Origin of the sequence: Sinorhizobium sp. CCBAU 05631, from assembly GCF_002288505.1 — a bacterium.
In the GTDB taxonomy this organism is placed as follows: Bacteria; Pseudomonadota; Alphaproteobacteria; order Rhizobiales; family Rhizobiaceae; genus Sinorhizobium; species Sinorhizobium fredii_C.
Genome location: NZ_CP023064.1, coordinates 1,425,280 through 1,482,517 on the forward strand (window position 1 = coordinate 1,425,280; position 57,238 = coordinate 1,482,517).

Genomic DNA, 57,238 nt, shown 5'->3' on the forward strand with positions numbered 1-57,238 from the left:
AAGCGCTCCGATAAAACCGATTACCGTCGCCCGGCCAACGTCGGAGCGCCGGGCCGCGCGCGCCGAGTAGACGCTCGCCCCTTCTATACCAATGAAGACCCACAAGGTGACCAGCATAGTGCTTTTCACCTGCGCCATGACGCTGCCGAGGTCGGGGGCATCGAGGGCACCACCACGGCCCCAGAAGTCGAGCGTGAACCTGTCCCAATTGAACGCGACGATTGCAATCAGGACGAAAAGGAAGAGCGGCGCGAGCTTGGCGATGGTCGTCACGATGTTGACGAAGGCAGCCTGCTTGACACCTTTCAGCACGAGCCAATGAATGGCCCAGAGGCAGAACGAGGCGCCGACAATCGAAACGAGATTGTTGCCATCTTCGAACACCGGGATGAAGAAAGACAGTCCGGAAAAGATGGCCACGGCATAGGCGACATTTCCAAGGAAAGCGCTGAGCCAATATCCCCAAGCACTGATGAAGCCCACGAACGGGCCAAACCCAGCCTTGGCGTATGCATAGGGGCCGGCGTTGAGATCCGGTTTGCGGTTTGCCAGCGTCTGATAGACAAATGCGAGCATCAGCATGCCGAAACCAGTAATGATCCACCCGATGAGTATCGCCCCGGGGGCCGCGGCGCGCGACATATCAGACGGCAAATTGAAAACGCCGCCCCCGATCATCGACCCCACCACAAGCGCGGTAAGCGGCAGGAGCGTCAGCTTGTCGGAATGCGCCTCGGATTTGAAGGTGCCCTCTTGCGCTATCGTCATGTCTCCCTCCAAGTCGCATGCGGTCGTTGCATCCATGCGATTCAGCTCGTCGGGCATAGCGGCATTGGGCGTTCGGTGAGACGCGCCCGTTCCACTCCGTCAACTTTAGGAATGGACCGTCGGCATGTCATTGATTTGAGACAAATGGCGGCTGACCCCGTCGGTTTTCCTTCAAACCTCGGCGGTTTGCCAAGGCGCAGCGGTAATTTTGTCCCCTGTTGATTGCGATCAACGACTGGCCCTCCGGTTACATAATAAAAGGAAGAATTGCCTGCACGCAGGAGGGATTTGACAATGTACAAGACTCCGACAAATCGAGCGGCGGTGATTGTCTTTTCGCTGGTGCTAGGTGCCGCGGCGCCCACGGCCGCAGACGAGTACTATGATGGCATCGACATAAACCAGCGCATCATCGACGGTCAGCGAGAGCCCATCAACAAGTATCTCCTCAAACGAAGAGACGCGGCACAAAGGCCGGATCCGGGCGCCACGGGTACAATCAACAGACCAGTAAAGCCGCCCCCGAAAAATCCTGCAACCAACGCTCAGCCATGAGCAAAGCCCGGCGCGACGGTGCACCCACCCGTCGCACCGCGCATCCGTTCGAAAGCTCTTGCCCCGGGGGTAGGAAAATGGACAAACAGCGGATTCTCGTGCTTTGCCGCGCCACGGCAGTTGCTCTGGCGCTCCTGACACCCGGCGGTCTCGTTCTGGCCCAGCAGAAGGAAACCCCTGCACCGGCTGCGCCGGCCGAGGCGGCGCCCGAGCCGCTCAGCGACGAGGAGCTCGAAGTCCTGGTCGCGCCGATCGCCCTCTATCCGGACGAGCTGGTGGCGCTGGTCTCGGCCGCCTCGCTCTATCCGCTGCAGATCGTCGAAGCCGAGCGGTTCCTCGAGGCCCGCAAGAAGAAGCCCGAGCTGAAACCGAAGGAAAGCTGGGACGGCAGCGTCATCTCGCTGCTCAACTATCCCGAGATCGTCAAGATGATGAGCGAGGATCTCGAATGGACACAGAGCTTCGGCGAGGCGATCGCCAACCAGCAGAAGGACGTGCTGATCGCCATTCAGCAGTTGCGCGACGAGGCCGTCGCCAAGGACATCATCAAGACCGACGACAAGATCAAGGTGGTCGAGGAGGGTGACAACATCATCATCCAGTCGGCGAGCCCGGAAACCATTTATGTGCCGCAGTACCCGCCGGAGATGCTCTACGAGCCGGACTATGCGCCGGTGCCGATCGACTATTATGACGAGCCCTATCCGGCCTACTGGTATCCGGGCGCCGCCTTCTTCGCCGGTGCCGTCACCGGAGCGATCTTCGGCGCCATCGTCGATTGGGACGATTGGGGTGTCTGGGGCGGCGACTGGGACGGCGACATCGACGTCGACTGCAACAAGTGCTTCAACAACATCGACTTCGACGGCAAGCTCAACTTCAACGACATCGACTGGAAGAATGTCGACCGCAGTAAGCTCAGCTTCGACCGCGACCAGCTAAATAAGTTCGACCGGACGAAGATCAAGAACAACATCAAGGCCAGGGGCGACAACAACCTGCGCAACCGCGCCGCCGAGATCAACCGAAACCGGCCGCAGGCGCGACCGGGCGGCAGCGGCGGTGGGCTCAAGGATGTGCGCAAGAGCACGCTCGAGGGACTTAAGGCGCAGCCGAGACGGGAAGCGTCCGCGCGGCCCTCAACACGCCCCGGCGGCGGGCAGGCGGTGGCGAAGGCGAGAGCCGACGGCGGCAAGCCGAGCGTCAACCGGCCGAAGGGCAAGAAGTCCTCGGTCAACCGGCCGGCCGGCAAGAAGAAGATGGCCTCGAAGGCGCAGAACCGGCCAAGGAAGCCGTCGGGCCTCGGCAACGTCAATCACGGCCGGCGCGAGATGGCTTCGTCGCGGCGCGGCGGCCATAGCATGGGTGGCGGCCATCGTGGCGGCGGGCGGCCGCAAATAAGCCGCGGAGGCGGCAGGCCGCCGATGGGCCGCGGCGGGGGTGGCCGCGGTGGCGGACGCGGCGGCAGACGTTAAGCGGACGAGGGAGAACGATCATGAGCAAGCTCTTTCATTCTCTTCTTATCGGAACGGCGATCGGGGTCACGCTCGCGGTGGCATCCATCGATTTGAGCTTCGCGCAGGTGAAGCCGCCGGAAAATATCGAAGACTATGCCGCGCAGGAGGATCCGCCGGCCTTCGACGATCCGGCCAAGGCGGTGGAGGCGCTCAAATCGGCGCTTGCCGCCAATGACTTCGACGGGGTCGCCAAGCTGCTCGGCCTCGACGCGGCGAAGCTCAGGACCGGCGAAGGGGCGATGGACACCTTCGCGCAGATTCGCGAGGGCGCGGCCCGCAACATGCGAGTGCGCGATCTCGAGGGCCGCAAGATCATCGAGATCGGCGACCGGCTCTGGCCGCTGCCCTTCCCGGTCAGCAAAGGCGAGGACGGCAAATGGGCCTTCGACACCTATATCGGGCTTGAGGAGATCGTCAACCGACGCGTCGGCGAGAACGAGCTCGAGGCGATCGAGACGGTGCGCGCCTATGTCGAGGCGCAGAAGGACTATGCCAGTCGGGATCGCGACGCTGACGGCGTCCTCGAATACGCCCAGAAGCTGATCAGCACCGCCGGCCAGACCGACGGCCTCTACTGGCCGGCGGAGCAGGGCGATGGCGAGAGCCCGGTCGGTGACGCCATCAGCGAGGCGGCGCTGGAAAAGGCCAAGGCCGGCGAAGGCTATTTCGGCTATCGCTACCGCATCCTTACGTCACAAGGCGACAACATCGCCGGCGGCCGGTACGACTATGTCATCAACGACAACATGATCGCCGGCTTCGCGCTGATCGCCTGGCCGGTCCGCTATGCCGAGACGGGCGTCAAGACCTTCCTCGTCAATCAGCAGGGCATTGTCTACGAGCGCGATCTGGGGGCCAGCACCGAAGCGATCGTGCCGTTCATCGACCGTTTCAACCCGGACGACACTTGGAGCGTCGTGGCGGATTAAATGCATGTCGGCGAGAAATGCGCCGACATGCGCTTCCGGAGGGCCCCGACCGAAGCGGCAACCCTCACTTGACGTCGGATTTGACGAACTGGCGCAGTTCCGGCGTTTGCGGATCGGCGAAGAGAGCCGCTGACGGCCCCTGTTCCCAGATCTTTCCCTTGTGCATGAAGATGGTCTGAGTGGCGACGCGGCGGGCGAAACCCATTTCGTGCGTCACCAGGATCATGGTCATGCCGTCGCGGGCGAGCTGTTCCATCACCATCAGCACCTCTTCGGTGAGTTCCGGGTCGAGCGCCGAGGTCACCTCGTCGAAAAGCATCACCTTCGGCCGCATGGCGAGCGAGCGGGCGATGGCGACGCGTTGCTGCTGACCGCCGGAAAGCTGGTCCGGATAGGAATCGAACTTTTCCGACAGCCCGACGAGTTGCAGCACTTCGCGGGCAACGTCCCACGCCTTCGCCTTCGCCACGTCCTTGACGATCCGCGGCGCCAACATGATGTTCTCGCCGACCGTCAGATGCGGGAAGAGATTGTAGCTCTGGAAGACGATGCCGACATCGGTGCGCAGCTTGCGCAGCGCCTTGGCATCGCCCCCGAGCGCGTGACCGGCGATCTCGATCTTGCCCGAATTGATCTTCTCGAGCCCGTTCATGCAGCGCAGCAGCGTGCTCTTGCCCGAGCCCGAACGTCCGATCAGCGCAAAGACTTCGCCGCGCCCCACCGACAGCGACACGCCCTTGAGGACTTCGAGAGCGCCAAAGCTCTTGTGGACGTTTTCAACGACTACTTCCGGCATGAAGCCTCCTTTCCAGCAAGCGCGAGAGCTGGGACAATGGGTAACAGACGACGAAATAGAGGGCGGCCACCGCCAGGAAGACGCGGAACGGCTGGAACGTCGCATTGTTGATGAGCTGCCCGGCCCGGGCGAGTTCGACAAAGCCGATGATCGAGGTGATCGAGGTGTTCTTCACCACCTGGACGGCAAAGCCGACCGTCGGCGGCAGAGAGATGTGGATCGCCTGCGGCAGGACCACATAGCGATATTGCTGCAGCCGGGTCATGGCGAGGGATTCCGATGCCTCCCATTGCTGCTTCGGCACGGCCTGGATGCAGCCCCGCCAGATCTCCGCCAGATAGCCAGAGGCGTAGATCGTCATCGAGGCGCCTGCGGCAATGAGCGGCGGCAGTTCGAAGCCGGCGAGACTGAGGCCGTAGTAGGAGAGGAACAGAATCATCAGCACCGGGATGCCCTGGATCACCTGGATATAGGTGGCGGCGGCAAGCCGCAGCGGCTTCAGCCGCGACGTGCGGGCGAGCGCCATGGCGAAGCCGAGGAGACCGCCGCCGATCAGCGCGATCACCGTCAGCAGGAGCGTCCATTGCAGCGAAAACAGCAGAAAGCCGAACTGGTCGAGGCCGAAGGTCTTGAAGGTCATGCCTGCACCTCCGGGAGGGCCGTCATCGTTCGCCGGGCGATGCGGCGGCCGAAGAGCCACATGCCGCCAGCCGCAAGGGCGGCGCGCAGCGCCAGCGCCAGGACGAGATAGATCAGGGTCACGGCGATATAAATTTCGAAGGACCTATAGGTCTGCGATTCGACGAAAGCGGCCGAGGCGGCGAGTTCCTGGGTCGAGATCGCCGAGCAGATGCTGGAGGCCAGCATCATCAGCACGAATTGGCTGCAGAGCGCCGGATAGACCTTGGCGATCGCCGGCACGATGATGACGTGGCGGTAGATCTGGAAGCGGGTGAACCCGAGCGCCTCGCCGGCCTCGATCTGAGACTTGTGCACCGCCTCGATGCCGGCGCGGATGATCTCGGTCGAATAGGCGGCAAGATTGATCGTCATGCCGATCAGCGCGGCCGTGTCGGCCCCGACGCGCAGGCCGAGCCCCGGCAGGCCGAAATAGACGATGAACAACTGGACCAGGAAGGGCGTGTTGCGGATGATCTCGACATAAGCATCCACGAGAAAGCGGACCGCACCGCCCCAGATGGATCGGACAGAGGCAAGCAGGATGCCGGCGGCGCAGCCGAGGATGATCGACAGCACCGAAATCTTGATCGTCAGCCAGATGCCGCTGAGGAGCTGGTCGTGGTATTGGGCCAGCACGCCGAACTGAAACGTATAGGACATGAAGACTCCGTCGACGTTGAAAGATTCGCCGGATGTATCGCCGGCGAATCTTTGAGAGACGCAATCAGAAGGTCGGCAGCGCCGGCATCGGCCGGCCGGTCCACTTCGTGGCGATCTTGTCGAGATCGCCGGAGATCTTCATCAGGTAGATGGCGGTGTTGAGCCACTGGCGGATCTCATAGTCCTCCATCCGGGTCGCCATCGAATTGCCCTGCTGGAAGAAGGTGAAGCCGACCTGCAGGCCGGCATCCGGGCGCTGCTTGATGATCGCCTCGCCGACCGTCGAGGGCAGCGCGACCGCATCGACCTGTCCGGCGATCAGCGCCTGGGCGCTGGTGGAATCATCCTCGTAGACAACGATTTCCAGGTTTGGGACCGCCGCCTTGCGCAGCGCCGTTTCCTGCGACGAGCCGCGGTTGACGGCGACGCGCTTGCCTTCGAGATCGGCCAACTTGGCGAATTTCTGGTCGGCACCGGAGATGATGTCCATGTTGAAGGCGCTGTAGGGCTGGGTGAACATCACCGTCTTGGCGCGCTCGCCGGTCGGCGCCAGCGTGGCGACGAGGAAATCGACCTTGCCGGTCTGCAGCGCCGGGATTCGCGCCGGCGGCGTCAGCGGGACGAGTTCGACCGGAAGCGACAAATAGCCGGCGATCAGATTCGCCACGTCGACGTCGTAGCCGGTGGGATTGCCCTGCTCGTCGACCATGCCCATCGGCGGCGCGCCCGTCAGCACGCCGATGCGGACGGTGCCGCGCGAGATGATGTCATTGAGCGTGGCTGCTTGCGCCTCGGCGACCGAAGCGAGACCGGCCGCGGCTATGCCGACGGCTGCCACCATTGTACGCAGAAAATTTGAAATCGTCATGGTTTCTCCTCCACTTGGTAAATCGTCATTGCCGGACTCTGCCCGCTCCTCGCGGGCTCTCGAAGTCCGAACATCGCCCTCTTGCCGCCGGGCCTTCGCAGGCGCAGCGGCACCATCTCGCCGCGAGCGCCGATGCGACGCCCGCAGGCAAACAACTCATTCTTTCCGGCTGTTTTCCCTTGAAAGGCGCCGAAGGTTATCGTTAACTTAGGCTGATGTTATCGATAACAAAGCCGCTCGTCAATCGGCGAAGCGATATTTGGCGAAAAGGAGGATCGAGTGAACCTGCGCGGAAAGGTGATCACGCTTCACGACGTGGCGGTCAGGGCCGGCGTCAGCCGGATGACCGTCTCAAAGGTGCTGCGCGGCGCCGGAAACATTTCGGCGGAAACGCGCCGGCGGGTGAAGCAAGCCGCCGACGAGCTCGGCTATCTGCCAAACCATCTTGCCGGGACGCTGAGTTCCCGCAAGAGCCGAATGGTGGCGGTGATCATTCCGTCGATCAGCGACATCGTCTTTTCGGAGGTCCTGAGCGGCATCAATGCGGCGCTTCGGCCAGAGGGCTTTCAGACCTTCATCGGCGAATCGCTGTTCGACCCGCAGACCGAAACCGAGCTCATCCGCGCCATGCTGTCGTTCCGTCCGGCCGGCCTCCTCTTGAACGGCGGCATGGCGCGGAGCGCGGAGGCGGAAAAGCTGCTAGCCCGGCGAAACTGCCCGGCGATCCAGCTTTGGGATTGCGACGCCGGGGCGTTGGATTTCAGCGCCGGCCCGTCGCACGAGGAGGCCGGACTGCTTGTGGCAAAGCATTTCCTTGAGCGCGGCCTACGCCGCATTGCCTATGTGGGCGCCGAGCTCGACAAGGATCTCTGCGCCCGCCGCCGCTATCTTTCTCTCAAGTCGGCTCTTGCCGCGGCAGGCATCGATCTCCTGAACGTGACTTGCGACGACCGGCCACGCCAGGCCGTCACCGGACGCTTTCTGACGGAAGAGCTGATGCGGGCGCACCCCGACGTCGATGCCATCCACTTTCTCAACGACGCCATGGCGCTCGGCGGTCTTTCCTACCTGCACCAGGCCGGGATTTCGGTGCCCGACCGGATTTCTGTTGTCGGCTTCAACGGCACATCGCTGGCCAACGCCGTCCGAACACGGCTCACGACGATCGACATGGCGCGAACGGAGATCGGCGAGAAGGCGGCACAGGCGCTGCTGCAGATGATCGCGGCGAAGGAGGTGCCGGGGGCCTGGCAGGCGACGCTCAAGGTGGTGCAGGGCAATACCACCGTAGCCGCATAGCAAAAAAAGGGGCACCATTCGCGGTGCCCCAGTCCTGGGAGATTACATCTTGCCCCAGAGCTTCTTGTAATGGTTGCGATAGCCGTTGTCGGGATCGAAGGTGTTCTTCGGGCCGCCGTCGAACTCGACATTGTCGGCGGTCACCACATGCAGCGGCGACAGGTAGCCCGACCATTTTTCGCCGGCGAAGGCGCGGTTCAGTTCGTCGACCAGCTGCCAGCCCTGCAGGTTGAGCGGCTCGGCAACCGTGACCTTCTGAAATTGGCCGGCGCGGATGCGCTGATAGGCGGATTCCGAACCGTCGCCGGCGGCGACGTTGATCGGCGCGTCGGTGCCGCCCTTGCCGGCGGCGGCAAGCGACGGTCCCATGAAATCGAAATAGAGGTCGTTGATCGCCAGCGAATGGGTCCATTGGTCGCCGTATTTCTGCAGGAGCGAGGTGGTCAATTGCGGCATGCGCTGCGACGTCTCCGCGATCGGCGTGTCGACATATTCGAGCACCTTGCCGCCGAGCGCTTCGATTTCGGTCTTCATCTTGTCGGCCTTGGCAATGGCGATCGCATAGGTCGAGTCGGTGAAGATCACCACGCCGGGCTTGCCCTTGGCGTCGACGAAGGCCCAGTTGGCGGCAGCCTTCGACACTTCCATCGCGTCGGTGCTGACATTGGCGAAGAGCCCGGTCTTATCGTCCGGCCCGATCACCGGCCCGGCATGCCAGGCGACGAGCGGAATGCCGGCGGCCTTGGCCTGTTCGAGGGCCGGCGCCTGCTCGACGGCGTCGAAGCCGTTGATGATGATGCCGGCCGGCTTCAGCGCCATGGCCTGGCCGAAAGCCGCCGTGCGGCCGCCGATCGAGCCGGCGCCGTCGATCACCTTTACCTCCCAGCCGATCGCGGCCGCAGCCTCCTCGATGCCGGTGGTGACGCCGAGGATGCCGCCGTTTTTGAGGTCGCCGGCGAGCACGACGATGGTCTTGCCCTCCTGAGCCTTCGGCCCCGCCGTCGGCCCGTCCCAGACGGTCACCTGGTTGGCATATTTCGTGACGATTGCCTGAGCATCGGCCATCGGATCGGCAAAGGCGACATTGGCGCCCATCAGTGCGATTGCCACCACCGTGCCTGTCATGAAAGTCCTGCGTTTCATATACCCGTCCTCCCTTGGGTTCGTTATTCGATGCAGATTTTTGAGTTCACTTCGTTCCAGCCGGCTCCGGGACGGCCGCCGACGGCTTGCGCGTCACCGTTCCCCTCCTGCGCTGCGCGTAGCCGGCGATGCCGATCGCGACGAGCAAGGTGACGCCGTTGAAGAGCGGTTCGACGAAGAACGAGCCGCCGAATTGCTGGATGCCGGAGATGCCGACGGCGAGGATGATCACGCCGATCATCGTGCCCCAGACATTGACACGGCCGGGCTTGATGGTGGTCGAGCCGAGGAAGGCCCCGACCAGTGCCGGCAGCAGATATTCGAGGCCGACGCTCGCTTGGCCGATCCTAAGCTTCGAGGCGAGCAGCACGCCGGCAAGCGCGGCGAGCGTGCCGGAGGAGACGAAGGCGCCGATGACGAAGCGGCGCACCGGAATGCCGTTCAGCGCCGCCGCCTTGGGGTTCGCACCGATCGCGTAGACATAGCGGCCGATCGGCAGATATTCGAGCACCAGCCACAGCGCCAGCGCCAGGACGAGCACATAGAAGCCGGTGATCGGCAGGCCGAGCAGCATCGTCCCGTTCATGGAATAGAAGCCCTCCGGCAGGACGCCGACGACCTGTCGGCCGCCGGTGTGCCAGAGCGCCAGCGCATAGAGGATGGTTCCGGTGCCGAGCGTGGCGATGAAGGAGTCGATCCGCGCCACCTCGACGAGCAGGCCGTTGAGGAAACCGGTCAGCGCGCCGAGCAGCAGCACGATGACGACGGCGACCGGCCAGGGCACGCCGAACATCGTCTGCAGGCTGATTGCCAGGATGTGCCAGAGGACGATGCCGTAGCCGACCGTCAGGTCGATGCGGCCGGAGGCCATCGGGATCATCGCCGCCAGCGACAGGATCGCGATGATCGCCTTGTCGGAGATGATCGAGCGGACATTGAGCACCGTCGGAAAGGTCTGCGGCAGGAGCAGCGAGAACAGCACGATCAGCAGCAGCGTCAAGATGACGAGGCCATAGACCGGCAGGAAGCGGATCAGCTTCTGCGCCAGGCTGAGGCCGGCAAGCTCGCCTCTTGTCGGTTCAAGAGCGGTGGATTCAATCGACTGCATTTTCTTCTCCCTGAACTCAGGCGGCTTCGGAGGCCGAGGCGGCGGCGATCACCGCCGAGGTCGTCAGTTCTTCGCCCTTCAGCTCCCGGACGATGCGTCCGCGCGAGAAGACCAGGGCGCGATGGCAGATATGGGCGATTTCCTCGAAATCGGTCGAAACCACGACGACCGCGAGCCCAGCCTCGAGGGCGCGAGCGATCAGCCGGTAGATGTCGGCCTTGGCGCCGACATCTACGCCCGCCGTCGGATCTTCGGCGACGAGCAGCTTGCGGCCGGTCGCGAGCCAGCGCCCGACCACGACCTTCTGCTGATTGCCGCCAGACAGCGCCTCAATCGGCAAGCTTTGGTCGTTCGGCCTCAGCCCGACGCTGTCGCCGATCGCTTTCGCCAGGGCGGCCTCCTTGGCGGGGGCGAGAACCGAAAGCAGCCCCCGGCCCGAGGCCCCAGGATTGAGAAAGGTGTTCTCGCGCAGCGACAGCGACATGGCGACCGATTCCTCCGTGCGGTCGCGGGCAATCAGCCCGACGCCGGAGCGCATAGCCGCCACCGGGCTCGTCAGATCGGGGGTCTCGCCGCCGATCGTCACCGTTCCCGAAAAGGGCTGGCAGCCGAACAGCGCGCGGCCGACCAGTTCCTGGCCCGCGCCGCGCAGGCCGACGAGGCCGATGAGTTCGCCCTTCAACACATCGAAGGAGACCGGCCCGACACCCTGGCAGGCGAGCTGCCGGACGCTGACCACCGCTTCGCCCGGCCGGCTCTGTGCCTTGACGAAGAGCTGGTCGGCCTTGCGTCCGACGATCATCTCAATGAGCTCGTCCGGCGTCGTCTGGGCAACCGGCTTCTGGCCGACGAGGCGGCCGTCGCGCAGCACCGCGACCCGGTCGGCGATGCGGAAGATCTCGTCGAGCCGATGCGAGACGTAGATCATCGCGACGCCGCGCTCCTTCAGGGGCCGGATGGCATCGAAGAGCCGCTCCACTTCGTCGGCCGGAAGGCTCGCCGTCGGTTCGTCGAGCACCAGCACGTCCGCCTCCACAGCCAAGGCGCGGGCGATCGCCACCAGCGATTTTTCCGTGCGGGTCAGGGATTGGATGCGCGTTGAGGGTTCAAAATCGCAGCCGACGAGACGCAGCGCCTCGCGTGCCCGCTCCTCCGTTCGGTGCCAGTCGATCAGCCGCGTCCGCATCGAGAAGCCCTGCGCCAGACCGACATTCTCGGCGACCGTCATCCATTCGATGAGGCCGAGGTCCTGATGGATGAAGGCTACTGGCTGGCGCTTGTTCGGCTTCGGCGGCTGGTTGACATAGGGCTCGCCGCGGAACCGGATTTCGCCACCATCCGGCCGGTAGATGCCGGCGAGCGTCTTGATCAGCGTCGACTTGCCGGCGCCGTTCTCTCCGAGAAGCGCGAGGATTTCACCAGCTTCGAGATCGAGCGAGACCTGGGTGAGCGCCTTGGTGCCGCCGAACTCCTTGGTGATGGAGCGGAACTCCAGCAGCTTTTGACCATCCATGCGCTCCTCCCAAAGCCAATTGAGGCGGAGCTTATGTTATCGATAACATGATGGTCAAGAGGGATATTGAGGGAACGCGACATGCGGTGCGGGCCGGAGATCATGACACGCCGGCGCGTCTCACCCTTATGTTGTTCTGCACATAAGAAACGCCGGAAACGGCTTCGGCGCAGTCCTCCGCCTGCCATTTGTCTTTTCGGCTGGAAACGAACCCGCCGAGGGTCACCTCGCCGCTCGAAACCGAGACTTCGATGTCGGAAGCGTCGAGCCATGTATCTTCGGTCAGCCGGTCGTTGACGTCTTCCGCGATCCGCGCATCTGATCGCTTGTAGCCGCGCGGACCCTTTCCCCGGAAGCGCCCCTCTTCATAGTGGGTCCTGCGGCCGCCGGGCCAGCCCTCCTGACCGGAACGGTCCCGGAAGGACGGCACGTTCTCATAGGGGTCGAAGGAACCGAGTTCCTCGATGCGGTGCGCCAGATCTCGACCCGAGAGGCCATAGGGATCGCCTCCGCCGCGGTCCGAGCGTCGCAACGCGTCCGCGAACCATTCGCCGTTGTAGCGCCGGTCGCCGCGGCGACCCCGCCGCTCCTCGTCAGATCCCCTCTCGCGGAACGATCCGCCATGCCATGCATAGTCGCGCCGCGGCTCGGGGCGGGCCGGAATTCGTCTCTGGTCCTGCCAATTGTCTTTCATCCACCCTCCTCCATCCTTCCCTGGAAGGGATGCCCGCTGGTCGATCCGGCGAGCATCGATATGTGCCGATTGCTACGCCAGGATGATGACGATCTTCAGCGACGAGGGTTCGACGATGACGATCCGGCCGTCCGCCAGGACGAAGAACAGATAGCCCTCGTATCTCGGCACAATCTTGACGATGCGCGCCGGAACCGGCTTCAGCTTGACCTTGACGGTTTCCGGAACGGCGACGCCGACGGATACGTCGAAGTCGAGGTCGATGGGCTCGACCTTTTCTTCCTTGATGATCTGGGTGATCTCGGTCTTCTGCTCCACCGTCACGTCGACATCCGTGGACGAGCCGGAGGCCTGACCCTCCTGGGTTTTCTGCTGCTCACCTTCGCCGGACTGCTGCTGCTGCTCGGTCTCGCCCTCGGCCGGCTTCTGCTCGGTGCCGGACTGGGAGGCGCCGCCCTCGGTCTCTTGCTGCTGATCGGAGCTGTCCTGGCCTTGCTGCTGCTGTTGTTGCTGCTGCGTGTCGGTTTCCGTTTGCTGCTGCTGATCCGGTTGTTGCTGCTGGTCGGTGCCGCCCTGCTCGGGCTCTGCCTGCTGCTCGCCCGACTGGCCCTTCTGGCCCTCGCCGGTCGCTTCGCCGCCCTGTTGGGTCGCTCCACCCTCAGCATCGGGTTGCTGGCCCTGTTCGGCGCCGCCCTGCGGACATTCCGTGCCCTCCGGGCACGCGGTCGTTTGCCCCTGCGCCGGTTGCTCCGTCTGCGCGAGCGCCGGCCCGTAGGCGACGCCCAGGCTCAAGGCTAGAGCGCTCTTGATAAGGATACCTTTCATCGACTGTTCTCCAGATTCACAGTCCCTTCCGCTGGCCAACCGCGACGCGAAAGGTTTGTTCCCTGGAGGTTCTTGCCTAACCGGAGTTTGCCCTAATCCATAAGGAGTAGGGCATGACATTTCGTTCCCGAACCGTTGCTCCGCTGTTCGTACTTACTTCAGCCATTGATTGTGGAGGCGACGGGCGGCGTAAAACCGCGGCTTCGCCCGATGGAACAACTTGCCGCGGACCGGGTTGAAGGCTGCCGGACGGAAGGCGGGAGTGAAAATGAAGGAGCATCTGGAGGCCATTGCCTCGGCGTTGAACGGGCGGCATGCGGTGTTGTTCGTGGGCGCCGGCGTGTCGATGAGCGTCGGCTTGCCATCCTGGAGAACGCTGATCGACCATATGCTGGATGACCTCCATCTCGACTGCTCCGTGATGAACGATCAGGACGTCACCTATCAAACGATTGCCGAGTGTTACCGGCTGGACAATGGGAATATAGATGCACTCTGCACATGGATGCGTGAGAATTGGCACGTCTCTCCAGAAAGCATCAGGAAATCCGACTTGCATCGGCTGATTGTCAGCCTCGATTTCCCGATCATCTACACCACCAACTACGACAGCAATCTCGAGGTGGCCTACGAGGTCCACGGCAAGCCCCATGCTAAGGTCAGCCACGCGAGAGACATGGCCACCGCTCCTGCGGGGGTGACTCAGATCATCAAATATCACGGCGACTTCGACGATGTCGAAACGCTCGTCCTGACCGAGACCGACTATTTCGACCGGCTGTCCTTCGACTCGCCGCTCGATGTGCGCTTCCGCAGTGATGCCCTCGGGGCGACGGTGCTCTTCATCGGATACAGCGTGTCGGATCTCAATATCAGGCTGCTCCTGCACCGAATCTGGAGCACCTGGCGGGGATCCGGCTATGAGAGAGATCGGCCGCGATCGTACGTCTTCATGTATAAGCCCAATCCGGTGCAGAAGGCGGTCCTGAGCCATTGGGGCGTAACGGTGCTCGACGGAGAAGGGTCAAACCCGCAGGAGGCGCTGCTTGCTTTCATTCGCGCGCTTTGCTCGGAGGCGGGCTGTCGTGAAGACTAGGCGCTCGACCTTGTGGATGGAGCCAATGTTTGGGCATGATTGCGGGCGTGCCGACGCCGTTGGCAGACAAAGGCCAAAAACTCGGCGCGCGTTAGACTCGCGAGCGCACTGTCAGGTGGGACCCGGTAGCTCTGGCAAGGCGTCCGGCACCCGATCCCAAGGAGCATGGCTGTGCGGAAAGAATGACCAGGTCGGCTTGAACACCGAGGGATCGTCGAGCGTGCCCGCGTAGATGTTTACGAAGTCGGGAATTACCTCGGGCGTGCTGAAGAGAAGACTACCACAGGTGGGGCAAAAGTGGCGGACCGTCATCTTTCCGCTCCCTCCGGGAGCCGCGTAGCCTCTTGTCTCGCCGCTAATCGTTACCCTCTTGCGTGGCATGCTCATTGCCGGGACATGGCCCGAACCGGAAGCCCTTTGGCAATCCCGACAATAGCAGACCAATGAACAATCCGGATCACCCTCGCACTCGTAGCGCACCGCACCGCACAAACAGCCACCTGCTATCATCACCATCTCCTGAATCACGCCGGACTCCCTCGAGAGCCGAAATCCCAATCCTGGCTCTTACGTCAGGATCAATCGATCTACACCGAGCGGGTAAGCCCGCCATCCACCCGGATATTCTGGCCTGTGATATAGTTGGCGCCCTCGGAAGCAAGGAAGGCGACGGTGGCGGCGATCTCTTCGCTCGTGCCGTAGCGCTTCATCGGCACGCTGTCGCGGCGGGCATCGGTCGCCGGCAGGCTGTCGATCCACCCCGGCAGAATGTTGTTCATGCGGATATTGTCCTTGGCATAGCTGTCCGCATAGATCTTCGTATAGGCGGCGAGCCCGGCGCGGAAGACCGCGGAGGTCGGAAACATCTCCGAGGGCTCAAAGGCCCAAGCCGTCGAGATGTTAATGATCGAGCCGCAGCCCTGGCCCTGCATGATCGGCGTCACCAGCCGCACGGCGCGGATGACGTTCATCAGGTACGTGTCGAGGCCCCTGTGCCAATCCTCGTCGCTGATTTCGATAATCGGCGCGCGCGGCCCGTGACCGGCGCTGTTGACGAGCACATCGATCCGCCCCCAGGTCGAGAAGGCAAGATCAACGAGCGTCTTCAGGTCCTCGTTCGACTGGTTCGAGCCGGTTACCCCGACGCCGCCAAGTTCATTGGCGAGCGCCTCACCCTTGCCGGAGGAGGACAGAACTGCGACCTTATAGCCGTCCGCAGCCATTCGCCGCGCCGCCGCCGCCCCCATGCCGCTGCCGCCTGCCGTTACAAGCGCCACTTTTTCCTGTGCCATGTGCTGTCCTTTCGCCTGTCGATTCGGCCGAGTTTGACATGGCGCGCGGTGCGCGCAAAGCCGAGCATGTCCAGTCGATGCTGGGCCGGACGCCGCACAAAGCCGCCCCGGCCGCCATCCGGCGTCGAGAATCCAGCACGATTTCGATAATACGCCCCCGACATCTGCGCAATTCGGATATTCCAGCGCGATTGGGCTAGCGGCGAGGCGCATTATTTACGGAAGTCTAATGTTTTCAATGGACCATGGGCCCGGTTCGTTCTCGGTTGCAGGGCTGACGGGTCGGCGACGGAGCGCTTCGGCGCCTGCCGCAGAGCGGAGATCGGACCGGGAATGGGCAAGGCCGCGGTGCACCTCGCGTCGGCCTTCGATGCGGTGTGGTCCTGGGCATTGAGATGAATACGCATTCGGTAGAGAGCCGCTTCATACTGATCGTTTCCAGCGCTCTCCTGCTGTTGATCGCCCCGCTATTCGCGCTTTTTTTCTATCTCTCGAACGAGCGCGCCTATCGCGACGTCATTGACCACGGCCAGGTCCTGCTCAAGGCCAACTCGCTGGCGCTCGGCAAGCCGCTCTGGGATTTCGACGAGGAAAGCGTCCGGCAGATCGCCGGCACGATCCTCGCGGACCGTTCCGTGGTCTCGGTCCGGGTCCACGAGGTCGCCGGCGGGCTCGACGTCAGGCTGCCGGAGCGCTCCCGCGACAGGGATCCGCCCGGTGAGATCCTGTCCACCGCCGTCCATTACCGCTCGGTCGATGGCACCAAGACGGTCGGCAGCCTGGAAATCGCGCTGCGCCAGCGCGACCTGCGCTCCGATTTCGAGTTCGACGATGCCGTCTATGTCGGCATCTTTCTATTTGCGATCGTGATCATCACCGCGGCGGCCATCCTGGGCAACCGTCTGATGGTGACGCGGCCGCTGCTCCGCCTGACGCACGCCATCGAGGCGACGCGCCGGCTCGGGTCCCGCCATATGGTCGACTGGGTATCGGCGGACGAAATGGGCATGCTGGCCGGCAACTTCAACGAGATGCAGGCGCGCCTCGCCCAGGAGGAAAACGATCTCAGACGCGCCCATCAGAAGACGACACGCCTCTACAACCTCACGCCGGCGAAGCTCTATTCCATCGACGACGACGATCGCCTGACGGCGGTCAGCGACTATTGGCTGCTCGCCACCGGCTACGATCGCGAAAGTGTCATCGGCCACACCTTCGCCGATTTTCTCGACCCGGCGACGCGGCCCGCCTACGAAAACCGCAAACGCCAGGCGAGTGAAGACGTGCAAGGCGCCTCAGTCACCGTCAAGTTCAGATGCGCCGACGGACGGCTGATCGACGTGCTGATCAAGGAGGTGCAGGCCCTTGAGGCGGGCGACACGCTGTCGCTGGCCGTCATGACCGATGTCACGGAATTGAAAACCGCCGAACAGCGCAACCATGTGCAGGCGATCACCGATCATCTGACCGGCCTCCTCAACCGCCCCGGCTTCGAGACGGCGCTCGACGCGGCGATCCGCCAGGCAGCCGCGGACGGCGGAGAACTCGCCTGCCTGCTGATCGACCTCGACCGCTTCAAGCCGATCAACGACAATCTCGGCCATGCCGCCGGCGACGAGGTGCTGCGCCAGATCGCCTGCCGCATCCGCGCGCAACTGCGCGGCAAGGACAAGGTCGGGCGCCTCGGCGGCGACGAATTCGTCGTGCTGATCTCCGCACCGAAGGCTGAGAACGCCGCGCTGCAGATCTCCGAGCGCATCGCCGCCGCCTGCGCTGAGCCGGTCGTCGTCGACGGCAACGCGCTATCGCTGAGTGCCAGCATCGGCATCGCGCTCTATCCGGCTCAGGCGAAGAGCGCCGCCGAGCTGCTGCAGAAGTCGGACATGGCGATGTATGCCCGCAAGCACAATGGCAAGAACGGCGCGAAACTCTTCGATCCGCTGATCGCGAGCCTTGCGCAGGAAAGACTGAAGATCGAGACCTATATCGAGGACGGGCTCAGGCAGGACTGGTTCGACGTCCATCTGCAGCCGATCGTCGACCTCAAACTCGGGAAGGTCGCCGGCTTCGAAGCGCTGATGCGCCTCAACCATCCGGAACACGGCGTCCTGCCGCCGGCGGACATCATTCGGGTCGCCGAAGAAACCGGCGCGATTCTGCGGATCGGCGAGCGCATATTCGAAAAGGCCGTGGCCCATCTCGCCCGCCTTTCCTCCATTCCGGGCCTGGAAACCAGCTATCTGGCGGTCAATTTCTCGCCGCTGCAATTCTCCCCGAGACTGCCGGCCGCCGCAGGTTCCATACTGATGAAATGGGGGATTCCGCCCACCCGCATCGTCGTCGAGATCACCGAAGCGGTGCTGATGCATCACAGCCCCGACATTCGCGACGTCCTCGGCGCGCTGAGCGGCGCCGGGATGAGAATCGCTCTCGACGATTTCGGTACCGGCTATTCCTCGCTCAGCTATCTCGTCCATTTCCCGGTCAGCATCATCAAGATCGACCAGGCCTTCACCCGCTCGCTGACCGATGACAGTGACACCGTCCGCCGGCGGGTGCGAAAGCTCATTGCCGGCATTCAAATGGTCGCCAAGGAACTGAATTGCCAGGTCGTCGCCGAAGGCATCGAGACCGACGAGCAGCTGAACACGCTCCTTTCCATGGACGTGAACTGCGGGCAAGGATATTTCCTCGGGCGTCCCCAGCCCGTCGCCGACATTCTTTCCGGACACCAAACAGGGCACCGGCTGCTGCTCGCCGTGCCAGGGAACTGACGATGAAACAGATCTTTTTCCTGATGACCCTTCTCTTTCCGCTCGCCGCCCAGTCGGCGGACGTGAAATTCGTCACCGAATCCTACCCACCCTTTAATTTCCGCGAAGGCGAGGTCTACAAGGGCGCTTCGGTCGAGCAGGTCCGTCTTCTCATGGACGATGCAGGCCTGAAATACACGATGGAGATGATGCCCTGGGCCCGGGCGCTCTTCCTGGCCGAGAGCCAGGAGATGCATTGCGTCTTCACCACCGTCCACAACAAGGAGCGCCACGGCCGCTTCAAATGGGTCGAGCCTCTCCTGAAAAGCCGCACGGTGCTGATCCGCAAGTCCGGCTCGCCCGTCGATCCGAAGACGCTCGACGAGGCGAAAGCCTTCAAGGTCGGCACCCAACGCGACGACTTCACCCAGACGATCCTCGAGGAAAACGGCTTCCCGCGCATCGATCTCGCCACCGACCTGGAACTGACGCTCAAGAAGCTGCTCACCGGCCGCATCGACCTGATGCCGATCTCGGAGAAATATTTCGATAAGCTGAAGCGCGACGGAGCGCCGATCGAATCGACGGTCGTCCTTGCCGAGGACATCTACTCCATCGCCTGCAATCCCTCCGTACCGGACGAACTGATCGGCCGCATGCAGAAGGGCCTCGACAAGGTCATCGCCGACGGCACCCAGGCGCGCCTGTTCGAGAAATACGGGCTGGCGAGCGAAGAGCAGAAGTAGACCGCTATTGCACGTCCACTGACACAGGCGCGTGGGTTGCAGTAAGGCAGGGCTCTCCTCTCCCCTCATTCCTGTGCTCGTCACAGGAAGCCCAGCCCATGCCTTTGGGCTGAAAGACTCTTCCGCGTCGCGGACGCGGCACTGCTGGATCCCTGTGACAAGCAGGGATGACGGCAAAAACGTGGTCCGCCGGCGGCTAGCCTTGTATGATCCGCGAAGGCTACACACTCGGAAAGAGGCAGGGACAGATGTCCCGTGTCCTGATCATCATCGGCCTCGTCATCGTGGCCGTCGGCATCCTCTGGCCCTGGCTGACGCGCATCGGCTTCGGCAGGTTGCCGGGCGACATTCTGATCGTGCGCGAAAATTTCTCGATCTATATCCCGATCACGAGCGGCCTCATCGTCAGCATCCTGCTCACCGCTATCCTCTGGCTGGCTAACCGCTAGACGCTTGCCGGCAATCGGCTGTGAACGGAAGGGAACGAATTGGGTTTCGACAGGTTAGTTGCTGGAGTGATAACACCCTGAAACACAAGGGAGCTTTTTCATGAGCGACCCACTCTACACGAGTCCCGCAACGGCGCCTGCCGAGTCCTTGGTTGCCATAGCGCCCAGCAAGCTCGATTGGGCGGCAATATTCGCCGGCGTCGCCCTGGCACTGGCAGTCCAGCTTCTCCTCAACCTGCTCGGCGTCGGCCTCGGCGCGGCGGCCTTCGATCCCGGCAGCGGCGACAATCCCGGTCCCGGCACCTTCTCGATCGCGAGCGGCATCTGGTTCGCTCTTTCCGGCATCATTTCGGCCTTTGCCGGCGGCTATCTGGCCAGCCGGCTGTCGGGGCGGTCCGGCACGACGACCGGGGCCTATCACGGGCTGACGACCTGGGCGGTGACCACCCTGATCGTCGTCTATCTGCTGACGACCTCGGTCGGCGCGCTGCTTGGGGGCGCACTGAGCGGCCTCTCCTCGGTGGTCGGCGGCGCCGGGCGCACCGTTGCGACGGTTGCCACGACGGCGGCACCAGCGCTTTCAGGGGCGGACGATCCCTTCGCCGACATCGAGGGGCAGATCCGCGAGACGATCGGCGGCGATGATCCGGCTGCCATGCGCGATGCGGCCGTTGCGTCGATCCGCGCCCTCGTCACCGGCGACGAGACACAGGCGGAGGAAGCCCGCAACCGTGCTGCCGATGCCCTTGCGCGGGCCCAGAACATCCCGCCGGATCAGGCCCGCGCCCGCGTCCAGGAATACGAGCAGACCTACCGTTCGGCCGTCGAGGATGCGCGGAGGAAGGCCTCCGATGCGGCGGACACGGCCGCGACCGTCGTCTCCAGCGGCGCATTTCTCGGCTTCTTCTCGCTGCTGCTCGGCGCCGCCGCCGCCTGGCTCGGTGGCTGGTACGGCACGCGTCGCCTGGACGGGCTGACGGACGTCTCGTGATCGGGGTAAGCCGGTCCTCAGCTTGCCCCCCGGCATCGATCCGAGGGGCGGGCTGAAGCAAGGCCCGATACGCTAATCATTGCTGCGGCGGTCGCAGGCACCCCCCTCTGCCCTGCCGGACATCTCCCCCACAGGCGGGGAGATCAGCAAGTGGGAACCTCCCGCCATCGATAGCCAATGCATGCGCTTGCAGGTGCCTTGAGTTCGGCATAGGCGCGCTGGCTTGGGGCAGAGCGGCGTTTCCAGCCAATCTCCCTCCTTGTGGGGGAGATGCCCCGTCACACCTTCTCCCCAGATCTCCCGTTCCCACCAGATTCCGCTTTAACAGGCCATTCAGACGATCGCTCGATCCCAGCCTCCGTAATGTTCCTCGCTGCGCGTTCCGCGCGGCAGGCTGAGGGCGATCAGGCCAAGGCCGAGCAAGAAATCCGCGACGCTTGCAACCATGCCGCCGCCCGAAAGCACGAACGGCGAGGCGGCCACCCAGGCGCCGAGCGCGACATTGAGGAAACGTACCGGACGCGCCACCTCGGCCATCGCCGTGACGGCGACCAGGATGACGAGGCAGCCGACCACATGATCGCTGTAATAGAGCGGCGGAGAGCTGCCGAAGATCAGCGGCGTCGTCATCAGCATCGCGCCGAGACCCACGCCTGCTACCAGCGTCCACGGGAAGTTCACCCCGCCGGTAATGAACTCCTTGATGAGCTCGGAGGCCGGTCGGTCGAGATCGGGCGCCGGCGACTGGTTTTCTGACAGGGCGGGGCCGCCCATCCAGAAGGTGCGCCAGAACGGCTCGCCAGCCTTTGTCGCCCGCCAGAGATATTGAACGGCCGCCAGCACCTCGTCGATCGAATAGGGGATCAGCACCACGGTGACCGCCGCTTGGACGATGCAGAGCGTGCAGAGCGCGCCGATCAGCGGCGGCTGGATGATGATGAAAGAGACGCTGACCACGCCAAGCGGGATAATCAGCAGGCCGAAGAGCAGCACCATCCATGGCATCGTGCGCCAGCGGCGCCGGTCGCCGATCGCGCCGGCGAGGATGTCGAGCCCATAGGCAAAGGCGCCGAAGCCGGCGTCGGCGATCGGGAAGCCCTTCGAGACCCAGGACGTCACCACCGCTTCGCTGCCGTTGCGGACGGGAGCTCCGCCCGCGCCGAAAAACGGGTCCCAAAGGCCATCGATATGCCCCATCTGATAGGCGGCGAGGTAGCGTGAGACGAACAGCCCGACGAAGGCAAGCGCGACGATGGGAATGCGCTGCGTGAAGGCGGAAGGCGAATAGCTCCAGCCGAGCGGTCGGTCGTCATCCGCCGCCAGCGCCCGGCTGCTGATGCCGGGCGTCGGCGGGATCATCACGGCGAGGACCGGGATCAGCAGCCCGACCAGCGTGTCGATGCCATAGGCGGCAGCGCTGGTGGTCCAGAAGACGAGTGGCGCCAGCATGATCCAGACGCCGAGTGCGGCGGTGATCCATTGTGTCCAGGACCAGCGGCGATACATCCCGAGTAGCGCAAAGAAAACGACCAGCAGTCCTGACATTATCTCGCTGATGCCAAGCCGCGCATTGCGGATAGCTGCCGCCGCGATCTCGTGCCCGAGGGCGGGCGGTGGCGGAACGGTGACGGGATCGAAAAGGCCGAGCGTCATCGGCGAGGCGACGAGCCACAGACCCAGCGCGACATTCGCCATCGGCGCCCAGAGGGTGAAAAGCCGCTGCCGCTCGACGGCGGCCTCGACCTCAGCGTGACTGCGCTCCAGCGGCCTATCGAGCCTTCGTTTCGCCTGCTCGATCTCTGGCTCCGACGCGGCGACGGTGGAGGGCTCGAGCTTGTTTTTCTTGTACCAGTCAGTCGGGTCACGCTTGAGCCGCCGGATCATCTCCGGCAGCGTGCGGGAGAGGCGGTGTTTCGGCTCCCAGCCGATGAGGTTGCGGGCGCGGGATATGTCGATCTCGAAATGGTCGTCGGAGTTCTCGATCATCCACGGCCTGATGTCGCTCTCCTGATCGAGCACCTCCGTCTGCACCCATGACCCGGTCTTGGCGAGCCCCTTGGGGAGCACGAGGGTGCGCCAGTCCTCGCCGTGGAGAAGCCGGCCGATGCGCTTCTGCAATTCCCCATAGGAAAGCGTTTCCTCCTCGCCGATCAGCATCACGCTTTCGGCGGGCAATTCGCAGCGCCGGTCGACGGTGCGCACGACGGCCTCGACCAAGTCGTCCTTGTGGAGATAGGGCTGCCCCGCCCGAAGATCGCCGGTGAAAAGATAGGCGGTCGGCAGCCGCTCGAAGATGCGGGCGATCTGCTGGGCGATGAAGGTGGCCCTGCAATCCTCGTCATAAACGCCGGCAAGCCTGAGGATCACCGTCTTGATCTGCCCGCGCTCCCCAGCGATCACAGCTTCCGTCTCGGCCTTCGACTGTGGATAGGCCCAGGAAGGCTCGAGAGGCGCATCCTCGTTGATCCTTGCGCCCTTCGCCGGGCTCGGCGCGTGTACCAGCAGCGTGCTGGAAAAGACGAACTGCTCGGTCTCCAGTTCCTTCAGCGCCGCAAGCAGCCGGCGCGTCCCCTGGACGTTGACCGCGTCATATTTCGGGTCGGCCTTGCCGGTCGTATCGTAATAGGCGGCGAGGTGGATCACCGAGGCGACGCGGCCGCCGCTCCGCTTGCCGATTTCCTGTACGGCCTTCCTGATGCTGTCGTCGGAGGTGAGGTCTATCTCGATCGTCTCGAGACGGTCCGCCGCGCCTTTCGGGGCTGCCACGTCCAAGCCGATGACGCGGTAGCGATCCTTGAGGCCGTGAGCGATCGCCTGTCCGAGAAAGCCACTCGAGCCAGTGATGAGAACGGTCGGTCGATCTGTCTCGTTCGGCATTCTTGAAACCTTCGCGGGAGTTTCGTTGCAAACGTCCCTTCGATGGGGAAGGTTCCGATTGCGGCGGTCCGGGCCGCTCGACGTACCTCACATGCCTGAAGCCGATCGCCGATCGCCCGCGGCGGCGCGCAGTCCTCTGGGCGCTCGGCACAACTCACCTGCGAGGCGAAGGCGGCGTCTGCAGCCGCAGGCAGCCGGCGGCTGCCCTTCGGGAACAAGAGCCGCTTTCGGCAATTGTTGCAGGAGATTGACCTTGCCCTTTTCGAGCGAACGCCCCCACCCCCGCCTTCGCTCCGTTACAGGAGTTCAGCAATGAGAATTGCCCAGATCGCCCCGCTTGCAGAACGTGTTCCGCCGAAGCTTTACGGCGGAACGGAGCGGATTGTTCATTGCCTTACCGAAGAACTCGTCAGGCTTGGCCACGACGTCACGCTCTTTGCGAGCGGCGACTCGCTCACCTCCGCCGAGTTGGTGCCCTGCTCGGAGGTCGCCCTCAGGCTCAACCCGGACGTGACCGATTTCCTTCCCCATCACGTCGTCATGCTCGAGGAGGTGCGCCGCCGCGCGCAGGAGTTCGACGTCCTGCACTTCCATATCGATTTGCTGCATTTTCCCCTTGTCAGGGATTTCGCCGACCGCACCGTGACGACGCTGCACACGCGCCTCGATTTATCCGATCTCCAGCCCTTCTATCGGCTGTTCACCGATATACCCCTCGTCTCCATATCCGACGACCAACGCCGGCCCATCCCGCCGGTGAACTGGAGGGGCACCGTCTATCATGGCCTCGACGCCGCGGTGCTGCCGTTCACCGAGAAGCCGGCCGGCAACTACCTGGCCTTTTTGGGCAGGATCTCACCCGAGAAGGGCCCGGAGAGGGCCATCGAGATCGCCACCCGGGCCGGCATGCCGCTGAAGATCGCGGCAAAGGTCGACAAGGCGGATCGCGCCTACTGGGAACGTGTGGTCGAGCCGATGGTGGCAAGCCATGCCAATGTCGAGTTCATCGGCGAGATCGACGAACGCCGGAAGCCTGAGTTCCTGGGCAATGCCGCGGCCCTTCTCTTCCCGATCAACTGGCCGGAGCCCTTCGGCTTGGTGATGATTGAGGCCATGGCCTGCGGCACGCCGGTGCTCGGCTTCCGCTACGGCTCCGCCCCGGAAGTCATCGAAGACGGCCTGTCGGGAATTCTCGTCGACTGGGTGGAGGACGCCGTCGCGAGGATGGACGAGGTCCTGAGCCTCGACCGGCGGAGGGTGCGGGGAGCGTTCGAGCGCCGCTTCACGGCGGAGCGGATGACGCGCGACTATCTGGAAATCTACCGCAATCTTCCCGGCGTCCGGAGCGACGCGCCGCGCGCGGCGGCGGGCGATCGGATCGGCCTCGAGGTCGCCCACCAACCCTGGCGAAGCGCGGTCGAAAGCGCTTTGCCGCTCGCCGAGGCCGGCACGAGCCGAGGGGCGATCCCGGTGGTCCTCGATGGCCCCAAGACCCTTGGAACGGAAGAGCCCCGCGGCGGGCGGCCCGGTCAGTAAGATTTCTTGAGGTGCGAGGATGCGGCCGCCTGTTGGCCGCCCTTCTCCGCCTGCCGCAACGCTTGGTACTCGGCAACCGCCGCCAGACCGGCATCGCGCAGCAGCGCCACGTCGTGGGGCCCGGCGATGATGCGATAGCCGCGGTCGATCAGTTCGCCGACGGAGGCACCGGCGTTCGGCACCGTGCCCATGATCTTGCCTGAGGCGAGGATCGCCCTCTCGGCTCGGGCAACCAGTTCGCGCACCTCCGGATGGCCGGTCTGCTCGAGGCGGCCGATCGAGCCAGCGAGATCGTTGACGCCGATGAAGATGATGTCGGCGCCCTCGGTCGCCGCGATCGCCTCGGCGTTGTCGACCGCCGTGAAGGACTCGATCTGCACGGCGATCAGCATGTTGTCGTTGGCCTTGTGGATATAGCCGGGCTCCAGCCCGAAGGTTGAGGCGCGCACCACACCGGCCGCATAGCCGCGGATCCCTTGCGGCGGATAACGGCAAGCGTGGACCGCCGCAAGTGCGGCTTCCGCCGTGTCGACCGAGGGGATCATCACCGACTGCACGCCGGCGTCGAGCACCCGCTTCAAAAAGACATGATCGTTCCAGGGGACCCGCACCAGCGCCGGCGAGGGCGTCGTTTCGATGGCGCGGAGCGTGTCGATGATCTCGCTGGTCTCGCCGACGCCATGCTCATGATCGACGAGAAGGAAGTCGAAGCCGGCATGGCCGAGGATTTCCGCATTGGTCGGCGAGCCGCCGCCGACCCAGCATCCGAACGCGACGTGACCGGCGGAAAGGTGGGCCTTCAGGCGGTTTGGTGTGTACATGGACAGAGAGCCTCGAATTATTCGGAAAGGACAGCATGGGGCGCGCCTTCACGCCCCATGCGATGGCAGGAGTTCAATTGGCGGAGCGCACCCGCTCGATCGTCTCGTTGAGCGCCTTGACGAGGTCCGGATTGGCGGAGGCGGCGAATTTCTCCGCGACCGGCTTGGTCTTCTCGCGGAAGCGGGCGATTTCCTCGGGCGGCAGCTTGGTGACCGTCATGCCCGAGGCGGCAAGCGCGTCGACCGCCTTCTGGTCGGCATTGCGGGAGAGCTGGCGCTGGAAGGCGGCAGCCTCGGTGGCGGCGGCCTGCAACAGATCCTTCTCCTCCTGGTCGAGCTTTTCCCACAGCGGCTTCGAGAACAGCAGCACCATCGGATTATAGGTGTGGCGCGTCAGCGTGATGTACTTCTGCACCTCGTTGAGCTTGGCCGTCAGAATGCTCGGCGCCGGGTTTTCCTGGCCGTCCACCGTGCCGGTCTCGAGCGCCGTATAGACTTCCGGGAACGGCATCGGCACCGCATTGGCGCCGAGCGCCTGGAACATTTCCAGGTAGATCGGCGACTGCACGACGCGGATCTTCAGTCCCTCGATGTCGTCGACCTTCTCGACGGGGCGGCGGCTGTTGGTGAGGTTGCGGAAGCCGAGCTCCCAATAGGCGAGCACGACGAGGTTCTTGTCGTCGAGTTCCTTGGCGAAGGTCTTGCCGACCTCGCCGTCCATCACCGCGTCGGCTTCCTTGGTCGATTCGAACAGGAAGGGCAGGTCGAGGATGGCGAAGTCGGGCGCAAGGCTTGCCATCAGGCCGGCATTCATCACGGACATCTGCAGGAGCCCGCCTTGCAGCGCCGTCACCGACTGGAGGTCCCCGCCGAGCATGCCGGCCGGGAAGACCTTGACGTCGATCTTGCCGCCGCTCTTTTCCTTGACGATCTCGGCGAACTTGCGCTGGCCGATGACGAGCGGTGAGCCTTCGGCGCCGGCGCTGGCGAAGCGGATGGTCTGCTCGTTGATCTCGGCGCTTGCCGAGAGCGGCGCGACGGATGCCAGCATCAGGCCGGTCATCAAGGCCATCAAAGTCTTACGCATGTCGTTTCCTCCTTGATAAAATGCGATTTTCTGGAATTCAGCGTCCCAGCCAGGCGGCGGGCCAAGTGACGAGTTCGGGGAAGGCGATCATCAGCCCCAGCACGACGAGCTGGGCGACCATGAAGGGCGTGACGCCGCGGATCACCGTTTCCATGTTGAGACGGGAGACGCCGGCGACGACGTTCAGCACCGTGCCGACCGGCGGGGTGACGAGGCCGATGGAATTGTTGATGATGAACAGCACGCCGAAATAGATCGGATCGATGCCGGCTGCCTGAACCACCGGCACCAGCACCGGCGCGAGGATCAGGATGGTCGGAGCCATGTCCATCGCCGTGCCGACGATGACGACGAGGATCATGATCGCCAGCATCAGCAGCTTCGGGCTGTCCATCAGCGGCGACAGGAGCTCGATTACCTGCCCCGGCAGGTCGGCGATGGTGATGAGCCAGGCCGAGACGAGGGCGGCCGCTACGAGGAAGATGACAACGCTCGTGACCTTGGCGGAGGAGACGAAAACGGCATAGAGCTGGGAGAGGCTGAGCTCGCGGTAGATGCAGGTGGCGACCAGGATCGAATAGACGGCAGCGACGACGGCGGCCTCGGTCGGGGTGAAGAGGCCGAATTTCAGGCCGAAGATGATGATCACCGGCAGGCCCAGCGCCCAGAGGCTTTCGCGCAGCGCCTTCAGCCGCTCCGCACCGCTGGCGCGCGGCCGGAGTTCGATCTCCTCCTTGCGCACCATAAGCCACCAGGCGACCGCAAGCCCGACGCCGATCATCAGGCCCGGCGCGATGCCGGCCATGAAGAGCTTCGAGATCGACAGGTTGGCGGTGACGCCGAACAGGATGAAGGCGATCGACGGCGGGATGATCGGTCCGATGACCGAGGCCGAGGCGACAAGGCCGGCGGAGCGCGCCTTGTCGTGGCCGGCCTTGACCATCATCGGCACGAGCAGCGCGCCGAGCGCAGCCGCATCGGCGACCGCCGAGCCGGAGAGCGCCGAGAGCACGCAAGCGGCGATGATCGCCACATAGCCGAGCCCGCCGCGCACATGCCCGACCAGCGCCAGCGCCAGCGCCACGATTCGCTTCGACAGCCCGCCGGCATTCATCACCTCTCCCGCCAGCATGAAGAAGGGCACGGCGAGCAGCGTGAAGCTGTCCGTGCCGCCGACGAGGTTCTGCGCGAGGATCTGCGGATCGAACATGGCGAGCTGCACCATCAGCGCCACGCCGCAGATCAGCAGCGCATAGGCAATCGGCATCCCGATCGCCATGGCGGCGAGAAGGGCGGTGATGAAGACCAGAATTGTCATCGCGGACCAACCTTTACCGCCTATTGCTCGGGGATCACGTCCCTCCGATTGCGGCTACAGACCTTCGGAAGCGCCAGCGCCGGCGCGTGTTGAAACGGCTACGGGCGAACCCTCAGCGCGGCGGCACGCTGCCGGGCGGCAATTGCGCGATGTCGAAATCCTCTTCCGATTCCTTGACACCGATCAGTTCCTCGTCGCTGATCCGGCCGGTGAGCGAACGCAGCAGCGAGAGGCAGAACCAGGCGGCCGCGAAACCCGTGAAGATCAGCACCGGCACGAAGAACCAGGCTTGCGAGATGCCCATGACGGGCGTCGTCATGCCGAGGTTGATGCCGAACTGCTGCCAGGTGCCGGAGAAGACCAGCCAGGTCGTATAGAGCATCAGCAGGTTGGAGAGGACGAAGCAGAGGAGCCGGCCCTTGCGGGAGAGCCGGCGGATGAGCGTATCGACGCCGAGATGCGCCTGCTCGAACAGCGTCACCGCGGCGCCGAGGAAGACCACCCAGACAAACAGCAGGCGCGACAGCTCTTCCGACACGGAAATACCGGTGTTGAAGGCATAGCGCAGCACGACATTGCCGAAGACGAGAACCAGCATCGCCGCCAGACAAAGGGCCAGCAGGAACTCCACGGGGTTCAGCAGGAATTTGCGGATCGCGAACAAGATGGCTCCTCCTCCGATGAAGGCTCTCCCGGCCATGCGCCTCCGCACATCACCGCCTCCGGACAGCCGATCAGAATGTAAGCGCTTACATAGCACTTTCAGACGGCCTGTCAAATGGAAAGTAAATGGGTTGGAAAAGGGCATGTAACCGTATACATAGCTAATCGATTGAGGAGAGATCGATTCCCATGGGACGTGGAGGAAGAGAGCGGAACGGACACACGGGCGCCCGGGCTCTCGACGTTGCGGCGCTGGCGGGCGTTTCAACCGCCACGGTGTCCCGCGCCTTCAATGCGCCGGAAAAGGTCGCGCCGGACATCCGCGAAAAGGTGCTGAAGGCCGCGGCCGAGCTTGGCTGGATGCCGCATCCGGCCGGCGCGGCGCTCGCCAGCCGCCGCACCTGGCTCGCCGGGGTGCTCATTCCGACCCTCGACAACGACGTCTTTGCTTCGCAGGTCGGCGCCCTGCAGACGCGCCTGTCCGCAGACGGCGTTACGGTGCTGATCGGCTGTTCGAACTACGACGCCGACCAGGCCGCCAACCAGGTCCGCACCATGCTGGCGCGCGGCGTGGAGGCGCTGGCCGTCGTCGGCGAGTCCCACCGCCCCGGCCTGTTCGAAACGATCGCGGCGCGCGGCGTCCCCTATGTGGTCACCTATTCACATCGGCCCGGCTCCCCTCACCCGAGCGTCGGCTTCGACAACGCCGCCGCCTTCCGGCGGATCGCCCGACACCTGCTCGAGCTCGGCCATCGCGATTTCGCGCTGATCCATCAGCCGTCGATCGACAACGACCGGGTCGTGGCGCGCGTCGAAGGCCTGCGCGCGGCACTCGCGGAGGAAGGCGTGGCGCTCAGGCCGCAGCATGTGCGCGAGGGGCCGGCGAGCATCGCCTTCGGCCGCGAGAGCCTGCGCTCGATCATGGAAGCGGCGGGTCCACGGCCGACGGCGGTCGTCTGCGGCAACGACGCGCTGGCGATCGGCGCGCTCATAGAGGCGCGCGCGCTCGGCATGAGCGTGCCGGAAGAGCTCTCCATCACGGGGTTCGACGACGTGGCGATGGCAGAACAGACCGATCCGCCGCTCACGACGATGCGCGTCGACAATGCCGAAATCGGCCGGCGGGCTGCGGACTATCTGCTCGCCTGCCTTGCCGGCCGGCAGCCGCCGCCGCCGCCGCCGCTCGAAAGCCGCCTGATTCTCCGGGCATCGACCGGCGTCCCTGCCCGTTCCGCGGCCTGACCATTCCCCCCAAAACGGATGCCCGCATGACCCACGCTACACTTTTCGATGCCGCCGATCTCGCCCACCGCTTTGCGACCGCAAAGGACCGCATCGCGGCCGCAGAGTTACCGGTGCCGGCGACCATTGCCGAGGCTATCGCCGTGCAGGTCGCGTTCGTCGCGCCCGAGGACGGCGTCGCGGGATACAAGGTGGCCCGCTCGCCCGAAGGCATGAACGTCGCCGGCCGTCTCTCGCCGATCGCGGCCCACGCCGACGCCGAGCCGGCTACCTTTCGCTGGCGCAACGGCCTGCGTGTCGAAGCGGAGATCGGCTTCCGCCTTGCCGCGGGCTTACCGCCCCGGGAAGCCGGCTATAGCCGGGACGCGGTGATCGCCGCCATCGGCTCCATCCATCTCGGCGTCGAGGTGCTCGACAGCCGCATCGAGGAGGGCGGCAAGGCGCCATTCCTGCTCTTCCTCGCCGACCGGCTCGGCAATGCGGGCTATGCGTTCGGGCCCGAGCTGCCGCGCGAATTTCTCGACGGCGCGGAGGGGCGGCCGCTGGAAGTGAGCCTCGACGGAGCCCCGCTGTTCGCAGGCGAGGCCCACCACCCGGCAAGCGATGTGCTCGCCTGGCTGGTCGGCTGGGCCAATGAGACAGAAAGGGCGGAAGACACGCTTTCCGCCGGGGAGATCGTCACCACCGGCAGTCTCTGCGGCGCCCTCGATGTCGCGGCACCCGGCCGCATCGACGTGAGGCTCGACGGCAGATGGAGCCTGCCGGTTAGGGTCGCATAGCGAAAAGGGCTGGCTCGCGAACGCCGAAATAGCACCCCCCTCTGCCCTGCCGGGCATCTCTCCCCACAAGGGGCCCACAAGGGGAGAGATCGGCGAGTGGCAACGCCTCGCTCAGACCAATTCGGTGACTTCAGCGTTCACGAGCTTAGTGTCGGGCAGGGCCTCGCCTTTGTCCAATTTCCCTCCTTGTGGGGGAGATGCCCGGCAGGGCAGAGGGGTGTACCACTTGGGGCAGTTCGGCGCCGCTCCCCCCTCTCAGAACTCCTGCCATTCCTCCGCCACGGCGGCGTTTCCGCGGAAGGACTGCGCCACCTTGGCGACCATCTGGCGCGCCGGTGAAGCAGCCGTGCCTCCGCTTGCAGCCGGCGCTGGGCGCTTTGATGCGGCGCCGGAGCCGATGTCGAACTGGCGCAAGAGCTGGAACAGCGCGTCCGCCTCCTTGGCAAGACCATGGGCGGCGGCTGTCGCTTCCTCGACCATCGCCGCGTTCTTCTGCGTCCCCTGGTCCATGGTGTTGACCGCCGTGCTGATCTCCTTCAAGCCTGTTGCCTGTTCCCTGGAGGCCTCGACGATCGCCCCGACATTGCCGTCGACCTGCTGGACCTGCTCGACGATTTCCTCGAGCGCCTTGCCGGTTTCGCCGACGAGGGCGACGCCGTTCTTGACGTGGTCATTCGAGGTGTTGATCAGTTCCTTGATCTCCTTGGCGGCCTTGGCGGAACGCTGCGCCAATTCGCGCACTTCCTGGGCGACGACGGCAAAGCCCTTGCCGGCCTCGCCGGCCCGCGCCGCCTCGACGCCGGCGTTAAGCGCGAGAAGGTTGGTCTGGAAGGCGATCTCGTCGATGACGCCGATGATATTGCCGATCTCGACCGCCGAGGCTTCGATCTTGCCCATGGCGCCGACCGCGTCGCGCACGACGCGTCCGGAGCGCTCCGCGTTGTCCTTCGTCTTGCGAACGAGCTGGCCCGCCTCCTGGGCACGATTGCTGGAGTCGGCGACCGTCGTGGTGATCTCGTCGAGCGCCGCCGCTGTCTCCTCGACGGAAGCCGCCTGCTGTTCTGTCCGCTTGGCGAGATCGTCGGAGGCCGAGCGTATCTCCTGGGCGCCGGCTGCGATCGCGCTTGCATTCTCGGCAACCGCCTGCATCGCCTGGCGCAGCTTTTCGACCGCGCCGTTGAAGTCCAGCCTCAGCTTGTCGAGCGACGGAATGAACGGCGTGTCGATCCGCTGGGTGAGGTCGCCCGAGGCGAGATTCTGCAGTGCGGCGGCGAGCTGATGGACGGCGTGGCCGGTCTGCTCCGCCAAGGCATTGCGCTGCTTTGCATCCTCTTCAAGCCGCTGGTGCTCCGTCTTCGTGCGCGTCGTCTCCGCATTCGCCTCGCGTTCCGCCTTTGCGGAGATCGCATCCCTGAGCGCCGCAACGGCACGCGCCAGCATGCCGATCTCGTCGCGGCGTGCTTCGAGGTGACGATCCCCCGTCAGGTCGCCCTCGGCCATCGCCTTCAACGACAGCTTCAGCCTGGACAGCGGTCCGATTATCGAGCACGCCGACAGCGCCGCAGCGATGATCGAAAGCAGGGCAGCGATACCCAGCGCCGTGAATGCCAGTGATTCGAACCCGCTCACGGCATCGCGCACGTGGCTGCCGATCGATTTGTTCAGCGCCTCCTGATAGTCGATGAACTTGTTGATGGCGCCGAGCCAGGCGTCGAACAGGGGGCGGGCCTGCTCCAGCAGGATCCTGCGCGCGCCGTCGCCATTTCCCTTCTCCTGGAAGGCGATGATGTCGGCGACGAGCGGATTGGTCTTCGCTTGAATGTCGGCGATTTCGGCCAGAATGGTTTTTTCCTGATCGCTCGCGCCGGCAGCGATCATCTCGGCCATCCGCTTCTCGTTCTCGGCATAGGTGGCGGCGAGCTTTTCGATCAGCGCCACCGCTTTCCTGCGCTCCTCTTGGGAGGTCACCAGAGTGACGTCGCGGATGGCGATTGCCCGATCATGAACGCTACCGCGATAGTTGATCGCAAAGCGTTGCTTGGCACTGTTCACGTCGTTGATGGTAGCGAGATTGCCATTGATCTCTTCGACCTGAACGGCCGAATAGATGGTCAAGCCGACCATCATGAGAAGCAGGAAGCCGAAGCCGATGGCGAGGCGCGCGCCAATCCCGAAGCTCTTGAAATAGCTCATCGATGTTTCCTTGTCCCTTTGACGCATTGCCGCGCCTCGACCGCTCTCTGGCCGGACCGTCGCTTGCGTCCTTCAGAATCAACGTATCAAGGAGGCGCGAGCGGGCGCATGCCGCAGCCCGCGTCAAAACCGTCCCAATGCAGTGAAAACCAGTCCCAGCGGCGGCTTGCGCCGCGAAGGCCACCCGCCCTCATGGCGGTTGAGACGAGCGTACATCGCTTCGCTTTGCCTCAAGAAATGGCACCTGTTGGTTGCGAAATGGTGAATAATTAGCTTTGCTATAAAAGTAATTTCTAAAATTTGATAATCAGGCCGCCTGGCCGGCCGCGAGCAGGCGGACGAGCATCATCCCGGCGAGCAAGCCGAGAAGTGAAAAGATCACGGAAGAAGCGGCGTAGATTGCCGCGGCGGCCCACTCGCCGCGCTCATAAAGGCCGATCGTGTCGAGCGAGAAGCTTGAAAAGGTGGTGAATCCGCCGAGCACGCCGGTCGCCAGGAACAGCCGCACATCCTGAGGCAGATGGACGCGCAATGCGAAATACTCGGCGATGAGCCCCATCGCGAAAGAACCGGCGATGTTGACTGCCAGGGTACCAAAGGGAAAGGCAGCCCCCAAGAGCTGCGCGGCAAACTGATTGACGCCATGGCGCATGGCGCCGCCCAATCCGGCACCAAGGAATACCAACAGATAGGCCATTACCGTCCTTTTTTCCTCTCGCGGCCGAAGTTCGGGACAATAGGACGGAGAGCCGCCGCCGGCAATCGCCGAAGCGGCGATGTCCGCTGTGGCATCGGAGGCCGCCTCTAAGCGCAGCCCATCCGTTTCAGATCGGAGCACTGGACCTATCCACTTTCTGCATCGGCCTGTCCACTTTCCGCTGCCAACTGCCCGAGCCGCACCCTATTTAAGCGTTTGTTTACTCAGGAACGCTTGGGTGGTGATTGCGATAGTAATCGCCTCCACAACCGCCGGGCGGTGTCCGACAGGTTCCTGGGTGGCGATTCATAGGGGCGACCGGTGTATCCGTTCGCTCCAGCGGGATGAGCCCGCGGGATTTCCAAGACGCATGATTTTCGAGGAGAGGCTGGCCGCGCTCGGCACGGAGCGCGGAAGGAAAGTCGCGTGCTCGTTCCCCGCCGCCAACGTCACCGGACGATCCTCCCCATCGTCCGGCCGGCGAACCGGGAGCAAGGGGGGCGATCCCGGCCAAATCTCGACCAACGGAGACCTCGGTCTCTCGAATACAGTTCAGAGATAGTGATAGTGAAACGACCAAGCGTGAAATTGTCCCTGATCGGCTCGATTGCCGGCATGGTGCTGACAACCGCCGCCATCTCCTGGGTATCGATCAGTTCCCTCTCCGACATTGACGCCAAGAGCGACGAGATCGTCGACAACTGGCTGCCGAGCGTCGAGCGATCCAAGGAGATCGATACCGCTCTCTCCGACCTGAAGGTAGCCTTTAATCGCCATGTCTTGGCGACCACGGAGGATGAAGAACATGCGGCCGAAACCGCGATTGAGGCGGAAAAGACTCGCTTTTTCAGGTCGATAGACTACGCGGCGCTCGTGACCGGGGCAGACGAACAGACCGAACTCGCGAAGATCAAGAATACGGCCAGCCAGCTGATCCACGCGAGCCGCGGGATGATCGTTGCCTCGGCCGCAGCCAAGGACGATGAGGCCAAGCAGATCATTTCCAAGGAAATGGCGCCGCGCTTCAGCGATGTTGCCAAGTCGATCGACGTGATCGTCGGCCTCAACAAAGAGGGCGCCGCCCGTTCCGGTGCGGAAATTCAGAAGCTGCTCGAAAATACGCTGAAGCTTATCTCCATCCTCTGCGCTGCCGCGGTCGCTGCTGGCGCCGGCGTCATCGCCCTTGCCGTCTTCGGCATCGCCAATCCGATCACCCGCATCACCGGCGCGATGCGCAATCTCGCCTCCGGCGACGCAAAGTCGCCGATCCCCTTTGCCGGCCGCGCCGACGAGATCGGCGCGATGGCCGAGGCCGTCGAAGTGTTCCGTCAGAATGCACTTGCCAATGCGCGTCTCGAAGAGGAGGCCGCCGACACCCTGGCGCTCAACGCCGGCGTCGAGGCGGCGCGCGCCGGTGACGCCGGCAAGGGCTTCGCGGTCGTTCCCCAGGAGGTGCGCGAGCTCGCCCAGCGCACGGCGCAAGCCGCCAAGGAGATCAAGGGACTGATCCAGAACTCGACGACCGAGGTCGAAAGCGGCGTCAGACTGGTGCGCGATACCGGCGAGGCGCTGAACGTGATCGGCGGCTTCATCGGCCAGATCAACAGCCACATGAACGCGATCGCCGTCTCCGCCAAGGAGCAGTCCACCGGGCTTGCCGAGATCAACACCGCGGTCAATTCGATGGACCAGAGCACCCAGCAGAATGCCGCGATGGTTCGAGCAGTCGACCGCTGCGGCTTCGAGCCTCGCTTTGGAAGCGGCGAAGCTCCGCGACCTGGTCGCCCGCTTCAAGCTCGAAGGGGCCTCCGGCCCGCGCGCCGCCGGCGAGGCGGCGAAGCCGGTCGCTTCACCCGCCCGTGCGCTCGGCGGCCGCATCGCCCGCGCGTTCGGCGGCAAGACGGCAACGGCGGCGGACGTCGACGAGTGGGAGGAGTTCTGAGCCTCGAAGACTTGGGACGACGCCGTCCCGCGCCGCCTCGATTTCTGCCGGAAGCAGGAGATTTGCGGCGCCCGATCACATCTCTCCCCGGTTCCCGGGGCGAGGGCCAGGGATAGGGCCGAAGCCTTCGCGCCCATTCATACATACGGAGCCATAGCCAGTGTCGAATATCGCTGTTTTCCCCCGCAACAAGCCCGAGGACCGCCTCCGCATGGTCGATATGGAAAGCGCCAGGGAACGCCTGTTCGCGGTCGCCGCCCAGCTTGACCGCGTCCTGGCGGAATTGTCGCGCGAAGGCTTACGGCCTGCCGGCGAACAACTGCCAAATACCGGAACCTGATCGCGGTAAAGGCGGAGGAGGAACAAGGTGCGAGCGGAGCGGGCTGACGAGATGACTGGACGATCGAAACCGCTGAGCAGGCCTCGGCAATCGGTGGAGACATACATTCGGTCGATCGGCCGGCACTACGTGAATGCCGTCATTGTGATGACGCTGCTGATCGCCGCCACCTATCTGACCATGCTTGTCGCCCTTGACCGTCATTCGCTGCAGCAGAAGATCAGCTTCCTGACCAGCAACCAGTTCATCCGCTTCCAGCAGCTCGCCAACCAGACGCGGGCGCTGATGCGGGCTTCGGCCGACCCCAACCTGCCGGAATACATCATCAGTCCGATGCGCGACGACATCCATCGGGCGATAGGCGATATCCGGGCAATGAGCGGAGAATTGCACGCGCTGGACCAAAGCATCGGCGGCAATCTCCTTGAGCGCTTCAATCCGCGCGACGAGATTGCGGTGCAATTGCGTCGCGATCTCAATGGCCGGCTCGAGGACTTTCTCGAGCGGGCGGTGCGCATTGCCGATACCAGCAACGAGGACCGGCGGCAGCGCTACTCCTTCTGGGGCCCGATCGACTTCGCCGTAGCCTCCGACAGCATGCTGATGCGCCAGTTTTCCGACCTGATCCGCCACGCCCATGACCGCAGCGGCGTCAGCATCGACAACGCCAAGCTGATCGGCACGGGGCTGCTGGCGCTGATCGCGGCCACCGTCATTCTGGCAAGCGTCCTTCTGTTCAGCCCGCTCCTCAAGAAGCTGCGCAATGAGCATCGCCTGACAATGGCTTTCGAGCAGCGGCTGACGCTTCTGGCCCACACCGACGCTCTCACCCGTCTCAACAACCGCTCGTCCTTCAATACCGCTCTCAGCAATCTCTTTGGCGAGCTGGAAAGGACAGGGGCCGGCTTCTCCATGCTGCTTCTCGATCTCGACCGGTTTAAAGCCATCAATGACGGCCTCGGCCATCCCGCGGGCGATGCGGTGCTGCGTCACGTCGCCCGCACCCTGCAGAAGACCTTGCGCGCAAGCGATGTGATCGCCCGGCTCGGCGGCGACGAATTCGCCGTGCTGCTGCCAGGGATCGGCGAGGCTGCCGCACTCGAAGCGGTCGCCGAACGGGCGATCGAGGCGATCGCCGCAGACTTTGCCTTCGAAGGACGCAACCTGCAGGTCTCGGCCAGCATCGGCGGCGCCATCGTGCCCGATCACGCCTCGGACGAGGCCGGATTGATGCGCATCGTCGACCTCGCTCTCTATACGGCGAAGGCCGGGCGCAACACCACGGTCATATTCGACGAAGCGGCGCTGGCCCGGCGGCTAGAGCAGAACCAGCTCTCTCTCGCCCTTGTGCTTGCCGCAGACCGCAATGAATTCGTCGTGCACTACCAGCCGAAGGTCGACCTCATGACCGGTGCCCATCTGGGCTTCGAGGCGCTGGTGCGCTGGCAGCATCCGGAGCTGGGGCTTTTGCCGCCCGGCCGTTTCCTGCCCCTGATGGAAGGAACGCAGCTCATCCGCGGCATGACCCGCGCAGTTGTCGCCGCCGTCGGCCGCGACCTCAAGGCCTGGAGGGCGGCCGGGCTCGCTCCCGGTCCCGTGTCGATCAACCTGCCCGAGGTCCTGCTCGTCGGCGAGGAAGGTTACGCGTTCTTCGCCGCCGCGGTTCGTGAGAACGGCCTGGAATGGCAGGATTTCGCGGTGGAGATCACCGAGGACGTCTTCCTCAATCGCTCGGCCGACCAGATTCTTGCAACGGTGGCGCGCTTCCGTCAGCACGGCCTGTCGATCTCGCTCGACGACTTCGGCACCGGTTTCGCCTCGCTCGTGCACTTACGCGATTTCCCCTTCGACGAGTTGAAGATCGACCGAAGCTTCGTCGACGGCATAGGCAAGGACGCCCGCAGCGAGCAGATCATCCGCGCCATGATCCAACTTGCCCGGAACCTCGGCAAGCGCTGCGTCGCCGAGGGGATCGAGACGGAAGCGCAACGACGCTTCCTGATCGAGGCCGGCTGCGACATCGGCCAGGGATACCATTTCGCCCGGCCCGAGCCAGCCGCCCTCGCCGGCGCGCGGCTGCCGCAACGGGCCGCCGCCGACCGGCGCCCGGCGTCGAAGGCTTCGGCAGCGCTGCGGCGGATCGCCCGGCGGTGACTATCGTAAGTTGGAGGAGATGATGAGACGAAAAATCAAAAGGGCCTGCCTGGCCGCGGCGCTGCTGCTGGCAAGCTCCCAGCCACCTGCAGCCGCCGATCAGCGCGGCGCGGTCGATGTCGTGCATTTCTGGATTTCGCAGAGCGAGGCGGCGGCACTGGACGTGTAGCGCAAGGCATGGGCCGATGCCGGTCACCAATGGATCGACCTGCCGGCGGAAAACAAGGTGGCCGTCCAGAGGATCGTCAGCGATCGCATCGCCAACGGCTATGCGCCCGCCGTCATGCAATGGAATGCGAACGAGGGTTCACGCGAGCTGCCGGAAATGGGTATCGTGCTTGACATCGACGAGGTCGCCAGGGCGGAGGACTGGCGCCGCGTCCTGCCGGCAACCGTGTTCGAGCGCATCACCTACAAGGACAAGGTGTTCTTTGCGCCGACCAACGTCCACGCGGAAAACTGGCTCTGGACCAGCGAGCCCATCTTCCGCCAACTCGGCCTGAAGGCTCCCGAGACATGGGACGAAATCTTCGCCGCCGAGAAGATCAAGGCGGCGGGCCACCTGCCCGTCGCGCTGGGCGACGGTCCCTGGGAAGTCTCCCTCGTCTTCAACGGCATCATGTATTCCAAGCTCGGCGCCGAGGGCTATGCCCGGATCATCCGCGGCGACCCGGCGCTGGTTAGCGATCCGCGCATGACCGAGTCGCTCGACATGCTGCGGCGCCTCTCCCGCTATGCGGAACCGGCCGCAGCGCGCCGGCGCAAGACCTGGGCCGACGCCACCGCCGCAGTCGGTGGCGGCAAGGCGGGCATGCAGTTCATGGGCGACTGGGCGAAGGGCGAGCTGGTGGCCCGTGGCTACTCTGTCGACAAGGATTTCGGCTGCAGCCTGATGCCCGGCACGGAGATCGCCTATTTCATGGTCATCGACGCTTTCGCCTTTCCGCTGACCAACCGCGAAGACGCCGCCGACGCGCAGCCTTCGCACGCATGGTGCTGGATCGCGACAACCAAGTGGCCTTCAGCCGTCTCAAGGGCTCCCTGCCGGTGCGCACCGACGTCGATCCCAGCGGGCTCGACGCTGCGGCCGGCTCGGCCTCGAGAAGATCGTCCAGAACAGCGGCGTCAGCGCCCAGTCGATGGCCATGCCGACGCAGATGTCGGAGGGCTGGATCGGCGTGCTGGCGGAATTCTTCAACGACGAAAGCATGTCGACCAAAACTGCCCAGCGCCGCCTCTACGACATCGTCAAGCGGCAGTGAGGCGCACCAAACTTAATCGCTTGTGTCCACGGCGCCTGAAAATTACCAATAGGCTCCGTTGGAGGCGTTGGGAGGCGTCATGCTGACTTTGCGACAGATCGAGGTGATCCGCGCGATCATGGTCACCGGCACGATCGCCGGCGCCGCGAAGCTCCTCGGCGTCGCGGCGCCCGGCGTCAGCCGGCTGATGAAGTATACGGAAGACAGCCTTCGGGTCCGCCTCTTCAACCGCAGCCATGGGCGCTATGTGCCGACACCGGAGGCCAGGCACATTTTCGGCTTGCTCGATACCGTCTATCGCCAGGTCGAGGATCTGCAGTTCGCCGTGCAGCGGCTGGAAAAGGGCGACGGGCTCGAGCTCAGCGTCGGCTCGGTTCCGAGCATCGCCAATGTGATGGTGCCGCGGGCGATCGCCAAGCTGCGCCAGCAATATCCGTCACTCTATGTCGACATCAACATTCTGAAGATCGAGGAGGCGATCGACTATCTGCTCGTCGGCCGCGGCGAGGTGGTGGCGATCAGCTCCTATCTCGAACACTCGATCATCCATTTCGAACCGCTCGCCACCGGCCGGCTGCTCTGCATCGTTCCGCAGGACAGCGAGCTCGCCGGCAAGGACGCCATCGCGCCGGACGAAATCGTCCGCCATACCTTGATCGGCATCGATCCGAACGATCCCTACGGGCGGGTGATGACCGAGATTTTCCGTCGTCAGAACCTCGCCTATGATATGAAAATCAAGGCGCGTTTCGGCACGACCGTCTGCGCCCTCGTCGCCGCCGAGCTCGGCATTGCCATCATCGACGAGTTCACCGTCGCCGCCGGCCGGGTGCCGGGAATCAAATGCCTGGAAATCGAAGCGGACACGACCTTCCCGACCTTCGTCGCCTATCGGCGCGACGTTCCGCTGTCGATCTTTTCGGAGCGCTTCATCGACACGCTGAGAACCGAAATGAACCGCGCCAAAAGATAACATCAAGTTATTGACTCTGCATATCTTGGTATTTGCCGTTACGTAAGAGATGGGACAGTATCACGCAGCTGGGCGGAGGAGGATCGCCGCCCATGGAAGAACGACATAGGAGGAGAACATGACGAAGAGAGCACTTGCGTCGATCGCAATTGCCGTGGCGCTATCGGCCGGCCTGCCGAACATATCCTGGGCGGACACGATAAAGATCGCCAACGTGATCGAGCTTTCGGGCGCCGGCGCCACAGTGGGAAGCAACTGGCGCGACGCGCTGAAGCTCGCCTTCGAGGAGATCAATGCTGCCGGCGGCATTCTCGGCGAACAGGTCGAGGTGACGGATTACGACACGCAGACCGACCCGACGACCTCGCGCGCCATGGTGCAGAAGGCGATCGACGACGGCGCCTATGTCATCATGGGGCCGATCTATTCCGGCTCGGTCAAGGTCAACATGATGGTCGCCCAGCAGAACGGCGTGCCGCAGCTGACCGGCGCCGAAGCGCCGTTCATCACCGACATGGGCAATCCCTACATCTTCCGCACCTCTTTCGGCGCACAACAGTCGATGCCGAAACTGGTCAAGTACCTCACCGAGGAAATGAAGGTGAAGTCGGTCGCCGTCGCCTGGGTCAATGACGACTTCGGCAAGGGTGGACGCGATTCCTTCGTGGCCGAGCTGGAGAAGAACGGCATCGCCGTCAACGCCGACGTGTCGAGCGAAGTGGGCCAGGCCGATTTCGCAGCCGACGTCATCAAGCTGAAGTCGAGCAATGCGGACGCGATCTTCGCCTATCTGCATGAAGAGGAAAGCGCGCGGCTGCTCAAGGAAATCCGCAAGCAGGGCGTCACCCAGCCGATCTTCGGCGAAACGACGCTGATGAACCAGAAGGTCGTCGACCTTGCCGGCGAAGCGGTCAACGGCGTGCGCGGGCATGTCGGCCTCAGCGCCAATGCGCCGATCCCCGGCATCGAGGAATTCGCCAAGAAGTTCGAGGCGAAGTACAGCTACAAGCCCGACCACAACGCCATCAAAGCCTATATGGGCGCCTATGTGGTGAAATACGTCACCACCAAGAACGGCAAGGTCGACCGCCAGGCCTTCGCGGATGCGCTGCATGGCCTGACCATCACGCCTGCCGACGAACCCGGCATCCTGATGGAGACCAGCTGGGACGACAAGGGCGAGGTCAACCGCGAAAGCTTCCTCGTCGAGGTCAAGGACGGCAAGCAGACCGTCGTGACCACGCTGCCGAAACTCTAAAAACGGTGAGGCTTCCGGCCCGCCGGGCCTGAAGCCCCCTTTCTTGGGGACATCTTCCATGAATACGTTTTTCCAGTTGTTCGTCTCCGGACTGGCAACGGGGTCGATCTATGCGCTCGCGGCGATCGGCTTCACCCTGCTCTGGCAGGCGTCGCAGACGATCAATTTCGCCCAGGGCGAGTTCATCATGCTGCCCGCCTTCTTCGTTCTGACCGGAACACAGTTCCTCGGTCTGAGCTTTCCGGTGGCGATGGCGATCGCGGTGGTGCTCTCGCTGCTGCTGCTCGGCCTCGGTTTCAAGCGCATCATCATCGATCCGCTGCTGCCGCACGGCGTCCTACCGATCGTCATCGCCACGATCGCCCTCGGCATCCTGATGAAGGAAGGCGTCAAGCAGTTCTACACGGCCGAGGCGCTGCCGTTCCCGGCCCTGTTCTCCGACCGCACCCTCAACGTGCTGGGCGCCGCCATCTCGGTGCAGGACATAGCCGTTCTGCTGATCGCGCTCGGCGCCGTAGCGCTGCTGCAGCTCTTCCTGAACGGCACGAAGATCGGCCGCTGCATGCAGGCGACCGCGCAGAATCCGAACGTGGCCGAAATCCTCGGCGTGCCGGTGCGCCGTATGATCCTCTACACGTTCCTGATCAATGCCGGCCTCGCTTTTCTCGCCTCCATCCTGATCTCGCCGATCTACCTGGCGAAGTTCTCGAACGGCGAGACGCTCGGCCTGATCGCCTTCATCGCGGCGATCGTCGGCGGCTTCAACCAGATCCGCGGCGCGCTGGCCGGCGGTCTCCTGCTCGGCGTTATCGACAATCTCTCGGCAGCCTACGTTTCCGCGTCGTATCGCTCCGCGGTGCCGCTGATCCTGCTCATCATCATCATTCTCGTGCGGCCGCAGGGCCTGCTCGGAAAGGCGGAAGGACGCACCGTATGAGCAAGCACACTCTCGCTACACTGGTCGCGGGTCTCGCGATCCTGATCCTGCTCCCCTTCACGCAGTCGAATTACGGCGTGTTCGTGCTGTGCTCATGGCTGGTCTATTCGATCTCCGCCATGGGGCTCAACCTGACGCTCGGCTATGCCGGCCAGGTGTCGCTCGCCCAGGCCTCCTTCATGGGCATCGGCGCCTACACGACGGCGCTCATGACCATGGCGGGCGTGCCGTGGCCGGCGGCAATGATCGCCGCGATGGTGCTCTGCTTCGTCATCGGATTTCTGCTCGGCTACCCGGCGCTCCGCGTCCAGCATCACTTCCTGGCCTTCATCACGCTCGCCTTCAACGCGCTGGTGGTGCTGATGCTGCGCAACGAGGAATGGCTGACCGGCGGCACGTATGGCATTGTGGGCATCCCGCGGCCGGAACTCTTCGGCTTGCAGACGCAGAAGCCGCTCGCCTTCTATTTCTTCGTGCTGGCGCTGTTCGTGCTGATGGCTGTCGCCCTCTACGCCATCATCCGTTCGCCCTGGGGCCGCGCCTTCAAGGCGCTCCGGGAAAACCCGATCCGCGCCAACAGCCTCGGCGTCGACATCCGTAAGACGACGCTGCTCGCCTTCGCCATTGGCTCTTCCTATGGCGGGCTTGCCGGCAGCCTGCTGGCCCAGCTCACCCAGTTCATCGATCCGCATTCCTTCGGCCTGACCATCTCGCTCAAGGTCCTGCTGATGGTCATCGTCGGCGGCGCCGGCTTCTTCTTCGGCCCGATACTGGGCGCGCTGCTGATCGTTCTGGCGCCGGAATTCCTGCGCTTCACCGAGGGATATTACCTGATGATCTATGCCACGCTGGTCATCGTGCTGATGGTCTTCTGCCCGACCGGCCTGCTCGGCCTCGTCGAGCGTAGCCGCACGGCGCTGAAGCTCAGGCAGAACCCCAATGCCACGACCTGGGAGGCAGGACGATGACGCCGGTCCTTTCCGTACGCAATGTCAGCAAATCCTTCGGCGGACTCAGGGCGGTGGACAATGTCTCCTTCGATGTCCACCAGGGTGAGATCCTGGGCCTGATCGGCCCGAACGGCAGCGGCAAGTCGACGCTCTTCAACTGCGTCCTCGGGCAGCTGCCGGCCTCGACTGGCACCGTGCTGGTCGACGGCAAGGAGGTCGCGGGCAAGCGCCCCTGCGATCTCAACAAGCTCGGCGTCGGCCGCACCTTCCAGATGCTGCAGGTCTTCCCCGAGATGACCGTGCTCGACAACATCATTTTGGCCGGTCAGGAGCACAAAGGCACGATGCTGTCGCGTCTCTTCGGCAAGCCGGATGCGGGCCTCACCGAAGAGGCCCTGCGGATGATCGACTTCTTCCGGCTCGGGCACCAGACCCACGAGAAGGCGGGATCGCTTTCCTACGGCCAGCAGAAGCTGCTCGACGCCGCGATGGCCTTCATGGCGGGACCGAAGCTGGTGATGCTCGACGAGCCGGCCGGCGGCGTCAACCTCACCATGCTCGCCGACCTCAAGGAGCGGCTGAAGGCCTTCAACCAGGAACGCGGCGCCACCTTCGTGGTCATCGAGCACAACATGGAATTCGTGATGTCGCTCTGCACGCGCATCATCGTTCTGGCGAACGGCAGGATCATTGCCGAAGGCGACCCGGAGACGGTGCGCAACGATCCCACCGTCATCGAAGCCTATCTCGGAGGTTGAGCCATGCTGGAACTCAAGCAGGTCTATGGCGGCTACGGCAAAATGACGATCCTGAACGGCACGTCCTTCAAGATCGACAAGGGCACGATCACCACGGTGATCGGCCCGAACGGGGCAGGCAAGTCGACGGTCTTCAAGGCGATCTTCGGGCTCCTGAAAATCCGTTCGGGAAACGTGATCCTCAACGGCGAGGACGTGACCTCGCTGGCGCCGGCGAAGATGCTCGGCAAGGGCGTCACCTATGTGCCGCAGGGCCGCAACCTCTTCCCGATGCTCTCGGTGCGCCACAATCTCGAGATCGGCGGCATCTCCTCCGGCGATCAGGCGAAGATCGCCAAGCGCATCGACGAGGTGATGGAGCAGTTCCCGATCCTCAAGGAGAAGGCGAAGGAACAGGCGATCACCCTTTCGGGCGGTCAGCAGAAGCAGCTCGAGATCGCGCGCGCCTTGCTGCTCGATCCGTCGCTGATCCTCATCGACGAACCGTCTATCGGCCTTTCGCCGCAGATGATCAACGAGACCTTCCGCACGCTGATCCGGCTGCGCGACCAGGGCGTCACCATTCTGATGGTCGAGCAGAACGCCAAGGCGGCGCTCGCCATGTCCGATTTCGGCCTGGTGCTCGAACAGGGCCGCAGCCGGATGTACGACAGGGCCGACAAGCTGCTTGCCGATCCGCGCGTCGGCCAGCTCTTCCTCGGTGCCCATCTCGAGGAGGCATGAATGCAGCCCGTCCCGGAGATCACCGGAAAGACCGTCTTCATTCCGCTCATCGGTCATCCGGTCGAGCAGGTGAAATCGCCGGGACCGGTGAACGCGTGGTTCTCCGACAATGATGTCGGGGCCGTCCTCATCCCGGTGGATATCTTCCCCGAGAAGGTGGCGGCGTTCCTCGATGCCATTCGAGGAACACCCAATTGCCCCGGCGTTTCGGTGACGATGCCGCACAAGCAGGCGGCATGTGCCGGGGTCGACGACCTGACGGATCGCGCTCGCCGGGCCGGTGCCGTCAACATCATCCGCCGAAGGCCGGACGGCACGCTCCTCGGTGACATGGTCGACGGCGACGCCATGGTGGCGGCGCTCGCCAAGAACGGCGTGACCGTCACGGGCAAGACCGCCTTGGTCGTCGGTGCCGGCGGCGCCGGAACGGCGATCATCTATGCGCTTGCCGAGGCGGGTGCGGCGACCATCGTCGTCATCGAACGTGACCGGGCGAAGGCGGACCGCCTGACCGGCCAGTTGCGCCGCGACTATCCTGAGCTTCACGCCCATGACGTTCTGCCGGACGGCATCGATGTCGACATCGCCGTCAATGCCTCGCCGGCCGGCATGAATCCTGCCGACCCCTATCCCTTTCCGCTGGAGCGGCTGACAAGGGCGGAAATCATCGCCGACGCGGTGACGAAGCCGCCGGTGACACCCTGGCTCGAGGAAGCCCGGCGCCGCGGCATCGCCATCCAGGCCGGCGCCGAGATGACGCTCGCGCAGCTGCCGACGCAGATCGCCTTCTGGGGCCTCGACAAGGGCGATCGCGACGAAGGTGAGCGGCGATGAAGACTTCGATCGCAACGGTTTCGATCAGCGGCGCGTTGCCGGACAAGCTCGCGGCGATCGCCGCCGCCGGCTTCGACGGCGTGGAAATCTTCGAGAACGACTTCCTCGCCTTCGACGGCAGCCCTGCGGATGTCGGGCGGATGGTGCGCGACCATGGTCTCGAAATCACGCTTTTCCAGCCGTTCCGCGACTTCGAGGGCATGCCGGAGCCGCACCGCAGCCGCACCTTCGACCGGGCCGAGCGCAAGTTCGACGTCATGCAGCAGCTCGGTACCGACCTCCTGCTGGTCTGCTCCAACGCCTCGCCGATCTCGCTCGGCGGCATCGATCGGGCGGCGGCCGATTTTCGCGAGCTCGGCGAGCGCGCCGCCAGGCGCGGATTGAAGGTGGGCTTCGAGGCCCTCGCCTGGGGCCGGCACATCAATGACCATCGCGATGCCTGGGAGATCGTCCGGCGCGCCGATCATCCTAATATCGGCCTCATCCTCGACAGCTTCCACACGCTGTCGCGCAGGATCGAGGTCAACTCGATCCGCTCGATCCCGAAGGAGAAGATCTTCATCGTCCAGCTGGCCGACGCACCGCTGATCGACATGGACCTGCTCTATTGGAGCCGGCACTTCCGCAACATGCCCGGCGAAGGCGACCTGCCGGTGGCCGAGTTCACCCGGGCGATCGCCGAAACCGGCTATGACGGCTACTTCTCGCTGGAAATCTTCAACGACCAGTTCCGCGGCGGCGCGGCCAAGCCGCTCGCCGCCGACGGACATCGCTCACTGATCTATCTCGGTGACCAGGTGCGGCGGCATCCGAACGGCGGCTCTCTCACCGTGGCGCCGATGCCGGAGCGTGCGCCGGTCCAGCGGGTCGGCTTCGTCGAGTTCACGGCCGCCCCCGAGGACGCCGCCGAGCTGACCGCCATCCTGAGGACGCTGGGCTTCCGCAAGGCAGCCGGCCACCGCTCGAAAAAAGTCGACCTCTACCAACAGGGCGACATCCGTGTTCTGGTCAATACCGACGAGAGCGGATTTGCGAGCTCCTCCTATGCCGTTCACGGCAGCTCCGCCTATGCCGTCGCACTTGTCGTCGACGACGCGACACAAGCCATGAAGCGGGCGCTGGCGCTCGATGCCGAGCCCTTCAGCCAGCCGGTCGCCGCCGGGGAAGTCGAGCTGCCCGCGATCCGCGGCGTCGGCGGCGGGCTCCTCTATCTGCTCGACGACAAGAGCGATCTCGGCCGCATCTGGGACATCGACTTCGAGCCGTCCGACGAGGGTGGCGAGGTGGAAGAGGCCGGGCTCCGCTGCGTCGACCATATCGCCCAGACGGTCGCCTACGAGGAAATGCCGACCTGGCTGCTGTTCTATACGTCGATCTTTGCGGCCGGGAAGACGCCGATGGTCGATATCATCGACCCGGCCGGGGTGGTGCGCAGCCAGGTGGTCGAAAATGCCACCGGGTCGTTGCGCCTGACGCTCAACGGGGCGGAGAACCGCCGGACGCTCGCCGGCCACTTCATCGCCGAGACTTTCGGCTCCGGCATCCAGCATCTCGCCTTCCACACCGACGACATTTTCGCAACCGCGGCCGCACTCCGCCGCAACGGCTTCCGCCCGCTGCAGATTTCGCCCAATTACTACGACGACGTCGAGGCGCGCTTCGGCCTCGAGCCGGCTTTGACGGAGCGGCTGCGGGCTGCGAACATCCTCTACGACCGCGACGAGCACGGCGAATACTTCCAGCTCTACAGCCCCACCTATGGGGAAGGCTTCTTCTTCGAGATCGTCGAGCGGCGCGGCTATCGCGGCTATGGCGCCGCCAACGCCATCTTCCGCATCGCCGCGCTGAAGAAGCACCTCAGGCCGGAAGGATTGCCGAAACTGTAGAGGTTGGAGGATTTAGTCCAACACGGCTGAGAACGGCCTAACCCGCATCGCGGGGGCTCGCCGACAGCAGCCGTTCGCACAGCACCGCCGCCTGGGTGCGGCTGACGACGCCGAGCTTCTTGAGGATCGCCGAAACGTGCACTTTGACGGTCTGCTCGGCAATGTCCATCTCGCCGGCGATCTGCTTGTTGAGCTTGCCTTCGATGACCTTCGTCAGGATGCGCAATTGCTGCGACGACAGCGAAGCGAGGCGGGCGCTCATTGCCGCATCCGGATCGGAGGCTTCGCTGTCGAAACGCGGCGGCGTCCAGATTTCGCCCTCGAGAATGGCGCGAATCGCACTCGCCATCTCCGGCAGGTCCAGCGACTTCGGAATATAGCCGGAAGCGCCGAAGGTGATCGCCTTGCGGATCGTCGCCGCATCCTGCCGGGCCGAGACGATCGCCACCGGCAGGGTCGGGTAATGCGCATGCAGCAGGAACAGGCCAGCAAACCCGTCCGTGCCGGGCATGCTCAGGTCGAGCAGCACGAGGTCCACCTCCTGCCGATCGCCCGCCAGCACCTCCAGGACCTCGTCGACCGAGCGGCAGGCGATCAGATCGAGATCCGGCAGCAACGCGACGAGAGCGCTGCGCAGAGCTGCCTGGACCATCGGATGGTCATCCGCGATGACGATGCGCGTGCTCATGGTCTTCCTCCCCCTTTAAAGTTCTACAGCGACCTTTGCGTTTCTAATGAGACGCGCCGCGCTGCAGCCCGGCGCCCTTTTCGAGGGCGACGGCATCCAGATATCGTCTCAAGGCCGCCGGCTTCACCGGCTTCGCCATGACTTCGCAGCCGAGCGCCTTCGCCTCGGCGCCGACCGCCTCGCCGCGGTCCGCGGTGATCACCAGGCCCCTGACCTCCCGGCCCCAGTGTTTGCGCAGCCGGCCGAGCACCTCGACGCCGGTCGTGCCGTCGAGATGATAATCGACGAGCGCCAGATCTGGCACTTGCCCGTTGCAATTGGCAAGCGCCGTCCTCTCGTCGCTGGCCACAATCGGCCTATGTCCCCAGCGCGATAGCAAGGCGGCGAGGCCATCCCGTATCGCCCCGTCATTGTCGACGCAGAGCACAGACAGCGCGCGCTGGCTCGCCGCCGAGGCCGCCGGAGTCTTTTCCGCAGCCGCGACCGCGGCACCTGCCGCCGCGCGGGGCACGGTGACGGCGAAGCAGGTTCCCTGGCCGGGCCGCGAGCGCATCTCCAGCGGAAGGTCGAGCAGCCGGCAGATGCGCTCGACGATCGCCAGGCCGAGGCCGCTCCCCTTCTCCCGCTCCTCGCCCGTATCGAGCCGGCGAAACTCCTCGAAAATCTCCTTCTGCCGCTCCGGCGCGATGCCGATGCCGGTGTCGCGGACCTCGATCCTCAGGCCATCCTTCCGCCGCCGGCATCCCAGCAGAACCTTTCCCTTGGGCGTGTAGCGGATGGCGTTCGAGAGCAGGTTCTGCAGCACGCGACGCAGGAGCTGCGGGTCGGTCCGGACCGAAAGCCTCGAGGCCACGACCTTCAGCGTCAATCCGCGCTGGCGCGCCATGGCGGAGAATTCCAGCTCGAGCTGTGCCAGGAGCGAGCCGATGGAAAAATCGACCGGCTGTGCCCGCACCGCACCGGAATCGTAGGACGAAATGTCGAGCAGCTCGTCGAGCAGACGCTCCGTCGAGGAAAGTGCCGCCGCCGCGTTCCTCGCAAGCGCCCGCTCCTCGGTCAGCAGGCCCTTTCCCGCTTCGTCGGGTTTCAGGCTTTCGTCGAGCGCCGCCAGATAGAGCCGCGCCGCGTTCAGCGGCTGCAGCAGATCGTGGCTTGCCGCGGCCAGAAAGCGCGTCTTGCCCATATTGGCCCGCTCGGCCTCGGCCTTGGCCTGCTCGAGCGCCTGGGTGCGCTCCTGGACGCGCCGCTCCAGCTCCTCGTTGGCGCGCCGCAGGCCGGCCGCGGCCCGGTGCCGCTCGGTCACGTCGGTATAGGTCGAGATATAGCCGCCCTCGGCCATCCGGTCATAGGCAATCTCCAGCACCATCCCGTCCGGCCGCTGGCGCTCGTAGACATAGGGCCAGGATTGCGTCGCGAGATCCCGGTTGACGAGCAGCGCCTTGAGGTCCTCGGCGTCGTATTCGCCGCGCTCGCGGTTGAAGTCGACGAGTTCGGCGAGCGGCAGGCCGACGCGGATCAGGTCCCTCGGTAGGTCGAGCAGGGTCAGGAAGCGGGCGTTCCACGCCTCGATGGCGAGGTTCGCGTCGAAAACACAGATCCCCTGCGGCACGCTTTCGAGCGCGCCTTGCAGGAGCTTCCGGTTGAAATGCAGCGCCTGCGACGCCTCGTCGAGCATCACCACGGCGGCCTTGCGTGACAGCGAGCGGCTTTCGAGCGCCGCGGCCATCACCACGCGAGCCGAGGCCGCACCGAGCGCCCCGGCGATCAGGTTCTCGGTGAAACGCATCGCCTCCATGTCGGCGAGCCCGTCCTGCCGCGAGCGGCGCTGTTCGACGAAGTCGTCGAAGGCGGATGCGCTGCGCTCGGCTCCGACGAAACGCGCCGCAAGCGTCTTCAGGTCGTCGAGCCGCGTGACGAGCGGCAGGGAGGCAAGCGGCGGCGACTGCGCCGGCACTCCCTCGGCAAAGGCCTCCGCCTGGAGCCGCTCGAGCGGCGAGCGATCCGCCAGCAGCGACACGGCTGCAAAGACGGCGAGATTGGCGCCGAGGCTCCAGAGCGTCGCATGCGAGATCGGGTCTAAACCGGCGACGCCGAAGAGCGCTTGCGGCTTCAGCCAGGCGAACCCGAACGGTCCGTTGGCGACAAGGGCGTCGACGGCGGGGAGGAGCGGGGCAATCGAAGGGACGAGCAGCGTGTAGATCCAGAGGGCGAAGCCGACGACGATGCCGGCCACCGCCCCCGCCCCCTTGGCGCGCCGCCACAGCAGGCCGCCGAGGAAGGCCGGGCCGAACTGGGCGATCGCTACGAAGGAGAGCAGCCCGATGACGGTCAGCGGATAGGCCTGGTCGACCAGACGGTTCATCATGTAGGCGAGCAGCAGGATGCCTGCGACCGAGATCCGCCGCACCAGAAGCAGCGCCGCGGGCGACGGCCAGATCGCGCCGCTGCGGCCAACGAGGCGCGAGCGCAGGAGAAGCGGCACGACGACGTCGTTGCAGAGCATCGTGCTCAGCGCCACCGAGGCGACGATCACCATGCCGGTCGCCGCCGAGAAGCCGCCGAGAAAGGCGACCAGCGCCATTAGCGGCGCATCGGCGGCGAGCGGCAGCGAGATAACGAAGGTGTCGGGGTTCACCGTATCGCCGAAGGTCGCGATCCCGGCAATGGCGATCGGCACCATCAGGACGCTGAAGACGAGGAGATAGGCGGGGTAGAGCCAGGCGGCGGCGCGTGCCTGCGAAAGCGACTGATTCTCGACCACCGCGACATGGAACATGTGCGGCAGGCAGAGGAAGGAGATCGCCGCGATGATGGTGTTCGAGATCCAGGTCGGATCGGAAAAGTCCGGCGCCAGCAGGGACGCCATGCGCGGATCAGCCTGCGTGCGGGCGGCGAGGTCGCCGAGACCGTCGAACATGCCGAAGACGATGAACAGCGCGACGACGACGAAGGCGGAAAGCTTGACGAGGCTCTCGAAGGCGATCGCCGCCATCAGGCCGCGGTGATGCTCGCTCGCATGGATGTGCCTGACGCCGAACATGATGGCAAAGAGCGCCATCGAGGCGGCGACGGCAAAGGTGCTGTCGCCGCGGATCGGCCGGGCGCCGTCCGCAGCGACGGCCGGCGAGGTCAGGATGTCGAAGCTGGTGCCGACCGCCTTCAGCTGCAGCGCGATATAGGGCAGGACGGCAAGCAGCGCCGCCAGGGTGACGAGCGCGGCAAGCATCTGGCTCTTGCCGTAGCGCGCGGCGATGAAGTCGGCGATCGAGGTGATGTTCTGGCTTTTGGCGACCGTGACGATCCTGGCGATAAGCCGCTGCCCAAAGACGAGCACCAGGGTCGGGCCGATATAGATCGCCAGGTAGTCGAAGCCGCTCAAGGCCCGGCCGACCGAGCCGTAGAAGCTCCAGGAAGTATTGTAGACGGCAAGCGTCAGTGCGTAGCCGAGCGCCGCCATCCACGCGGTGGGCACCGGCAAACGGCGGCCTGCACCTTGCCGATCCGTCCACCAGGCGATCAGGAACAGGATGACGACATAGGCTGTGGAAACGGAGAGGACGACCCAACCGGGCATGGCACCTCGCTGCCCAACTGCAGCAATTTCAAAGTGCTATAGCGACCTTGCAAATCTTGTCGGACGCGGCGCCGTAGCAGCGGCATTTCCAGGAGGCCGCCATCGGTTCATTGCCATATCGGCCGGCGAATGGCAACGCGCGCGGCGCGGAAGGCCGGCCTGAGGCGGCCGGCCCTCTGGACTTAGCTGCGCGATTCCGCCTCGGCGACAGTCAGGTCATCGTCGGCGATCTCTTTGGCCGGCGCCACGAGGTTGACGACCACCGCCACGGTGACGTTGAGCGCCAGCGCCAGCAGGCCGGTATAGACCGAGACGGTGATGCCGTCGAAGGCGAGCGCGTGCAGCGGTTTCAGTCCGTCCGACCAGACGAGAGCCGAGCCGCCGATGAAGCCGGTCGCCCAGCCGGCGAGCAGCGCCGGTGCCCGGAACCAGCGGGTATAGAGACCGAAGACGAGGGCCGGCAGCGTCTGCAGGATCCACAGGCCGCCGAGCAGCTGCAGGTCGAGCGCGAACTGGGTCGGCAGCATGAGGATGGCGAGTAGCGCCCCCACCTTGACCAGCATCGAGGTGATCTTGGCGACCTGCGCCTCGCCGGCGGGGGTGACCTCAGGGTTGATCCAGACCTTCCAGAAGTTGCGGGTGAAGAGGTTCGCAGCGCCGATGCTCATGACCGCCGCCGGGACGAGCGCGCCGATGGCGATCGCCGAGAAGGCGAAGCCCGCGAACCAGCCCGGGAACAGCGTCTTGAACAGCGTCGGGACGACGTCGTTGTTGCTTTCGAGCTGCAGGCCGGCGGCGTGGCCCATGTAGCCGAGCAAAGCCAGAAGACCGAGCAGCAGCGTATAGGCGGGCAAAAGCACCGCATTCTTGCGGATCGTGTTGGCGCCGGACGAGGCGAAAATGCCGGTCAGCGTATGCGGATACATGAAGGCGGCGAGCGCCGAGCCGAGGGCGAGCGTCACATAGGGGACGAGCTGCGCCGGATCGAGCAGGATGCCGCCCTTGCCCTTCGCCTCGAAGGCAGCGTCGGCCGCCGAGAAGACGGCGCTGTAGCCGCCGAGCTTGGAGGGGACGACGATGATCGCCGCGAGCACCACGATATAGATCATGATGTCCTTTACGAAGGCGATCAGGGCCGGCGCGCGAAGGCCGGACGAATAGGTGTAGAGGGCCAGCACCAGGAAGGCGAGGATAATCGGCATTTCGCCGGTCAAGCCCAGTGCCTTGATCGCCACTTCCATGCCGATGAGTTGCAGGGCGATGTAAGGCATCGTCGCGATCACGCCGGTGGAGGCGACCGCAAGCTCCAAAGCACGCGAGCCGTAGGTGCCGCGCACCACGTCCCCGGCGGTCACATAGCCGCGCTCCTTTGCCGCCTTCCACAAGAGCGGCATGATGGCGAAGACCAGCGGATAGACGATGATCGTGTAAGGCAGCGCGAAGAAGCCGTAGGCGCCGATCGCATAGACCAGCGCCGGCACGGCGATGACCGTATAGGCCGTGTAGAAATCGCCGCCGACCAGAAACCAGGTGATCCAGGTACCGAACTTGCGGCCGCCGAGGCCCCATTCGTCCAGATGATCGAGCGATTCCGCCCGGCGCCAGCGCGATGCGAAAAAGCCCATCGCAGTGACGAGCACGAAGAAGAAGATGAAGACGGCGAGCGCCGACATGTCGATATTAGCCGTCATGACGCACGCTCCTGTAGACGAAATATGTGATGAGCGAGGTCAGCGGTACCCAGGCGAGCTGGTACCAGTAGAAGAAGGGGAAGCCGAAGAGCTTCGGCTCCTCGAAATTATAGAAGGGAACCCAGAGCAGCCCAATATAGGGCGCCAGCAGCAACAGGCGTATCACGTTTTCCTCCCGCGATGTCTGGACTTGAACGGGATGAGGAAAATATGCGCGGCTCTCCGCCCGCCTCCCGCTCTTGACTGATCGATGGCACGTGATCCTCGGCACGTGTGCTCATCGAATAGCCCCAAAAGCCGCGCCGCGGCCTCCCTACTTTCGCTCCGGCGTCCCCCTACTTTCGCTCATTCCCTGACCGCAGAGCGGAGCCAGGGCAATTTCTTTCAATAACGCCGGCCGGCCGGTGCTTACCTTCCGGGCGTCTGAACCCACGCTTGAGGAAACCCGTGACACGCTGCGCATTCGTCATCGACCACGGCTTGCCGCGAGGCCTGATCGCCAACACCGCCGCCATGCTGGCCATGACTCTCGGCAAGGAGCGCCCGGATCTGGTCGGCCATCCAGTTCACGACGCGGACGGCAATCGTCATCAGGGCATCACCACTATCGTCATGCCCATGCTGATGTCGGATGCCGCCGGGCTGATGGAACTGAAGCTGCGGGCTGCGGCGCAGGAAGCATCCGGGCTCAGCGTGATCGGCGTCACCGAGTCGGCGCAGCGCGCCAAGAGCTACGAGGCCTACGAGCTCGGTATCGGCGAGACGCGGCATGACGATCTACGCTATCTCGGCCTTTGTCTCCATGGCCCCGCCAAGCTGGTCCGCTCGCTGACCGGCGACCTGCCGCTGATGAAATAGGTGGCCGATGTCGCTGGCACTCTTCGATGAGTTCCTTCACCTTTGCCACATCGCACCTTGGAGGAACGGTCAACATCGACGGCCGCACCACCGGCCTGCGCCGCAGCTTCCGTGCCAGCATGAGTCACGCGGCCGCCGCAACGGTCGATTTCACGGGGCAGGCCTTGCATATTGGCGCGGCGTCGCCGCCACATGCCGCTTGAACACCCGCTGGAAATGGGCCTGATCGGCAAAACCGGCCGATAGCGCCACATCAACGATCGGCCGGCCGCGACGCAGCTCGCTTTGCCCGAACTGGATGCGGCGGTTCAGCTGGTAGGCGTGCGGCGTCATGCCGTAGCGCGCCCGGAAGGCCCGCACCAGATAGGAGGGCGACAACCCCGAGACGTCGGCGATCTCATGGAGCCGCAGGCGGCGCGTGCAATACTCGGTAATGAAATCCGCGGCCCGGTTGAGGCTGGGCGCGGCCGGCGCAGCCGGCGCCTCGATCCTTTCGAGGCGACCGTCAAGTTCGCCGAAGAAGGCGGCCGCCGCGCATTCCTTGGCAAGCGCCTCGATTTTCGTGTCGAACAGCATGTCGAACAATCGCTCGAGGCGGCGATAGAGATTGGGATCTGCGCTCACCACGGCGGCATAGGGTCTGAAGTCGGCCGCGTCTTGCATCTCATGCAACCACGCCAGATCCACGTAGAGCATGCGGTAGCTCCAGGGGACGTTTTGAAGCGGATTGCAGGCATGCGCCTCTTCCGGGTTCATCAGCACGACTGAACCGGCCGACACGTCGTGCCGGTGGCGGCCGTTGCGGTAGCTGCTGCGGCCGCCGGTGACCGTGCCGATCGAAAAGGTCGGGTGGCTGTGAAGCCCGTAGCAGACGTCGCGCCCGTCGGCGACCTGGCGCCCCTCAAGAAAGGGGAGCGCCGGATCGCGCCAGAAGGAGTGGGCGTCGACGGGGCGGTGAGCCATGCGGGCCTCGCAGAAACTGTTTCGGTCGCCACTGTCATAGGACGGTTTGCCGACCGAAACAAATGCCGCTGGAACGATGAATCGCAGGCCAGGACCGGCAGTGCCGGGACCGAAAGCAACCTCGGCGCGGCCGCCTTACGGCGCTCCGCGCAGATCATGCGCAACGGGAATAATCTGCAAAAACCGCTAATTGCAGGATTTCTTGAATTCGGTACGATTTCAGGATAAAATTACGCCAGCAATTCAAGGCGTTACGGCAACCGTGCAAACGGCCTGCGCTGGGACGTGTGTTGCACGAGAGTGGTGACGCTTTGATCAAGCTTCATACGTGGAGGTTGTCATGCCCAACACTCTCATGGCAGGAAGAAGAAGCCAGGATTGGGCCAATCTGGTCCTGGCAGTCTGCCTGTTCCTCTCTCCCTGGGTCATCGGCTTCGCCTCGGATACGACGGCGACCTGGAACGCCTGGATCGCCGCGATCGTGCTCGGCGCCCTGGCGGTCGCGACCCTTTCGGCCTTCGCCGAGTGGGAGGAATGGGCCAATATGGTGATCGGCCTGTGGTTGATCGTTTCTCCCTGGTTGCTCGGCTTCATGGCGAATGTGAACGCGATGTGGACTCACGTCATCCTCGGCGTGCTCGTCGCGGCAATCGCCGCCTGGGCGGTCTGGGATTATCGTCACCATTCGCACGCCTGAAACGCGACGGCTTCGGTTCAAACCGAAGCCGTCATCGTTTCAATGGAGCGGCGTTCCTGTGAACGCCGATCGCGATGCCTGTCTCCCGCCTTTGGAATGACCTGAAGGCGGGAGCAGTTTTGTGTCACCCGCCGACGGCGAGCCGCCCGTCCTGGACCCATTCCATCTCGGCGACGCCGAGTTCCCGCCGTTCGCGCTCGGTTTCGATCGCCAGATCAAGCACCTTCTGCAGGTCGGCGGCATGGCGGAAGCCGGGCTCGGCCATCTGCCCCGTCCGAACCGCGGCGACGAAACGCTCATAATTGGTCGGCACCGTCCCCGCATCGACCTCGCGCCAGATGGCCTTTTCGACGTCGGCACCGAGGCACGCCCGCAGGCTCGAGCCGTCCGGCGTGTGGATCACCTCCAGCGCACCTCTGTCGCCATGCAGCCTCAGCCGCAGCTCGTTCAAGTGTCCGGTCGCCCAGCGGCTCGCATGGATGACGCCCATGGCGCCGCTGTCGAACTCCACCGTCATCGCGAAACTGTCATTGGCATCGAGGTCATATTCGCCGATGCGGTTGCCGGGTGCCTTGTCGAAGGCCTTCAGTCGGGCGAACACCCGCTCGACCGAAATCCCGGCGCCGTAGCCGGCGAAATCCAGAATGTGGATGCCGACGTCGCCGAGCACGCCGTTCGAGCCGTGCTTGGTCGAGAGCCGCCACAGCCATTTCGATTCGCTTGCCCAGTCGCCCCACGCCTTCGAGACCAGCCAACTCTGCAGGTAGGAGGCTTCCAGATGCCTGACCTCGCCGATCGCGCCGGAAAGCACCAGTTCGCGCGCCTTCTGCAGCGGCGCCACATTGCGGTAGGTG

General features: G+C 64.3%; 50 protein-coding genes and 1 pseudogene (2 of these 51 running past the window's edge). 26 read left to right on the forward strand and 25 right to left on the reverse strand.

Translation table 11 applies throughout. The features are described 5' to 3' along the window. Positions 1-768: the 5' portion of an arginine-ornithine antiporter gene (arcD, locus tag SS05631_RS26125; protein ID WP_050988283.1), read on the reverse strand. The gene continues 705 nt to the left of window position 1, outside the view; the window shows 768 of its 1,473 coding nt (coding positions 1-768); its start codon is at positions 766-768; its stop codon lies beyond the left edge, outside the window. Positions 769-1,062: 294 nt separating this feature from the next. Between arcD and SS05631_RS26130 the strand changes: the two genes are divergently transcribed. The 3 genes from SS05631_RS26130 to SS05631_RS26140 all read left to right on the forward strand — a co-directional run bounded on the left by SS05631_RS26130 (position 1,063) and on the right by SS05631_RS26140 (position 3,769). Then, on the forward strand, positions 1,063-1,323 hold the full coding sequence (locus SS05631_RS26130; RefSeq protein WP_037421181.1) for a hypothetical protein: 261 nt from the start codon (positions 1,063-1,065) through the stop codon (positions 1,321-1,323). Between the two features lie 77 nt (positions 1,324-1,400). Then, positions 1,401-2,798: a DUF3300 domain-containing protein gene (locus SS05631_RS26135; RefSeq protein WP_095678100.1), complete on the forward strand. Its 1,398-nt coding sequence runs from the start codon at positions 1,401-1,403 to the stop codon at positions 2,796-2,798. Between the two features lie 20 nt (positions 2,799-2,818). Then, a complete protein-coding gene (locus SS05631_RS26140) occupies positions 2,819-3,769 on the forward strand; it encodes a DUF2950 domain-containing protein (RefSeq protein ID WP_037421198.1) in 951 nt (316 codons plus the stop codon). Positions 3,770-3,833: 64 nt separating this feature from the next. On the opposite strand, the gene SS05631_RS26145 is transcribed toward SS05631_RS26140, so the two are convergent. The 4 genes from SS05631_RS26145 to SS05631_RS26160 all read right to left on the reverse strand — a co-directional run bounded on the left by SS05631_RS26145 (position 3,834) and on the right by SS05631_RS26160 (position 6,774). Continuing rightward, positions 3,834-4,565: an amino acid ABC transporter ATP-binding protein gene (locus SS05631_RS26145; protein ID WP_037421200.1), complete on the reverse strand. Its 732-nt coding sequence runs from the start codon at positions 4,563-4,565 to the stop codon at positions 3,834-3,836. Next, positions 4,546-5,205: an amino acid ABC transporter permease gene (locus SS05631_RS26150; protein ID WP_037421203.1), complete on the reverse strand. Its 660-nt coding sequence runs from the start codon at positions 5,203-5,205 to the stop codon at positions 4,546-4,548. Before SS05631_RS26150 ends, SS05631_RS26145 begins: the two co-directional genes overlap by 20 nt. Then, positions 5,202-5,906 carry an amino acid ABC transporter permease gene (locus SS05631_RS26155; RefSeq protein WP_037421206.1) on the reverse strand — a complete coding sequence of 235 codons (705 nt, stop codon included), beginning with the start codon at positions 5,904-5,906 and terminating at the stop codon, positions 5,202-5,204. Before SS05631_RS26155 ends, SS05631_RS26150 begins: the two co-directional genes overlap by 4 nt. A 64-nt stretch (positions 5,907-5,970) precedes the next feature. Next, the gene (locus SS05631_RS26160; RefSeq protein WP_037421208.1) at positions 5,971-6,774 is read right to left on the reverse strand and encodes a transporter substrate-binding domain-containing protein; all 804 of its coding nucleotides are present in this window, start codon (positions 6,772-6,774) and stop codon (positions 5,971-5,973) included. 279 nt (positions 6,775-7,053) lie between these two features. On the opposite strand from SS05631_RS26160, the gene SS05631_RS26165 reads away from it, so the two are divergent. Further along, a complete protein-coding gene (locus tag SS05631_RS26165; RefSeq protein ID WP_037421211.1) occupies positions 7,054-8,073 on the forward strand; it encodes a LacI family DNA-binding transcriptional regulator in 1,020 nt (339 codons plus the stop codon). Between the two features lie 42 nt (positions 8,074-8,115). On the opposite strand, the gene SS05631_RS26170 is transcribed toward SS05631_RS26165, so the two are convergent. From SS05631_RS26170 to SS05631_RS26190, 5 genes are all read right to left on the reverse strand, one after another. After that, a complete protein-coding gene (locus SS05631_RS26170; RefSeq protein ID WP_037421214.1) occupies positions 8,116-9,216 on the reverse strand; it encodes a substrate-binding domain-containing protein in 1,101 nt (366 codons plus the stop codon). Positions 9,217-9,262: 46 nt separating this feature from the next. After that, a complete protein-coding gene (locus tag SS05631_RS26175) occupies positions 9,263-10,324 on the reverse strand; it encodes an ABC transporter permease (protein ID WP_037421217.1) in 1,062 nt (353 codons plus the stop codon). 16 nt (positions 10,325-10,340) lie between these two features. Further along, positions 10,341-11,837, reverse strand: coding sequence for a sugar ABC transporter ATP-binding protein (locus tag SS05631_RS26180; RefSeq protein WP_037421220.1), 1,497 nt, complete (start codon positions 11,835-11,837; stop codon positions 10,341-10,343). Between the two features lie 100 nt (positions 11,838-11,937). Next, the gene (locus SS05631_RS26185) at positions 11,938-12,531 is read right to left on the reverse strand and encodes a BON domain-containing protein (RefSeq protein ID WP_037421223.1); all 594 of its coding nucleotides are present in this window, start codon (positions 12,529-12,531) and stop codon (positions 11,938-11,940) included. 72 nt (positions 12,532-12,603) lie between these two features. Then, positions 12,604-13,356 carry a DUF1236 domain-containing protein gene (locus SS05631_RS26190; RefSeq protein WP_037421226.1) on the reverse strand — a complete coding sequence of 251 codons (753 nt, stop codon included), beginning with the start codon at positions 13,354-13,356 and terminating at the stop codon, positions 12,604-12,606. A gap of 268 nt (positions 13,357-13,624) precedes the next feature. Between SS05631_RS26190 and SS05631_RS26195 the strand changes: the two genes are divergently transcribed. Further along, positions 13,625-14,452 (forward strand): SIR2 family protein, encoded by an 828-nt coding sequence (locus SS05631_RS26195; protein ID WP_037421228.1) that lies wholly within the window; start codon positions 13,625-13,627, stop codon positions 14,450-14,452. Positions 14,453-14,563: 111 nt separating this feature from the next. On the opposite strand, the gene SS05631_RS32125 is transcribed toward SS05631_RS26195, so the two are convergent. After that, a complete protein-coding gene (locus SS05631_RS32125; RefSeq protein ID WP_083854128.1) occupies positions 14,564-14,968 on the reverse strand; it encodes a GFA family protein in 405 nt (134 codons plus the stop codon). A 71-nt stretch (positions 14,969-15,039) separates the two neighbouring features. Beyond that, positions 15,040-15,744 (reverse strand): SDR family oxidoreductase, encoded by a 705-nt coding sequence (locus SS05631_RS26205; protein ID WP_037421230.1) that lies wholly within the window; start codon positions 15,742-15,744, stop codon positions 15,040-15,042. A 395-nt stretch (positions 15,745-16,139) separates the two neighbouring features. Here SS05631_RS26205 and SS05631_RS26210 point away from each other — a divergent pair, with 395 nt between their 5' ends. The 4 genes from SS05631_RS26210 to SS05631_RS26225 all read left to right on the forward strand — a co-directional run bounded on the left by SS05631_RS26210 (position 16,140) and on the right by SS05631_RS26225 (position 20,683). Beyond that, positions 16,140-18,518 (forward strand): bifunctional diguanylate cyclase/phosphodiesterase, encoded by a 2,379-nt coding sequence (locus tag SS05631_RS26210; RefSeq protein ID WP_037421309.1) that lies wholly within the window; start codon positions 16,140-16,142, stop codon positions 18,516-18,518. A gap of 2 nt (positions 18,519-18,520) precedes the next feature. Then, positions 18,521-19,243 carry a transporter substrate-binding domain-containing protein gene (locus SS05631_RS26215; protein ID WP_037421232.1) on the forward strand — a complete coding sequence of 241 codons (723 nt, stop codon included), beginning with the start codon at positions 18,521-18,523 and terminating at the stop codon, positions 19,241-19,243. A 248-nt stretch (positions 19,244-19,491) separates the two neighbouring features. Continuing rightward, positions 19,492-19,692 (forward strand): DUF2905 domain-containing protein, encoded by a 201-nt coding sequence (locus SS05631_RS26220; protein ID WP_037421311.1) that lies wholly within the window; start codon positions 19,492-19,494, stop codon positions 19,690-19,692. Positions 19,693-19,792: 100 nt separating this feature from the next. Then, positions 19,793-20,683 (forward strand): hypothetical protein, encoded by an 891-nt coding sequence (locus SS05631_RS26225; RefSeq protein WP_037421234.1) that lies wholly within the window; start codon positions 19,793-19,795, stop codon positions 20,681-20,683. Between the two features lie 333 nt (positions 20,684-21,016). Here the strand turns inward: SS05631_RS26225 and SS05631_RS26230 are convergent, their stop codons facing one another. Further along, on the reverse strand, positions 21,017-23,560 hold the full coding sequence (locus tag SS05631_RS26230; RefSeq protein WP_037421237.1) for an NAD-dependent epimerase/dehydratase family protein: 2,544 nt from the start codon (positions 23,558-23,560) through the stop codon (positions 21,017-21,019). Positions 23,561-23,872: 312 nt separating this feature from the next. Here SS05631_RS26230 and SS05631_RS26235 point away from each other — a divergent pair, with 312 nt between their 5' ends. Beyond that, entirely contained in the window at positions 23,873-25,096 is a 1,224-nt protein-coding gene (locus SS05631_RS26235; RefSeq protein ID WP_037421240.1) for a glycosyltransferase family 4 protein, read from the forward strand. Here SS05631_RS26235 and SS05631_RS26240 read toward each other — a convergent pair. The 4 genes from SS05631_RS26240 to SS05631_RS26255 form a co-directional block, all read right to left on the reverse strand. Next, positions 25,090-25,917 (reverse strand): aldolase/citrate lyase family protein, encoded by an 828-nt coding sequence (locus SS05631_RS26240; protein ID WP_037421243.1) that lies wholly within the window; start codon positions 25,915-25,917, stop codon positions 25,090-25,092. The two genes, SS05631_RS26235 and SS05631_RS26240, sit on opposite strands and share 7 nt — an antisense overlap. Before the next feature lie 73 nt (positions 25,918-25,990). After that, on the reverse strand, positions 25,991-27,004 hold the full coding sequence (locus SS05631_RS26245) for a TRAP transporter substrate-binding protein (protein ID WP_037421246.1): 1,014 nt from the start codon (positions 27,002-27,004) through the stop codon (positions 25,991-25,993). A 37-nt stretch (positions 27,005-27,041) separates the two neighbouring features. Then, positions 27,042-28,322: a TRAP transporter large permease subunit gene (locus SS05631_RS26250; RefSeq protein ID WP_037421249.1), complete on the reverse strand. Its 1,281-nt coding sequence runs from the start codon at positions 28,320-28,322 to the stop codon at positions 27,042-27,044. A gap of 112 nt (positions 28,323-28,434) precedes the next feature. Further along, positions 28,435-28,986, reverse strand: a complete 552-nt coding sequence (locus tag SS05631_RS26255; RefSeq protein WP_037421252.1) for a TRAP transporter small permease — start codon at positions 28,984-28,986, stop codon at positions 28,435-28,437. A gap of 188 nt (positions 28,987-29,174) precedes the next feature. On the opposite strand from SS05631_RS26255, the gene SS05631_RS26260 reads away from it, so the two are divergent. Together SS05631_RS26260 and SS05631_RS26265 are read left to right on the forward strand one after the other, a co-directional pair. Then, on the forward strand, positions 29,175-30,227 hold the full coding sequence (locus tag SS05631_RS26260) for a substrate-binding domain-containing protein (RefSeq protein ID WP_037421255.1): 1,053 nt from the start codon (positions 29,175-29,177) through the stop codon (positions 30,225-30,227). Positions 30,228-30,253: 26 nt separating this feature from the next. Next, positions 30,254-31,006: a hydratase gene (locus tag SS05631_RS26265; protein ID WP_037421258.1), complete on the forward strand. Its 753-nt coding sequence runs from the start codon at positions 30,254-30,256 to the stop codon at positions 31,004-31,006. 255 nt (positions 31,007-31,261) lie between these two features. On the opposite strand, the gene SS05631_RS26270 is transcribed toward SS05631_RS26265, so the two are convergent. Together SS05631_RS26270 and crcB are read right to left on the reverse strand one after the other, a co-directional pair. Next, the gene (locus SS05631_RS26270) at positions 31,262-33,199 is read right to left on the reverse strand and encodes a methyl-accepting chemotaxis protein (protein ID WP_037421261.1); all 1,938 of its coding nucleotides are present in this window, start codon (positions 33,197-33,199) and stop codon (positions 31,262-31,264) included. A gap of 307 nt (positions 33,200-33,506) precedes the next feature. Next, positions 33,507-33,896 carry a fluoride efflux transporter CrcB gene (gene crcB / locus SS05631_RS26275; RefSeq protein WP_037421265.1) on the reverse strand — a complete coding sequence of 130 codons (390 nt, stop codon included), beginning with the start codon at positions 33,894-33,896 and terminating at the stop codon, positions 33,507-33,509. 582 nt (positions 33,897-34,478) lie between these two features. Here crcB and SS05631_RS32565 point away from each other — a divergent pair. From SS05631_RS32565 to SS05631_RS26335, 12 genes and pseudogenes are all read left to right on the forward strand, one after another. Then, positions 34,479-35,954 (forward strand): methyl-accepting chemotaxis protein, encoded by a 1,476-nt coding sequence (locus SS05631_RS32565; protein WP_280106787.1) that lies wholly within the window; start codon positions 34,479-34,481, stop codon positions 35,952-35,954. Positions 35,955-35,998: 44 nt separating this feature from the next. Then, the gene (locus SS05631_RS26285; protein ID WP_037421267.1) at positions 35,999-36,178 is read left to right on the forward strand and encodes a hypothetical protein; all 180 of its coding nucleotides are present in this window, start codon (positions 35,999-36,001) and stop codon (positions 36,176-36,178) included. A gap of 51 nt (positions 36,179-36,229) precedes the next feature. After that, complete coding sequence (locus SS05631_RS26290) at positions 36,230-38,332, forward strand: EAL domain-containing protein (protein ID WP_037421269.1); 2,103 nt, start codon at positions 36,230-36,232, stop codon at positions 38,330-38,332. Between the two features lie 22 nt (positions 38,333-38,354). Continuing rightward, positions 38,355-39,594: pseudogene (locus SS05631_RS26295) on the forward strand (ABC transporter substrate-binding protein). A gap of 79 nt (positions 39,595-39,673) precedes the next feature. After that, entirely contained in the window at positions 39,674-40,567 is an 894-nt protein-coding gene (locus SS05631_RS26300; protein ID WP_037421272.1) for a LysR family transcriptional regulator, read from the forward strand. Positions 40,568-40,685: 118 nt separating this feature from the next. Beyond that, the gene (locus tag SS05631_RS26305) at positions 40,686-41,825 is read left to right on the forward strand and encodes an ABC transporter substrate-binding protein (RefSeq protein WP_037421275.1); all 1,140 of its coding nucleotides are present in this window, start codon (positions 40,686-40,688) and stop codon (positions 41,823-41,825) included. A gap of 58 nt (positions 41,826-41,883) precedes the next feature. After that, positions 41,884-42,762 carry a branched-chain amino acid ABC transporter permease gene (locus SS05631_RS26310; protein ID WP_037421278.1) on the forward strand — a complete coding sequence of 293 codons (879 nt, stop codon included), beginning with the start codon at positions 41,884-41,886 and terminating at the stop codon, positions 42,760-42,762. After that, the gene (locus SS05631_RS26315; protein WP_037421281.1) at positions 42,759-43,730 is read left to right on the forward strand and encodes a branched-chain amino acid ABC transporter permease; all 972 of its coding nucleotides are present in this window, start codon (positions 42,759-42,761) and stop codon (positions 43,728-43,730) included. Before SS05631_RS26310 ends, SS05631_RS26315 begins: the two co-directional genes overlap by 4 nt. Beyond that, the gene (locus SS05631_RS26320) at positions 43,727-44,470 is read left to right on the forward strand and encodes an ABC transporter ATP-binding protein (RefSeq protein ID WP_095678101.1); all 744 of its coding nucleotides are present in this window, start codon (positions 43,727-43,729) and stop codon (positions 44,468-44,470) included. Before SS05631_RS26315 ends, SS05631_RS26320 begins: the two co-directional genes overlap by 4 nt. 3 nt (positions 44,471-44,473) lie before the next feature. Beyond that, on the forward strand, positions 44,474-45,193 hold the full coding sequence (locus SS05631_RS26325; RefSeq protein ID WP_037421287.1) for an ABC transporter ATP-binding protein: 720 nt from the start codon (positions 44,474-44,476) through the stop codon (positions 45,191-45,193). Further along, on the forward strand, positions 45,194-46,027 hold the full coding sequence (locus SS05631_RS26330; RefSeq protein WP_037421290.1) for a shikimate dehydrogenase: 834 nt from the start codon (positions 45,194-45,196) through the stop codon (positions 46,025-46,027). After that, complete coding sequence (locus SS05631_RS26335; protein ID WP_037421293.1) at positions 46,024-47,913, forward strand: sugar phosphate isomerase/epimerase and 4-hydroxyphenylpyruvate domain-containing protein; 1,890 nt, start codon at positions 46,024-46,026, stop codon at positions 47,911-47,913. Before SS05631_RS26330 ends, SS05631_RS26335 begins: the two co-directional genes overlap by 4 nt. Before the next feature lie 37 nt (positions 47,914-47,950). Here the strand turns inward: SS05631_RS26335 and SS05631_RS26340 are convergent, their stop codons facing one another. The 4 genes from SS05631_RS26340 to SS05631_RS26355 all read right to left on the reverse strand — a co-directional run bounded on the left by SS05631_RS26340 (position 47,951) and on the right by SS05631_RS26355 (position 54,032). Continuing rightward, entirely contained in the window at positions 47,951-48,601 is a 651-nt protein-coding gene (locus SS05631_RS26340; protein WP_095678102.1) for a response regulator transcription factor, read from the reverse strand. A 43-nt stretch (positions 48,602-48,644) separates the two neighbouring features. Beyond that, on the reverse strand, positions 48,645-52,175 hold the full coding sequence (locus SS05631_RS26345) for a PAS domain-containing hybrid sensor histidine kinase/response regulator (protein WP_037421299.1): 3,531 nt from the start codon (positions 52,173-52,175) through the stop codon (positions 48,645-48,647). A 182-nt stretch (positions 52,176-52,357) separates the two neighbouring features. Next, positions 52,358-53,866 (reverse strand): sodium:solute symporter family protein, encoded by a 1,509-nt coding sequence (locus SS05631_RS26350; RefSeq protein WP_037421301.1) that lies wholly within the window; start codon positions 53,864-53,866, stop codon positions 52,358-52,360. Further along, positions 53,856-54,032 (reverse strand): DUF3311 domain-containing protein, encoded by a 177-nt coding sequence (locus tag SS05631_RS26355; protein ID WP_037381825.1) that lies wholly within the window; start codon positions 54,030-54,032, stop codon positions 53,856-53,858. Before SS05631_RS26355 ends, SS05631_RS26350 begins: the two co-directional genes overlap by 11 nt. A gap of 281 nt (positions 54,033-54,313) precedes the next feature. On the opposite strand from SS05631_RS26355, the gene SS05631_RS26360 reads away from it, so the two are divergent. After that, the gene (locus SS05631_RS26360; protein ID WP_037421304.1) at positions 54,314-54,724 is read left to right on the forward strand and encodes a DUF2000 domain-containing protein; all 411 of its coding nucleotides are present in this window, start codon (positions 54,314-54,316) and stop codon (positions 54,722-54,724) included. Positions 54,725-54,874: 150 nt separating this feature from the next. Here SS05631_RS26360 and SS05631_RS26365 read toward each other — a convergent pair whose 3' ends face one another. Beyond that, positions 54,875-55,687 (reverse strand): AraC family transcriptional regulator, encoded by an 813-nt coding sequence (locus tag SS05631_RS26365; RefSeq protein ID WP_095678103.1) that lies wholly within the window; start codon positions 55,685-55,687, stop codon positions 54,875-54,877. A gap of 340 nt (positions 55,688-56,027) precedes the next feature. Between SS05631_RS26365 and SS05631_RS26375 the strand changes: the two genes are divergently transcribed. Further along, positions 56,028-56,384, forward strand: a complete 357-nt coding sequence (locus tag SS05631_RS26375) for an SPW repeat protein (RefSeq protein WP_037381884.1) — start codon at positions 56,028-56,030, stop codon at positions 56,382-56,384. Between the two features lie 124 nt (positions 56,385-56,508). On the opposite strand, the gene SS05631_RS26380 is transcribed toward SS05631_RS26375, so the two are convergent. Next, on the reverse strand, positions 56,509-57,238 hold the 3' portion of the coding sequence (locus SS05631_RS26380) for a Gfo/Idh/MocA family oxidoreductase (protein WP_037421316.1). 359 nt of this gene lie beyond the right edge of the window; the window shows 730 of its 1,089 coding nt (coding positions 360-1,089); its start codon lies off the right edge, out of view — the gene reads right to left on this strand; it ends in the stop codon at positions 56,509-56,511.

Coding starts and splice junctions, on each gene's coding strand:
- SS05631_RS26130 (WP_037421181.1), top strand. CDS start 1,063: ATGTACAAGACTCCGACAAATCGAGCGGCGGTGATTGTCTTTTCGCTG.
- SS05631_RS26135 (WP_095678100.1), top strand. CDS start 1,401: ATGGACAAACAGCGGATTCTCGTGCTTTGCCGCGCCACGGCAGTTGCT.
- SS05631_RS26140 (WP_037421198.1), top strand. CDS start 2,819: ATGAGCAAGCTCTTTCATTCTCTTCTTATCGGAACGGCGATCGGGGTC.
- SS05631_RS26145 (WP_037421200.1), bottom strand. CDS start 4,565: ATGCCGGAAGTAGTCGTTGAAAACGTCCACAAGAGCTTTGGCGCTCTC.
- SS05631_RS26150 (WP_037421203.1), bottom strand. CDS start 5,205: ATGACCTTCAAGACCTTCGGCCTCGACCAGTTCGGCTTTCTGCTGTTT.
- SS05631_RS26155 (WP_037421206.1), bottom strand. CDS start 5,906: ATGTCCTATACGTTTCAGTTCGGCGTGCTGGCCCAATACCACGACCAG.
- SS05631_RS26160 (WP_037421208.1), bottom strand. CDS start 6,774: ATGACGATTTCAAATTTTCTGCGTACAATGGTGGCAGCCGTCGGCATA.
- SS05631_RS26170 (WP_037421214.1), bottom strand. CDS start 9,216: ATGAAACGCAGGACTTTCATGACAGGCACGGTGGTGGCAATCGCACTG.
- SS05631_RS26175 (WP_037421217.1), bottom strand. CDS start 10,324: ATGCAGTCGATTGAATCCACCGCTCTTGAACCGACAAGAGGCGAGCTT.
- SS05631_RS26180 (WP_037421220.1), bottom strand. CDS start 11,837: ATGGATGGTCAAAAGCTGCTGGAGTTCCGCTCCATCACCAAGGAGTTC.
- SS05631_RS26185 (WP_037421223.1), bottom strand. CDS start 12,531: ATGAAAGACAATTGGCAGGACCAGAGACGAATTCCGGCCCGCCCCGAG.
- SS05631_RS26190 (WP_037421226.1), bottom strand. CDS start 13,356: ATGAAAGGTATCCTTATCAAGAGCGCTCTAGCCTTGAGCCTGGGCGTC.
- SS05631_RS26195 (WP_037421228.1), top strand. CDS start 13,625: ATGAAGGAGCATCTGGAGGCCATTGCCTCGGCGTTGAACGGGCGGCAT.
- SS05631_RS32125 (WP_083854128.1), bottom strand. CDS start 14,968: ATGGTGATGATAGCAGGTGGCTGTTTGTGCGGTGCGGTGCGCTACGAG.
- SS05631_RS26205 (WP_037421230.1), bottom strand. CDS start 15,744: ATGGCACAGGAAAAAGTGGCGCTTGTAACGGCAGGCGGCAGCGGCATG.
- SS05631_RS26210 (WP_037421309.1), top strand. CDS start 16,140: ATGAATACGCATTCGGTAGAGAGCCGCTTCATACTGATCGTTTCCAGC.
- SS05631_RS26215 (WP_037421232.1), top strand. CDS start 18,521: ATGAAACAGATCTTTTTCCTGATGACCCTTCTCTTTCCGCTCGCCGCC.
- SS05631_RS26220 (WP_037421311.1), top strand. CDS start 19,492: ATGTCCCGTGTCCTGATCATCATCGGCCTCGTCATCGTGGCCGTCGGC.
- SS05631_RS26225 (WP_037421234.1), top strand. CDS start 19,793: ATGAGCGACCCACTCTACACGAGTCCCGCAACGGCGCCTGCCGAGTCC.
- SS05631_RS26230 (WP_037421237.1), bottom strand. CDS start 23,560: ATGCCGAACGAGACAGATCGACCGACCGTTCTCATCACTGGCTCGAGT.
- SS05631_RS26235 (WP_037421240.1), top strand. CDS start 23,873: ATGAGAATTGCCCAGATCGCCCCGCTTGCAGAACGTGTTCCGCCGAAG.
- SS05631_RS26240 (WP_037421243.1), bottom strand. CDS start 25,917: ATGTACACACCAAACCGCCTGAAGGCCCACCTTTCCGCCGGTCACGTC.
- SS05631_RS26245 (WP_037421246.1), bottom strand. CDS start 27,004: ATGCGTAAGACTTTGATGGCCTTGATGACCGGCCTGATGCTGGCATCC.
- SS05631_RS26250 (WP_037421249.1), bottom strand. CDS start 28,322: ATGACAATTCTGGTCTTCATCACCGCCCTTCTCGCCGCCATGGCGATC.
- SS05631_RS26260 (WP_037421255.1), top strand. CDS start 29,175: ATGGGACGTGGAGGAAGAGAGCGGAACGGACACACGGGCGCCCGGGCT.
- SS05631_RS26265 (WP_037421258.1), top strand. CDS start 30,254: ATGACCCACGCTACACTTTTCGATGCCGCCGATCTCGCCCACCGCTTT.
- SS05631_RS26270 (WP_037421261.1), bottom strand. CDS start 33,199: ATGAGCTATTTCAAGAGCTTCGGGATTGGCGCGCGCCTCGCCATCGGC.
- crcB (WP_037421265.1), bottom strand. CDS start 33,896: ATGGCCTATCTGTTGGTATTCCTTGGTGCCGGATTGGGCGGCGCCATG.
- SS05631_RS26290 (WP_037421269.1), top strand. CDS start 36,230: ATGACTGGACGATCGAAACCGCTGAGCAGGCCTCGGCAATCGGTGGAG.
- SS05631_RS26300 (WP_037421272.1), top strand. CDS start 39,674: ATGCTGACTTTGCGACAGATCGAGGTGATCCGCGCGATCATGGTCACC.
- SS05631_RS26305 (WP_037421275.1), top strand. CDS start 40,686: ATGACGAAGAGAGCACTTGCGTCGATCGCAATTGCCGTGGCGCTATCG.
- SS05631_RS26310 (WP_037421278.1), top strand. CDS start 41,884: ATGAATACGTTTTTCCAGTTGTTCGTCTCCGGACTGGCAACGGGGTCG.
- SS05631_RS26315 (WP_037421281.1), top strand. CDS start 42,759: ATGAGCAAGCACACTCTCGCTACACTGGTCGCGGGTCTCGCGATCCTG.
- SS05631_RS26320 (WP_095678101.1), top strand. CDS start 43,727: ATGACGCCGGTCCTTTCCGTACGCAATGTCAGCAAATCCTTCGGCGGA.
- SS05631_RS26325 (WP_037421287.1), top strand. CDS start 44,474: ATGCTGGAACTCAAGCAGGTCTATGGCGGCTACGGCAAAATGACGATC.
- SS05631_RS26330 (WP_037421290.1), top strand. CDS start 45,194: ATGCAGCCCGTCCCGGAGATCACCGGAAAGACCGTCTTCATTCCGCTC.
- SS05631_RS26335 (WP_037421293.1), top strand. CDS start 46,024: ATGAAGACTTCGATCGCAACGGTTTCGATCAGCGGCGCGTTGCCGGAC.
- SS05631_RS26340 (WP_095678102.1), bottom strand. CDS start 48,601: ATGAGCACGCGCATCGTCATCGCGGATGACCATCCGATGGTCCAGGCA.
- SS05631_RS26345 (WP_037421299.1), bottom strand. CDS start 52,175: ATGCCCGGTTGGGTCGTCCTCTCCGTTTCCACAGCCTATGTCGTCATC.
- SS05631_RS26350 (WP_037421301.1), bottom strand. CDS start 53,866: ATGACGGCTAATATCGACATGTCGGCGCTCGCCGTCTTCATCTTCTTC.
- SS05631_RS26365 (WP_095678103.1), bottom strand. CDS start 55,687: ATGGCTCACCGCCCCGTCGACGCCCACTCCTTCTGGCGCGATCCGGCG.
- SS05631_RS26375 (WP_037381884.1), top strand. CDS start 56,028: ATGCCCAACACTCTCATGGCAGGAAGAAGAAGCCAGGATTGGGCCAAT.